General features: G+C 70.6%; 49 protein-coding genes (2 of these 49 only partly in view). 36 read left to right on the forward strand and 13 right to left on the reverse strand.

Features of this window, described 5'->3' with window-relative positions; all coding sequences use genetic code 11:
* Positions 1 to 813: the 5' portion of a hypothetical protein gene (locus tag AC3ANN_RS18305; protein WP_488338802.1), read on the reverse strand. 699 nt of this gene lie to the left of the window's left edge; 813 of the gene's 1,512 nt are visible here — the first part of the coding sequence; the start codon lies at positions 811 to 813; the stop codon falls past the left edge of the window.
* A gap of 112 nt (positions 814 to 925) precedes the next feature.
* Positions 926 to 1,945, reverse strand: a complete 1,020-nt coding sequence (locus AC3ANN_RS18310) for a hypothetical protein (RefSeq protein ID WP_488338803.1) — start codon at positions 1,943 to 1,945, stop codon at positions 926 to 928.
* A 613-nt stretch (positions 1,946 to 2,558) separates the two neighbouring features.
* Here AC3ANN_RS18310 and dnaB point away from each other — a divergent pair.
* The 7 genes from dnaB (at position 2,559) to AC3ANN_RS18345 (ending at position 16,707) form a co-directional block, all read left to right on the forward strand.
* Complete coding sequence (gene dnaB, locus AC3ANN_RS18315; RefSeq protein WP_488338804.1) at positions 2,559 to 3,932, forward strand: replicative DNA helicase; 1,374 nt, start codon at positions 2,559 to 2,561, stop codon at positions 3,930 to 3,932.
* A 219-nt stretch (positions 3,933 to 4,151) separates the two neighbouring features.
* Positions 4,152 to 4,895: an EI24 domain-containing protein gene (locus AC3ANN_RS18320; protein ID WP_488338805.1), complete on the forward strand. Its 744-nt coding sequence runs from the start codon at positions 4,152 to 4,154 to the stop codon at positions 4,893 to 4,895.
* Between the two features lie 45 nt (positions 4,896 to 4,940).
* Positions 4,941 to 5,276 (forward strand): Cd(II)/Pb(II)-sensing metalloregulatory transcriptional regulator CmtR, encoded by a 336-nt coding sequence (cmtR, locus tag AC3ANN_RS18325; RefSeq protein ID WP_488338806.1) that lies wholly within the window; start codon positions 4,941 to 4,943, stop codon positions 5,274 to 5,276.
* 82 nt (positions 5,277 to 5,358) lie between these two features.
* Positions 5,359 to 6,012, forward strand: coding sequence for a cation diffusion facilitator family transporter (locus tag AC3ANN_RS18330; RefSeq protein ID WP_488338807.1), 654 nt, complete (start codon positions 5,359 to 5,361; stop codon positions 6,010 to 6,012).
* Positions 6,013 to 6,264: 252 nt separating this feature from the next.
* On the forward strand, positions 6,265 to 14,073 hold the full coding sequence (locus tag AC3ANN_RS18335) for a DUF7507 domain-containing protein (RefSeq protein WP_488338808.1): 7,809 nt from the start codon (positions 6,265 to 6,267) through the stop codon (positions 14,071 to 14,073).
* 51 nt (positions 14,074 to 14,124) lie between these two features.
* Positions 14,125 to 15,165, forward strand: coding sequence for a Gfo/Idh/MocA family protein (locus AC3ANN_RS18340; protein WP_488338809.1), 1,041 nt, complete (start codon positions 14,125 to 14,127; stop codon positions 15,163 to 15,165).
* A 90-nt stretch (positions 15,166 to 15,255) separates the two neighbouring features.
* On the forward strand, positions 15,256 to 16,707 hold the full coding sequence (locus AC3ANN_RS18345; protein WP_488338810.1) for a glycosyltransferase: 1,452 nt from the start codon (positions 15,256 to 15,258) through the stop codon (positions 16,705 to 16,707).
* Between the two features lie 17 nt (positions 16,708 to 16,724).
* On the opposite strand, the gene AC3ANN_RS18350 is transcribed toward AC3ANN_RS18345, so the two are convergent.
* Entirely contained in the window at positions 16,725 to 17,126 is a 402-nt protein-coding gene (locus AC3ANN_RS18350) for a DUF2255 family protein (RefSeq protein ID WP_488338811.1), read from the reverse strand.
* 154 nt (positions 17,127 to 17,280) lie between these two features.
* Between AC3ANN_RS18350 and AC3ANN_RS18355 the strand changes: the two genes are divergently transcribed.
* From AC3ANN_RS18355 to AC3ANN_RS18365, 3 genes are all read left to right on the forward strand, one after another.
* Positions 17,281 to 17,847 carry a dihydrofolate reductase family protein gene (locus tag AC3ANN_RS18355; RefSeq protein ID WP_488338812.1) on the forward strand — a complete coding sequence of 189 codons (567 nt, stop codon included), beginning with the start codon at positions 17,281 to 17,283 and terminating at the stop codon, positions 17,845 to 17,847.
* 123 nt (positions 17,848 to 17,970) lie between these two features.
* Entirely contained in the window at positions 17,971 to 19,494 is a 1,524-nt protein-coding gene (locus tag AC3ANN_RS18360; RefSeq protein ID WP_488338813.1) for an MATE family efflux transporter, read from the forward strand.
* Between the two features lie 51 nt (positions 19,495 to 19,545).
* Positions 19,546 to 20,796 (forward strand): alpha/beta fold hydrolase, encoded by a 1,251-nt coding sequence (locus tag AC3ANN_RS18365; protein WP_488338814.1) that lies wholly within the window; start codon positions 19,546 to 19,548, stop codon positions 20,794 to 20,796.
* A gap of 65 nt (positions 20,797 to 20,861) precedes the next feature.
* On the opposite strand, the gene AC3ANN_RS18370 is transcribed toward AC3ANN_RS18365, so the two are convergent.
* From AC3ANN_RS18370 to AC3ANN_RS18380, 3 genes are all read right to left on the reverse strand, one after another.
* On the reverse strand, positions 20,862 to 23,144 hold the full coding sequence (locus tag AC3ANN_RS18370; RefSeq protein ID WP_488338815.1) for an esterase-like activity of phytase family protein: 2,283 nt from the start codon (positions 23,142 to 23,144) through the stop codon (positions 20,862 to 20,864).
* A gap of 167 nt (positions 23,145 to 23,311) precedes the next feature.
* Positions 23,312 to 23,488 (reverse strand): CsbD family protein, encoded by a 177-nt coding sequence (locus AC3ANN_RS18375; RefSeq protein ID WP_488338816.1) that lies wholly within the window; start codon positions 23,486 to 23,488, stop codon positions 23,312 to 23,314.
* Positions 23,489 to 23,537: 49 nt separating this feature from the next.
* The gene (locus AC3ANN_RS18380) at positions 23,538 to 24,248 is read right to left on the reverse strand and encodes a hypothetical protein (protein WP_488338817.1); all 711 of its coding nucleotides are present in this window, start codon (positions 24,246 to 24,248) and stop codon (positions 23,538 to 23,540) included.
* A gap of 146 nt (positions 24,249 to 24,394) precedes the next feature.
* Between AC3ANN_RS18380 and AC3ANN_RS18385 the strand changes: the two genes are divergently transcribed.
* Positions 24,395 to 25,210 (forward strand): alpha/beta fold hydrolase, encoded by an 816-nt coding sequence (locus tag AC3ANN_RS18385; protein WP_488338818.1) that lies wholly within the window; start codon positions 24,395 to 24,397, stop codon positions 25,208 to 25,210.
* An 81-nt stretch (positions 25,211 to 25,291) separates the two neighbouring features.
* Here AC3ANN_RS18385 and AC3ANN_RS18390 read toward each other — a convergent pair whose 3' ends face one another.
* Positions 25,292 to 25,732 (reverse strand): hypothetical protein, encoded by a 441-nt coding sequence (locus AC3ANN_RS18390; RefSeq protein WP_488338819.1) that lies wholly within the window; start codon positions 25,730 to 25,732, stop codon positions 25,292 to 25,294.
* A gap of 128 nt (positions 25,733 to 25,860) precedes the next feature.
* Between AC3ANN_RS18390 and AC3ANN_RS18395 the strand changes: the two genes are divergently transcribed.
* The 3 genes from AC3ANN_RS18395 (at position 25,861) to AC3ANN_RS18405 (ending at position 28,499) form a co-directional block, all read left to right on the forward strand.
* Complete coding sequence (locus AC3ANN_RS18395) at positions 25,861 to 27,243, forward strand: pyridoxal phosphate-dependent decarboxylase family protein (RefSeq protein WP_488338820.1); 1,383 nt, start codon at positions 25,861 to 25,863, stop codon at positions 27,241 to 27,243.
* 201 nt (positions 27,244 to 27,444) lie between these two features.
* Positions 27,445 to 28,158: an acyl-CoA synthetase gene (locus tag AC3ANN_RS18400; RefSeq protein ID WP_488338821.1), complete on the forward strand. Its 714-nt coding sequence runs from the start codon at positions 27,445 to 27,447 to the stop codon at positions 28,156 to 28,158.
* Positions 28,155 to 28,499 (forward strand): amino acid transporter, encoded by a 345-nt coding sequence (locus tag AC3ANN_RS18405; protein ID WP_488338822.1) that lies wholly within the window; start codon positions 28,155 to 28,157, stop codon positions 28,497 to 28,499. Before AC3ANN_RS18400 ends, AC3ANN_RS18405 begins: the two co-directional genes overlap by 4 nt.
* Positions 28,500 to 28,597: 98 nt before the next feature.
* Here the strand turns inward: AC3ANN_RS18405 and purB are convergent, their stop codons facing one another.
* The gene (purB, locus tag AC3ANN_RS18410) at positions 28,598 to 30,019 is read right to left on the reverse strand and encodes an adenylosuccinate lyase (RefSeq protein ID WP_488338823.1); all 1,422 of its coding nucleotides are present in this window, start codon (positions 30,017 to 30,019) and stop codon (positions 28,598 to 28,600) included.
* Between the two features lie 42 nt (positions 30,020 to 30,061).
* Positions 30,062 to 30,568, reverse strand: a complete 507-nt coding sequence (locus AC3ANN_RS18415) for a low molecular weight protein-tyrosine-phosphatase (protein WP_488338824.1) — start codon at positions 30,566 to 30,568, stop codon at positions 30,062 to 30,064.
* 191 nt (positions 30,569 to 30,759) lie between these two features.
* On the opposite strand from AC3ANN_RS18415, the gene AC3ANN_RS18420 reads away from it, so the two are divergent.
* From AC3ANN_RS18420 to AC3ANN_RS18430, 3 genes are all read left to right on the forward strand, one after another.
* Positions 30,760 to 33,462: an ExeM/NucH family extracellular endonuclease gene (locus tag AC3ANN_RS18420; RefSeq protein WP_488338825.1), complete on the forward strand. Its 2,703-nt coding sequence runs from the start codon at positions 30,760 to 30,762 to the stop codon at positions 33,460 to 33,462.
* 198 nt (positions 33,463 to 33,660) lie between these two features.
* Positions 33,661 to 33,963 carry a hypothetical protein gene (locus tag AC3ANN_RS18425; RefSeq protein ID WP_488338826.1) on the forward strand — a complete coding sequence of 101 codons (303 nt, stop codon included), beginning with the start codon at positions 33,661 to 33,663 and terminating at the stop codon, positions 33,961 to 33,963.
* Entirely contained in the window at positions 33,960 to 35,405 is a 1,446-nt protein-coding gene (locus AC3ANN_RS18430) for a hypothetical protein (RefSeq protein ID WP_488338827.1), read from the forward strand. Before AC3ANN_RS18425 ends, AC3ANN_RS18430 begins: the two co-directional genes overlap by 4 nt.
* Positions 35,406 to 35,408: 3 nt before the next feature.
* On the opposite strand, the gene AC3ANN_RS18435 is transcribed toward AC3ANN_RS18430, so the two are convergent.
* Positions 35,409 to 35,801 carry a phage holin family protein gene (locus AC3ANN_RS18435; protein ID WP_488338828.1) on the reverse strand — a complete coding sequence of 131 codons (393 nt, stop codon included), beginning with the start codon at positions 35,799 to 35,801 and terminating at the stop codon, positions 35,409 to 35,411.
* Positions 35,802 to 35,893: 92 nt separating this feature from the next.
* Between AC3ANN_RS18435 and AC3ANN_RS18440 the strand changes: the two genes are divergently transcribed.
* Genes AC3ANN_RS18440 through AC3ANN_RS18455 form a run of 4 tightly spaced genes read left to right on the forward strand, consistent with a single transcriptional unit; the run spans position 35,894 to position 40,548 of the window.
* Positions 35,894 to 37,006 (forward strand): histidinol-phosphate transaminase, encoded by a 1,113-nt coding sequence (locus AC3ANN_RS18440; RefSeq protein ID WP_488338829.1) that lies wholly within the window; start codon positions 35,894 to 35,896, stop codon positions 37,004 to 37,006.
* A gap of 4 nt (positions 37,007 to 37,010) precedes the next feature.
* Positions 37,011 to 38,153: a thiamine pyrophosphate-dependent dehydrogenase E1 component subunit alpha gene (locus AC3ANN_RS18445; RefSeq protein ID WP_488338830.1), complete on the forward strand. Its 1,143-nt coding sequence runs from the start codon at positions 37,011 to 37,013 to the stop codon at positions 38,151 to 38,153.
* 47 nt (positions 38,154 to 38,200) lie between these two features.
* Positions 38,201 to 39,166: an alpha-ketoacid dehydrogenase subunit beta gene (locus AC3ANN_RS18450; protein WP_488340873.1), complete on the forward strand. Its 966-nt coding sequence runs from the start codon at positions 38,201 to 38,203 to the stop codon at positions 39,164 to 39,166.
* Between the two features lie 11 nt (positions 39,167 to 39,177).
* Complete coding sequence (locus AC3ANN_RS18455; RefSeq protein WP_488338831.1) at positions 39,178 to 40,548, forward strand: dihydrolipoamide acetyltransferase family protein; 1,371 nt, start codon at positions 39,178 to 39,180, stop codon at positions 40,546 to 40,548.
* A gap of 38 nt (positions 40,549 to 40,586) precedes the next feature.
* Here AC3ANN_RS18455 and AC3ANN_RS18460 read toward each other — a convergent pair whose 3' ends face one another.
* Positions 40,587 to 42,353, reverse strand: coding sequence for a glycosyltransferase (locus tag AC3ANN_RS18460; RefSeq protein ID WP_488338832.1), 1,767 nt, complete (start codon positions 42,351 to 42,353; stop codon positions 40,587 to 40,589).
* A gap of 126 nt (positions 42,354 to 42,479) precedes the next feature.
* Here AC3ANN_RS18460 and AC3ANN_RS18465 point away from each other — a divergent pair, with 126 nt between their 5' ends.
* From AC3ANN_RS18465 to AC3ANN_RS18520, 12 genes are all read left to right on the forward strand, one after another.
* Positions 42,480 to 43,520, forward strand: coding sequence for a metal ABC transporter solute-binding protein, Zn/Mn family (locus AC3ANN_RS18465; protein ID WP_488338833.1), 1,041 nt, complete (start codon positions 42,480 to 42,482; stop codon positions 43,518 to 43,520).
* A complete protein-coding gene (locus tag AC3ANN_RS18470; protein ID WP_488338834.1) occupies positions 43,517 to 44,386 on the forward strand; it encodes a metal ABC transporter ATP-binding protein in 870 nt (289 codons plus the stop codon). Before AC3ANN_RS18465 ends, AC3ANN_RS18470 begins: the two co-directional genes overlap by 4 nt.
* Positions 44,383 to 45,243, forward strand: coding sequence for a metal ABC transporter permease (locus AC3ANN_RS18475; protein ID WP_488338835.1), 861 nt, complete (start codon positions 44,383 to 44,385; stop codon positions 45,241 to 45,243). Before AC3ANN_RS18470 ends, AC3ANN_RS18475 begins: the two co-directional genes overlap by 4 nt.
* 504 nt (positions 45,244 to 45,747) lie before the next feature.
* Positions 45,748 to 46,161 (forward strand): Fur family transcriptional regulator, encoded by a 414-nt coding sequence (locus AC3ANN_RS18480; protein ID WP_488338836.1) that lies wholly within the window; start codon positions 45,748 to 45,750, stop codon positions 46,159 to 46,161.
* On the forward strand, positions 46,148 to 47,218 hold the full coding sequence (locus tag AC3ANN_RS18485) for a permease (RefSeq protein WP_488338837.1): 1,071 nt from the start codon (positions 46,148 to 46,150) through the stop codon (positions 47,216 to 47,218). Before AC3ANN_RS18480 ends, AC3ANN_RS18485 begins: the two co-directional genes overlap by 14 nt.
* A complete protein-coding gene (locus AC3ANN_RS18490; protein WP_488338838.1) occupies positions 47,211 to 48,089 on the forward strand; it encodes a TIGR03943 family putative permease subunit in 879 nt (292 codons plus the stop codon). The genes AC3ANN_RS18485 and AC3ANN_RS18490 overlap by 8 nt, the downstream gene beginning before the upstream one ends.
* Positions 48,079 to 49,491 carry a hypothetical protein gene (locus AC3ANN_RS18495; protein WP_488338839.1) on the forward strand — a complete coding sequence of 471 codons (1,413 nt, stop codon included), beginning with the start codon at positions 48,079 to 48,081 and terminating at the stop codon, positions 49,489 to 49,491. The genes AC3ANN_RS18490 and AC3ANN_RS18495 overlap by 11 nt, the downstream gene beginning before the upstream one ends.
* On the forward strand, positions 49,491 to 50,219 hold the full coding sequence (locus AC3ANN_RS18500; protein WP_488340874.1) for a DNA-3-methyladenine glycosylase: 729 nt from the start codon (positions 49,491 to 49,493) through the stop codon (positions 50,217 to 50,219). The genes AC3ANN_RS18495 and AC3ANN_RS18500 overlap by 1 nt, the downstream gene beginning before the upstream one ends.
* Positions 50,220 to 50,359: 140 nt before the next feature.
* Entirely contained in the window at positions 50,360 to 50,596 is a 237-nt protein-coding gene (gene rpmB / locus AC3ANN_RS18505) for a 50S ribosomal protein L28 (RefSeq protein WP_488338840.1), read from the forward strand.
* Positions 50,596 to 50,766: a 50S ribosomal protein L33 gene (gene rpmG / locus AC3ANN_RS18510; RefSeq protein ID WP_005051772.1), complete on the forward strand. Its 171-nt coding sequence runs from the start codon at positions 50,596 to 50,598 to the stop codon at positions 50,764 to 50,766. The genes rpmB and rpmG overlap by 1 nt, the downstream gene beginning before the upstream one ends.
* 3 nt (positions 50,767 to 50,769) lie before the next feature.
* Positions 50,770 to 51,075 carry a 30S ribosomal protein S14 gene (rpsN, locus tag AC3ANN_RS18515; protein ID WP_163615787.1) on the forward strand — a complete coding sequence of 102 codons (306 nt, stop codon included), beginning with the start codon at positions 50,770 to 50,772 and terminating at the stop codon, positions 51,073 to 51,075.
* A gap of 152 nt (positions 51,076 to 51,227) precedes the next feature.
* Positions 51,228 to 52,358: an alpha/beta hydrolase gene (locus tag AC3ANN_RS18520; protein ID WP_488338841.1), complete on the forward strand. Its 1,131-nt coding sequence runs from the start codon at positions 51,228 to 51,230 to the stop codon at positions 52,356 to 52,358.
* A gap of 150 nt (positions 52,359 to 52,508) precedes the next feature.
* Here AC3ANN_RS18520 and AC3ANN_RS18525 read toward each other — a convergent pair whose 3' ends face one another.
* Positions 52,509 to 53,342, reverse strand: a complete 834-nt coding sequence (locus AC3ANN_RS18525; RefSeq protein ID WP_488338842.1) for an alpha/beta hydrolase — start codon at positions 53,340 to 53,342, stop codon at positions 52,509 to 52,511.
* Positions 53,343 to 53,484: 142 nt separating this feature from the next.
* On the opposite strand from AC3ANN_RS18525, the gene AC3ANN_RS18530 reads away from it, so the two are divergent.
* From AC3ANN_RS18530 to AC3ANN_RS18540, 3 genes are all read left to right on the forward strand, one after another.
* Positions 53,485 to 54,093 carry a TetR/AcrR family transcriptional regulator gene (locus AC3ANN_RS18530; protein ID WP_488338843.1) on the forward strand — a complete coding sequence of 203 codons (609 nt, stop codon included), beginning with the start codon at positions 53,485 to 53,487 and terminating at the stop codon, positions 54,091 to 54,093.
* Positions 54,094 to 54,303: 210 nt separating this feature from the next.
* A complete protein-coding gene (locus AC3ANN_RS18535; protein WP_127819842.1) occupies positions 54,304 to 54,591 on the forward strand; it encodes an HU family DNA-binding protein in 288 nt (95 codons plus the stop codon).
* Between the two features lie 96 nt (positions 54,592 to 54,687).
* Positions 54,688 to 56,673 carry a bifunctional copper resistance protein CopD/cytochrome c oxidase assembly protein gene (locus tag AC3ANN_RS18540; RefSeq protein ID WP_488338844.1) on the forward strand — a complete coding sequence of 662 codons (1,986 nt, stop codon included), beginning with the start codon at positions 54,688 to 54,690 and terminating at the stop codon, positions 56,671 to 56,673.
* Positions 56,674 to 56,679: 6 nt separating this feature from the next.
* Here the strand turns inward: AC3ANN_RS18540 and AC3ANN_RS18545 are convergent, their stop codons facing one another.
* Positions 56,680 to 57,671: the 3' portion of a hypothetical protein gene (locus AC3ANN_RS18545; RefSeq protein WP_488340875.1), read on the reverse strand. The gene runs 67 nt beyond the window's last position; the window shows 992 of its 1,059 coding nt (coding positions 68-1,059); its start codon lies beyond the right edge, outside the window; its stop codon occupies positions 56,680 to 56,682.

Consider the following 57,671-nt stretch of genomic DNA (forward strand, 5'->3'; position numbering starts at 1 on the left):
GGGTGCCGCGATCGGGGCGAGCACCTGCGTGCCGCCGAGGATCGAGTCGGTGCCGTCGGTCGTGCCGCCCGTCGCGGGCGTCGAACCGCCGGTCGTGCCCGTGGGCGCCGCGCCTGCACCCTCGCTCGAGCTGTCGCCGATGACCGAGATCGCGTTGCCGACGGCCGTGATGGGAGCCGTGATCGGCGCGACGACCTGCGTGCCGCCGAGGATCGAGTCCTCGCCGTCGGTCGAAGCGCCAGCGGCCGGCGTCGGGCCCGAGGTCGCGGGCACCGACGTGGCTCCCTCGCTCGAGCTGTCGCCGATGACCGAGATCGCGTTGCCGACGACCGTCACGGGTGCGGTGACCGACACCAGACCCTGGGTGCCCGACAGCAGTCCGTCCTGGCCGGAGGTCTCGGCCGTGGTCGCCGGAGCGCCGGCAGGCGCCGGAGCGGCGGCCGAGGCATCCGTCGACGAGCTGTCGCCGATGACCGAGACGGCGTTGCCGGCCACCGTGATCGGCACGCTCACCGAGACGAGGGCCTGCGTGCCCGACGCGGCGCCGTCCTCTCCGCTGGTCGTGGCGGGGGCCGGAGCCGCGGCCGGAGCGGGAGCGGGCGCGGTGGCCTGCTCGCTGGAGGAGTCGCCGATCAGCGAGAGCGACGTTCCGCTGATGTTGATCGGGAGGTTGACGTCGATGATGGCCTGGGTGCCCGAGAGCAGCCCGTCCTCACCGGTCGTCTCGGCCGCGTTCGCGACCGTCGCGCCGAGCAGCGTGATGCCGCCGGCGATAAGCGTGCCCCAGAGGGCGCGCTTGCAAAAAGTACGCATGATGTTCCCCTTATGTGAGTGATCGGTTCTCGCAGCGCGTGAGGGCGCACTGCTAGCGCGTGACGACGCGCTGCTCGCTTATGCCGCGATTCAGAACGCGGCGGCGAGCCGATCAGTCAGGGGAGACGTCGGTGGATCCGGCGGGCGCCGACGGGACACGGTCATCCTCGGCTCCGGCACGGCGCACCCAGGCACGGTGTGCGACGAGCGGGAGGAGGGCGGCCATCGCCCAGGCGCCGGGACCCGCACCACCGGATCCCGCAGAAGAAGTGGCGAGCGGGCAGAGCCCTCCCGCAGAACCAGGGACTCCGCCGCCCCGCGCAAGCGCGGTGGCGGAAGAGATCGAACCGGTCTCGGCCGGCGAGTCGGCGACGGATGCCGCACCCCACGCGGAGCGCAGTGCCGCGGCGTGCGGGAAGGCGGCGGAGGCATCGGTCGATCCGGTGAAGGCTCCAAGTGTGGGGCCGACGAGAGCCGGAGCGTCAGGGCGGTCGGTGCCACCGGGGCCGTCCACAGTCCCGGGGAGGCCGGGGACCGTCGGAACGGTCGGGAGTCCACCACCGGGGGTGGAGCCGTCGACCGGAGGCTGACCGATGGTCGAGCCGGTCTCGTCGACCGCGCCGACGACGCCGCCGAGCGTGTCGTCGACGGTCTGGCCGAGGTCGGTCACGGCGTCGTCGAGGCCGATGCCCGAGACGATCCCGCCGACGATGGGCACCTCGGTGACGATGTCGACGACTGGCTCGGTGATTCCCGACACGACGCCGCCCGAGACGATGTCGGTCACCGGCTGGGTGACCGCGTCGACCACCGTACCTACCGTCTGAACCACCTGTCTCACCGGCTGCTGAACGGGAGCGGGGGCCACGCCCACGACGGTGTTCACCGTCTGGGTGACCCCGGTCGTGACGGTCGAGACGGAGTCGGTGACCGTGGAGGCCGTGGTGTCGACGAGCGACGTCACGGCGCCGAGCGCACCCCCGAGCAGTCCGTCATTCTCGGAGTCGTCGGCGTTCGCGTGCGAGGCACCGAGGCCCAGCGCCAGCGACAGGACGATCCAGGCGAACGCGGTCGCGGCCCCGATCAGGGCCAGCCGCACGACCCTCGGCAGCTGCGAGGTAGCGATCTCCACGTTCACCTCCCACGACGAACAACGCCACACGCTCCGTAACGGACGTGCGTGAGGGTGCCTGGAGCACAGACGTTACCGCGTTCACGCGGGATGTGTCCAGGGGTGTCGGTTCGCAGGTCTCGAGCGCTGCAGGCCGCGTCGCTGGACTCCGTGCTCATGTGCGCGTCACGCGCCGGTTCTCCCCGGAATTGTGCACAGGCGGCCGCTCGAGGTGAAACCTTCAAGCGCGACTTCAACCACATACTCCTCCACAGGCTGTGGAACGCGAAGGGGCTGGTCAAACCTGAAATTCGTGCGGCCTGGATACGCAAACCGGGAAGTTGTCCACAGTGGTTGTTCACAGGTGCACCGGCGTTTCTCGCAATCTCTCCACATAGTTATCCACAGGCCGTGTTGCGAGTGTCGGAGGCCGTCCTTAGCGTGGGGTTCGGCCCAATCGGGGCGCGCGCTGAACCAGCGCGGCGGTGGCCGGATCACGTGTGAGAGCGTGTCGACGAGCAGGATGCCGAGGCATCCTGCCGATCGGTCGTGCTCGCACGCCGCGGCGCGTCGCCGGGCGCACGCCGCTCCGAGCTCGGACGATGAAACGAACGATCTGGAGGACGCGCAGCCTATGTCGATCGCCGACATCTCCGAGGAGCGCATGGGGGGTCCCCGTGAGTACGAGCGCACTCCCCCGCACGACCTGCTCGCCGAACAGAGCGCCCTCGGCGGGATGCTGCTGTCGAAGGACGCCGTCGCCGACGTCATCGAGACGCTGCGCGGGACCGACTTCTACATCCCCAAGCACGAGCTGATCTTCGAGGCGATCCTCACCCTCTACTCGCACGGCGAGCCCACCGATGTCGTCGCGGTCACCGACGAGCTCATCAAGACGGGCGAGCTGCAGCGCGCCGGCGGCGCGGACTACCTGCACACGCTCACCTCGATCGTGCCGACAGCCGCGAACGCCGGCTACTACGCCTCGATCGTGTCGGAGCGCGCACTGCTGCGACGCCTCGTCGAAGCAGGCACGCGCATCGTGCAGATGGGCTACTCGGGTCAGGGCGAGGCGCTCGACCTCGTCAACAACGCGCAGGCCGAGATCTACTCGGTGACGGGCGCGGAGGCCGCAGAGGACTACGTGCCGCTCACGATCGCGGTGGATGCCGCGGTCGAAGAGATCGAGGCGGCTCGCGGTCGCGACGGCCAGATGACCGGCATCCCCACCGGCTTCTCGGGCCTCGACCAGCTGACCAACGGGCTCCATCCCGGTCAGATGATCATCATCGCCGCACGCCCGGCCATGGGTAAGTCGACGCTCGCTCTCGATTTCGCACGGGCGGCCGCCATCAAGCACGACATGCCGACGATCTTCTTCTCGCTCGAGATGGGGCGCAGCGAGATCGCGATGCGTCTCATGAGCGCCGAGGGCGCGGTGCCGCTGCAGTCGATGCGCAAGGGCACGCTCGACTCGCGCGACTGGACGACGATCGCCGCGACCCGCGGACGCATCAACGACGCTCCTCTCTATATCGACGACAGCCCGAACATGACGCTCGTCGAGATCCGGGCGAAGTGCCGGCGGCTCAAGCAGCGCGCCGGACTCAAGATGGTCGTCATCGACTACCTCCAGCTGATGACCTCGGGCAAGCGCGTCGAGTCGCGCCAGCAGGAGGTCTCGGAGTTCTCGCGTGCGCTGAAGCTCCTCGCCAAGGAGCTGCAGTGCCCGGTGATCGCGCTGTCGCAGCTGAACCGTGGTCCTGAGCAGCGCGCCGACAAGAAGCCCGCCCTCTCCGATCTCCGTGAGTCGGGCTCGATCGAGCAGGACGCCGACATGGTGGTGCTGCTGCACCGCGAGGCCGCCTACGAGAAGGACTCCCCGCGCGCCGGCGAGGCCGACCTCATCGTGGCCAAGCACCGCAACGGCCCCACCGACACCATCACCGTCGCCTTCCAGGGCCACTTCTCGCGCTTCACGGATATGGCGCCCGGCGACTTCGGGTAGTAGTAGGACCGTCGGCGAGCTCGCGTGTGGGAGTTCGTTCAGTTCTTGGCGCCGGCGACTGACGTTCTGGCGCTCCTTTCACACTCGCCCACATCGTGGAATCCACGCCCCGAAACCACCACAACCATTCCAAATTCGTGACAAGCGTGCCGCCTCATGATCCTGTCATCGCCGACGCATCGTCCCGGGTGACCCCGCACCACGATTAGGGTGGCGGTGATGCGCGAGTTCGCCCGGGGAGCCGCCCTACTGGGGCGTGGTTTCGCATATTGGCGCCGTCGCCCCTGGCTGATGGCGTTCGGTCTTCTCCCGGCCGCGATCGTGGGCCTGCTGTTCCTGTCGGGCCTGATCGCCCTCGGCGTCTTTCTGCCCGGGATCACCGAGGCGGCGACACCTTTCGCCGACGGATGGCCGGGCCTATGGGCGACCGTCATCCGCATCGCGGTGGGGACGGCGCTTCTCGGAGGCGCACTCGTGCTGGTCGCGGTCTCGTTCACCGCGCTCACACTCCTCATCGGCGAGCCGTTCTACGACCGCATCTGGAAGGCGGTGGAAGCGGATGCCGGAGACTCCGGCATCGACGCCGACTACGGGTTCTGGCGATCGATCGGCGACACCCTCGCGCTCGTCGCGCGCGGTGTCGGCGTCGCGCTGCTCGCTGCGCTGATCGGACTCGTCCCGGTGGTCGGAGCAGTCGTGAGCGCGGTGACGGCCGTGCTGCTGACGGGACTAGTCCTCGCCGACGAGCTGGCCTCGCGTGCGCTCACCGCTCGCGGGCTGAGTCGGTCAGCACGGCGCACGCTCATGCGGCGGCATCGCGCGCGCATGCTCGGCTTCGGCGTCGCCACGCAATTGTGCTTCGTGGTCCCCCTGGGCGCAGTCGCAACGATGCCGGCCGCCGTCGCAGGCTCGACGCTGCTCGCCCGATCGCTCCTCGACGACGTACACAGCGAGAGCCGATAGCCGCCCGCTCTCGGAATAGGTCAGTCCTCGCTGTATAGTCACGGTGTGCTGACTATTGCTTCGCGTCTCGATGTGATGAACCGGCTGGGCCGCGCGATGGCCGACCCGACGCGATCCCGGATCCTGCTGACCCTGCTCGACGGCCCGGGATATCCCGCCGAGCTCGCTCGAGACCTCGATCTCACCCGCACCAACGTGTCGAACCACTTGACGTGCCTGCGCGGCTGCGGGCTCATCGTCGCGACACCTGAGGGACGGCGCACGCGGTACGAGATCGCCGATCCGCATCTCGCCCTCGGCATGCGTCAGCTGCTCGAAGCGGTCGTCGCGGTCGACGAAGGCGCGCCCTGCATGAACACCGATTGCGAGTGCTGCGCATGAGCGCCGAACGACCACTTCTTCCCATCGCGTGCACGCTCTCGCCCGACACCGGTGTCGATCAGCTGACCTTCCTGGATCCATCATGACCGCGGTCCTCGCCCCCGAGCGCCGGAGCGTCCTGCAGCGGCGCATCCGCTGGATCGTCGGGGCGACGATCGGCTACAACCTCGTCGAAGCGATCGTCGCGATCGCGGCGGGCGCGGCGGCGTCCTCGGTCGCCCTCATCGGGTTCGGACTCGACTCGACCATCGAGGTGCTCTCGGCGGCCGCCGTCGCGTGGCAGTTCACGCGCCGCGAGCCCGAGCGCTGGGAGAAGCCCACGCTCCGCGTCATCGCCGTTGCGTTCTTCGCGCTCGCCGCGTACGTAACGGCGAGCTCGCTGGTGGCGCTGATCGCGCAGGTCGAGGTCGAGCACTCGCCGGTCGGGATCGCGATCACGGCGCTCAGCGTCGTCGTCATGCCCTTCTTGTCGCTCGTCGAGCGGCGCGCGGGGCGCGAGCTGGGTTCGGCGACGGCGGTCGCCGATTCGAAGCAGACGCTCCTGTGCAGCTATCTGTCAGCCGCCGTGCTCATCGGGCTGCTGCTCAACAGCGCGTTCGGGTGGTGGTGGGTCGATGCGATCGCCGGCCTCGTCATCGCCGGCTTCGCCGTGCGGGAGGGACTCGAGGCATGGCGGGGCGACGCGTGCGCCACCTCGGTCGGGATGCTGCTCGACGACGACCACGACGGGCACTGACCGCCGCGGCTCACGGCGAAGCGTCGGCGAACTCCTTCGCGTGCTAGAGGAGGCCCTCGAGCACGGCCTCTCTGCGCATCGGGTGCTGGACCGGGCATTTCATTGCATCTGCATGATGCCCCCTGCCGGGCTGCTTGAGCACGGTGGTCTTTAGCGCCGAAGCGTCGGTCGATCAGGGGACGGCTAGAGGGTTCCCCGAGGGTCCGCGAGCGAACCGCTCCGTGGTTCGGGCGCGAACGGGGGGTGGATGGCGTGAAGATACGTGTCTCTATGGCGGCGGTCGCGGTGCTCGCGCTGCTTCTGGGCGTGCTGGCGCCGGTGGCGGTTCCCGCGGCAGTCGCGGGGCCGGGGAGTGCCATCGGCGGAGCCGTCTGGGCAGACGCCAACCGCGACGGCACCCGTACAGCGGACGAGGCGTTGAAGTCCGGGGTGACCGTCGAGCTGCTGTCGTCGCCGACCGGCCCAGTGGTCGCCACGACCGCGTCCGCCGCGAACGGAAGCTACAGCTTCGCCGACGTCGCAGACGGCAGCTACTACGTGCGGGTGGTCGCACCGGGAGCACACCGGTTCCCCGACACCGCGACAGGGCAGAACGTGTTCGTGCGTGCCGAGGTGCCGACGGCCGGCAACCCCGAGCGTGGAATCGCCGGGCCTGTGACGATCACCGGTGCGACTCAGGCGACGAGCCTGCACGCCGGTCTGCAGCCGCTCGCAACGCTCGACATCGACCGGCTCGAGATCCCGAACTCCTGCGAAGGCTTTGCGACGACGGGCACGCCGCCCTTCGACGCGGCAGCCGGACCGGGAATGGACACCGGGCCCGACAACTGCATCGTGCGCGTCGGCGACACGGTTCTGCAGAACTACTCGGTGTCGCTCACCGGCCTGCCGACAGGCGTGACCGTGCCGAACGTCGTGATCGAGCTGACGATCAACCCCGTCTCGAACCCGAACGACCCGAGCGATGTCGCGGACTCGACCTTCCAGCTCGCCGGGCCTGGCACGAACGGCCTCCCCGCAGGATGTCTAGCAGCGGCGAACGGCGCGAACCCGCCTTCGTCAGCGACCACCAACGCCAACGGATCTATCACCGTGGTGTGCAACCTCGGCCCCATGTCGTCGAACGTCGGCACCGTGCAACTGGCGTATCGGTTCGCCGACAACACGCCGATTCCGGGGTTTGCCGAGGTCACGGCCCACGCGTATACGGGGCAGGATGATGCCGCTCCGTCGGGCAGCGTCGAAGGTCCGGTGATCGAAGTGACGGGCACGGCGGAGTGGGAGGCGAAGAAGTTCCTGCAGGCTGCCCCGGTCGCCGCGACGCGGACCATCAACGGGGTCGTCACTCCCGGATTCCGCGTCCAGTACTGGATCGACATCGACAACCTCGGCGGGACCGGTGGGTCCGACCTCGAGTGGCCGATCACGTTCACGGACCGGATGACGAAGTTCCCCAACGCCGTGCTGTTCCTCTGCGAGGACCGCCGCACCGACAACAACGGTCTGAGGAGTGGCTGGACCATCACGTGCCCGATCGACGAAGCGGCGGGCGCCGACGGCTGGCCGATGACGGTCAGCAAGCCGGCGAACTCGCCGTACGACAGCACGCGCATCCTGGTGTTCGTCTTCGTGCCCACCGAGGATGCATATCGCTCGGTGGACCCGACGTGGCAGCACGGTGACACCCCGCCCACCGGTACGGTGTCGTGGCAGAACAACGTGGAAGACACCGACGGCTGGCACATGATCGGCGGTCAGCCGAACAATCCTCCTGGTGGGGTCGGACCAGGCTTCGAAGCCGGCTGGGACGGCACGACCGCGACCGGCGACAACGTGGTGCCTCGTGAGTTCAACGTCACCGAGCCCCGATGGGACCTCGCGAAGACCAATACCGGGAATGTCGTCTTCCAGGAGCGCGACCTCGACAACAACCCTGCAACCCCTGCGGTGCCCGGCTTCCAAGTCGTGTATCAGTTCAGCGTCAACGAGTCCAACGGCAACATCCTCAGCACCAACCTCGACAACATCGTGTTCAAGGATCTGATGCCGGATTGGCCGGGTGCCGTGCTCACGGGATGCGTCGGTCACTCAGGCAACTTCAACACCGGCACGCCGACGTGTGAGACAGGCGTGCAGCCGGCGGACGGCTGGGACATGAGCTTCGCCCCGAACGCGAACGGCAACAACACCAAGACCAACACGTGGCAGGCGATCTTCTTCGTTCCGACGCCGACTGTGCCCGATCCGTGCCGTGCGAACGTGAACGACACGCTCTCGTTCCGCAACGAAGCCCAGAGCACGGACGGCTGGACGGCGGACGACTGGCCCATGAACAACACCGGGTTCGAGCCCGGCTGGGACGGCACGACCGCGACCGGCAACAACGTCGCGACCCGCACCTTCAACGTGCGCAGCACCGTCAGCGACTGCGGCACCCTCCGAGGCGACAAACAGTACGAGGGCATCACCGGCGGCCTGAACGCGTGGACGCAGTTCTCGCTCGGTGACGTGGTGAACTCGCACGTGTGGACGACGGCGAGCACGAACCGCATCGCGGTCACCGACCCGGTCGTCTGCGACGTGTTCGACGTGTCGGTGTGGCGGATCTCGGGCAACCCGCTGGTCCCCATCACCGGTGCTGACCCGAATCCGCATTTGCAGGCGCGCACGGCGACGATGAATCCGGGGTTCGATCTGAACAACTACGTCATCGAGTACGCGGTCGGCTCGAACGCCGTCGATACGCAGACAGGCACCGGCAACGGACTGGACAACACGGCGAACGTGACCGACGTGCGGGCGTGCCGAAACGACGACGGCCCATGGACCACCGATCCCGCCGCGACGTTCGGTGCCGACTGGCGTGACGAGGTCAACATGGTGCGCGTTCGCCCCGTGAACGCCGGCCACGTCGAGGTCGGCCCGTTCACGCTCGGCCTGTACCTGCCGCTGCAGTCGCGCTGGCAGTACAACGGCGGGCCGAACGCCGGCGAAGACATCCCACAGGGTGTGCTGCTGAACAACTCGGGCAGCTGGCCCGAGACCAACCAGGACGGCGGCATCGTCTACGACGATGTCTCACGCCAGCTCGCAGCGAACCTCCCCATCACGGGATACAAGTACTTCACGAACGAGGCCGGCAACGCGTGGGCCGATAACACGACGGTTGCTTCCGGGCAGCGGGTGCAGTCGTGGGCGGGTCTCGAAGTCGATCAGCCGGGCATCCGCAACACCGGCACCGCGCGCGGCGTGCAAGCACCCGGAGCGCCCGAGGCGATCGGCTTCCCGGTGGACGACCCCATGGTCTGCGACACATTCGACGTGTCGGTGTTCCAGCTCGATGGCCCCGCCTGGTTCACGGCCTCCGGCCGCGCCACTGCGGCCGAGTACGTCATCGAGTACGGCATCGGCACCAACGCCGTCGACACTCAGGCGGGGGCTCCCGTCGGCGGGCTCTATCCTGTGGACCGGACCTCCCTGGTGGGAGACAACAACGGATGCCGCGCGCATGACGGCCCGTGGCACACCGACCCCGCCCAGTTCGGAGTCGACTGGCGCGACCAGGTCAACATGGTGCGGATCCGCGCGGTCGACCCCGACCACGTCGAGCACTCCGCGTTCCGGCTCGATCTGAAGATGTTCCTGCGCGCCCGCGGGTCGTACAACGGCGGCCCGAACGACGGCGAGCCGCTGCTGACCGGGATCCGCCTGTCGAACATCGGCGGCTGGTCCACGGGCCCTCGCGGTGACAACTGGGCCACGATGCAGCAGGAGGTCCGCTTTCAGGGGCTGCGCCTCATCGTCGCGAAATCCGTGGGGCAGGCGACCTACCTCCCCGGCCAGGACGCCATCTGGAACCTCAGCGTCGGGGTCAATGCGGCGCCCATCGGTGCGGTCGTCGAGAACCTCCGCCTGGTGGACACCGTCCCGCTCGGCCTCATCTACAACGAGACCTGCACCCGGAGCAGGCTCCCGGCCGGAGTGACGGTCAGCTACAACGCGGCGACTCGGGAGGTGACGTTCGTCCTCGGAGACATCACCACGACCGCGGCCAACTACTGGATCCGCACCGGCGCCACCGCGCTGCAGCTGTGCGCGACCCTGGAGACGGTCGCACAGCCTGGTGACACCTACGTCAATCAGGTCCAGGCGATGTCGGACAGCGCCGAGAACGCGCCGTCGGCGACCGCGACCACCACCGCGACCGGGTCCGGCCAGCTGGGCCTGGTGAAGAGCGTCGACAAGCCGTTCGTGGCCAGCGGTGAGACGTACACGTGGTCGCTGGACTGGGCCAACACCTCGACAGTCATCTCGTTCCAGCCGACCGACACGATCGATGTGCTGCCGTGGAACGGCGACGGTGATCCGGCGACCGGCTCGGCGCGAGGTCAGTACGCGTCAGACTACGACGGCCTCTCCGAGTTGACCGGGCCTCTCGCGCTCCCGACGTACGTGCGCGGTGGAACGGGGGACGTCGCCGGGACGTGGTACTACTCCATCGCGGCTCCCTCGACGTTGAACCACGACCCGCGCGATGCCTCGAATGCGAATCCGGCGGCCGCCGGCGGCACGTGGCGGACCGCCGCCGAGATCACGGACTTCGCCGACGTGACGGCTGTGCGGTTCGTGGCGACGGAGTGGCTCGGCACGGGGGCGCGTGTTCGCGCTCAGATCCCGATGGTGTCGACGAGCGACGAACTCAACAACCTGTACGTGAATCGAGCGCAGATCTTCTCGGGAACGTTCCCCAACCAGCCGCTGCTGTCGAACGAGCCGTACGTGATCATGCCGGGTTTCACGCTCGGCGATCTCGTGTGGCTCGACCGCAACGGCAATGGCAGGTTCGATGCGGGTGAGCAGGGGATCCCGGGCGTGGCCATCGAGGTGCTCGACTCCGACGGCGACGTCGTCGCGACGAGGACGACCGACGCGCAGGGCCGCTGGTCGGTCACCGAGATCCCGGCCGGCACCTACACCGTGCACATCCCGGCCGAGATGTTCGCCCCGGGCGGGCTACTCGAGACCTACGTGGTCCGCACCGTCGGCTCGGGCAGCTCCGATACCCCCAACGAGACAGCCGACAACAACAACACCGCGACGCCGAACCCCGCCACGACGGGGCTCACGAGCTCGCCGGTCACGCTGTCGTATGTCTACGAGAACGATCAGCTCGTCAGCGCCGACGGCCCGTCGGGCGATGATGTGGCGCAGCTCGCTCCGCCGCTCATCCCTGATGCCTTCAGCACGTTCACGGTGGACTTGGCGCTGCTGCCGGGGCCGTCGATCGACATCGAGAAGGCGACGAACGGGCAGGATGCCGACACCCCGACCGGCCCGAATGTCACGGTGGGAGGCGAAGTGCGGTGGACGTACGTCGTCACCAACACCGGCGACGTCGACCTCACGAACGTGACCGTGACCGACGATCAGGTCCCCGCAGACGACATCGACTGTGCGGGCACGGACAGCAACGTGGTTCCGGGTCCGCTCGCCCCCGAGGCATCCTTCACATGTGTCGCGACGGGCACGGCGACACCGGGGCAGTACGCGAACACGGGCACCGTGACCGGGCTCGATCCGGCTCAGGTCGCAGTGACCGACGAGGATCCGTCGCACTACTTCGGGATCGACCCGTCCGTCGACATCGAGAAGGCGACGAACGGGCAGGATGCCGATAGCCCGACCGGCCCGCTGGTCACGGTCGGCGGTGAGGTGCGGTGGACGTACGTGGTGACGAACACCGGCAACGTGCCGCTGACGAACGTGACGGTGACGGACGACATGGTGGATCCGTCGCAGATCGATTGCGAAGGGACGGGCAGCAATGTCGTTCCCGGCCCTCTCGCGCCGGACGCGACGTTCACGTGCGTGGCGAACGGCACGGCGACACTGGGTCAGTACACGAACCTGGGCACGGTGGTGGGCACGGGGCCGGAGACGGCGGATGTCGACGGGAATCCGGTGGCGGGTGCGCAGGTGACCGACGACGACCCGTCGCATTACCTCGGCGTTGCGCCTGCGGTGGATATCGAGAAGTCCACGAACGGGCAGGATGCCGACACCCCGACGGGCCCGCTGGTCGCGGCTGGCGGGGATGTGCGGTGGACGTATGTGGTGACCAACACCGGCACGGTGCCACTGACGAACGTCACGGTCACCGACGACCTGGTGGCAGCCGCCGAAATCGACTGCGACGGCACGGGGTCGAATGTGATCCCGGGGCCGCTCGCCCCGCAGGCGTCGTTCACGTGCGTCGCCGAGGCCACCGCGATCGCCGGTCAGTACGCGAACCTCGGCACGGTGACCGGCACCGGCCCGGTGACGACGGATGTGAACGGTGACCCGGTGGCGGGGCAGCAGGTGTCCGACACCGACCCGTCGCACTACTTCGGTGTCGCACCGCAGGTCGATATCGAGAAGCACACCAACGGGCAGGACGCCGACACCCCAACGGGCCCGTTCGTGACCGTCGGCGGTGGCGTGCGGTGGACGTACGTGGTCACCAACACCGGGAACGTCCCGCTCACGGACGTGATCGTGACCGACGACCTCGTCGCCGCGGACGACATCGACTGCGCCGGGACGGGCAGCAACGTGATTCCCGGACCGCTCGCGGCCGAGGCATCCGTCACGTGCGTTGCAACCGGCACCGCCACCACAGGCCAGTACGCGAACCTGGGTTCGGTGACCGGCGTCGGACCCTCGACGACCGATGTCGACGGCGATCCGGTCACCGGCGTGACAGTGGACGACGAGGATGCGTCGCACTACTTCGGCGCCGTCCCCGCGGTCGACATCGAGAAGCACACGAACACGCAGGACGCCGACGAGCCCACGGGGCCGCTCGTGAGCGTCGAGGGTGCGGTGCGATGGACGTACGTGGTCACCAACACCGGGAACGTCCCGCTCACGAACGTGATCGTGACCGACGATCAGGTCGCAGCCGGCGGGATCGACTGCGGCGGCACCGGCTCGAACGTGACCCCAGGCCCGCTGGCGCCGCAGGCGTCGGTCACGTGCGTCGCGAACGGCACGGCGATCGCGGGGCAGTACGCGAACCTCGGCACCGTGGTGGGCACGGGTCCCGAGACGACCGATGTCGACGGGAACCCGGTGGTCGGGCAGCAGGTCACCGACGGCGACCCGTCGCACTACCTCGGCATCGCGCCCGCGATCGACATCGAGAAGCTCACCAACGGGCAGGATGCCGACACCCCGACCGGGCCGCTGGTGCCGGTAGGCGATGCCGTCGAGTGGAGGTACGTGGTCACGAACATCGGCGACGTGCCGCTGACGAACGTCACCGTCACCGATGATCGTATTCCGGCATCCGCGATCGACTGCGCCGAGACCGGGACCAACGTGATCCCGGGCACGCTCCTCCCCGGCGATTCGTACACCTGCATCGCCGCGGGCACCGCGACCGCCGGGCAGTACGCGAACCTCGGCACCGTGACCGGTGTCGGGCCGACCACCACGGGCGTGGAGGGGGAGGTCATCGAAGGCGAGCAGGTCGATGACGAAGACTGGTCGCACTACTTCGGCGCCGCCCCCGCGGTCGACATCGAGAAGCACACGAACGGGCAGGATGCCGACACCGCGCCCGGCGTGTCGCTCGCGGTCGGCGCGGTCGTGGAATGGACGTACGTGGTGACCAACACCGGCAACCTTCCGCTGACGAACCTCGTGGTCACGGACGACAAGGTCGCAGCCTCGGAGATCTGGTGCGGCGACACCGAGTCGAACGTGGTGGCAGGGCCGCTGGCGCCCGGTGAGTCCTTCACGTGCAACGCGTTCGGAGTCGCGGTTGCCGGGCCGTATGTGAACGTCGGTGCGGTGACGGCGGACGTCCCGGCGCTGCAGACGTCGGTGACCGACGACGACCCCGCGCACTATGTGGCGTCGCTGCTGCCGGCCCCGCCGGTCGCCCCCACGCCGCCTGCCCCGACCGCGCTGCCGGCGACAGGGGGTGCGGTGCCCGTGATCGGGCTCGTCGGCGGTGGCCTCCTCGCGCTCCTCGGCCTGCTAGTGGTCGTGACCACCCGGCGCCGGAGGACGTGACCCGCGGGCGGCGGTACTCTGGCAGACCTGCCCGGCGGTGAGGAGAGCCCGATGATCAGACTCGCGACGATCGGCACGAGCGCCATCGTGCGCACGTTCCTCGGGGTGGTCCGCGGCATCGACGGCATCGAGGCGACCGTGGCGTACTCGCGCGACCTCGAGCGGGCACGCACGTTCGCAGCCGAGAACGGGGTGGCCTCGGCATCTGCGGATCTTCCCGCCCTGCTCGCGTCGGGAGCCGTCGACGCCGTGTACATCGCGTCGCCGAACGGGCTCCACCACGCGCAGGCGCTGCAGGTGCTGCGGGCCGGTCGCCACGCGTTGATCGAGAAGCCCGCGACACTCGCGGCCGGCGAGTTCGCCGAGCTCGTCGACGAGGCGCGCGCGCGTGACGTCGTGGTGTTCGAGGCGATGCGCAGCGCGTACGACCCCGCGTTCGACGTGGTGCGGGAGCTGCTCCCCGAGCTCGGAGTCGTGCGCGGGGTGTCGTTCTCGTACTGCCAGCGCTCGGCGCGCTACGACCGCGTGCTCGCGGGCGAGCGCGTCAACATCTTCGACCCTGCCCTCGGCGGCGGGGCGCTCAACGACCTCGGCGTCTATCCGATCAGTGCGCTCGTCGACCTGTTCGGCGAGCCGACGGATATCTCGGCGCTGACGATCCCCGTCGCCTCCGGTGCCGACGGTTCCGGCGTCGCGCTGCTGCGGTACGAGGGGTTCGCGGCCGACGTGTCGTACTCGAAGATCACGGCGTCGGCCCGGCCGAGCGAGATCCAGGGTGAGCGCGCCACCCTCGAGATCGACCACATCGCCGCGCCCGCGCGGCTGACGCTCCGGCGGACCGACGGCACGGTCGAAGTCCGCGACCTGCGCGACCCGGCCACGAACACGGGTGGTCCCGAGTTCAACATGGCCTTCGAGGTGCGACGGTTCCTGGACCTAGTGGCGGCGGCCGTCCCCCCGCCTCCCCCACGCAGCGCGGGCGGGCTGCGCGGAGCCTCCGGGCGCGTGGGCCCAGCCGCACCCGACCACGCGCGCACGCTCGCAGTGCTGCGCACCGTGGAGCTGATCCGCGCGAACTCGCGACCCGTGTAGCGCCGCGGGACACGGCATCCGTCGCCTCCTCCCGCTGACGGCACGGCGCAGCCTCAGTGATCTTCCAGCCGCGAGTTCTAGCGTGCCTGCGTGGTGGTGCTTCCCCACGGTCGGTACTACACGCTCGCGTGGACGATCCCCGACGCGATCGGTGGTCTCACGAGCGCCATGCTGCAGCGTTCGCGGGCGTTCGCGCGGCTCGGCGGCGTCACGGTGGACGTGCTGACCTTCGACGACCGCGTCGACTACGCGACGGTCGCGCAGCGTCTCCGTGAACAGGGCGAGCTCGTGGACGGCATGCGGATCGTCAACCTCTGGGACTGGTTCCGCGAACACGAGGTGCGACCTGCAGCCCTGCCCCTCGGTGAGCCCGCACGCGCTTTCACGCCCTTGTCGCACGACCTCGCGGATCAAGAGGCCGCTCACCGCGACAGCGTGGATCTCAACGCCGCACGCCTCGCCGCCGACGGCAAGACCGTTCTCCAGGTCGATCACCGCCGGTGGGACGGGTCGCTCGTGGCGAGCGACCGCCGTGACACCCTCGAGCGAGGTGTGCTCGGCGGCAGGGCGATCGTCGTGTGCGACCGGCAGGGGCGCCCCGTGCGCTCCTGGGCCACCTCGTGGTCGCTGTACCGCTGGTGGCTGGACCGGCTGACCCGGGGTGATCGCCCGTGCTTCCTCATCGCCGACAGCAAGCCCGTCTCCCGGTTCCTGCACACCTACCGGCGTCCCGACCGGACGACGGTGCACGTCGTGCACGGGTCGCACCTGGCCGGCAACATCGGACCCTGGGGGCGCCTGCGACCTTCCCGGGCCGAGGTGTTCCGTCACCTCGACGAGTACGACGCGGTGGTGTTCCTCACCGAGCGGCAGCGCCGCGACACCCGCATCCTGTTCGGTCGCCGCCCCAATCTGTGCGTCATTCCGAACGCTCGCACATTCCCGCCCCCGCCCTCCCTTCAGCGCGTTGCCGGCTCGGGCGTCGTGTTGTGCGCGCTGTCGGGACTCAAACGTCCCGAGCAGGCGGTGCGTGCGGTGCTGCTCGCGCGCCGCTCGGTGCCCGAGCTGACGCTCGACGTCTACGGCGACGGGCCTCGCCGCGGCGCCATCGAGCGGCTCGTCGAGGCGGAGGACGCGCACGACGTCGTGAAACTGCACGGGTTCGTGCCCGACGCGCGGGAACACCTTGCCGAGGCGTCCTTCCTGCTCATGACCTCGCGCTCCGAGGGATTCGGGCTGGTGATCCTCGAGGCCATGGGCGCCGGTTGCATCCCCATCGCCTACGACATCCGATACGGCCCCGCCGATCTGATCGACCACGGGGGAAACGGCTTCCTGGTGACGAGCGGCTACGTCCGGGGCCTCGTGCGCGCGATCCTGCGATTGCAGCGGATGCCGCCGGCCGACGTGGTCCGCATGCGCGAGCGCGCGCGGCAGACCGCCGAGGCCTACCGAGACGAGCGGGTGCTCCCGCTGTGGGCGCGCGAGCTCGCCGCGGCACGGGAGCGCAACCTCGCGAGCCTCGGCAGCCCACGGAACTGAGCCGAGGTGGACGAAGGTCAGCGGGCGTCGAGGCGGAGGGTGGCCTCGTGACTGACCGGCCCCACTACCGTGCCCACGATCGCGGGGCCGTGCCTGTCGTACTTCGCGTGGAAGGCGGCATCCACCGCCTGCTGCACGACGGTCTCGTCGGCGTCGATGCGGGCGAACGACACCTCGCGGTCGACGCCGCCGGCCTGGATGCGCCCGATGCCCGATGCCACCGCACGGCGGAACCACGGGTTGTCGGTGCCGTAGGCCGAGCGGATGTAGATGTGGTCGCCCGCGCGCACGGCCCAGATCGTCACGAACGGGCGTTCCGTCCCGTCGGAGCGGACCGATGAGACGCGAAGCTCCTCCGCTCCTGCGATGCGCTCGAGTTCGTCGGACGTGAACGGGTTCGCGGGCATGGACTCTGACATGGTGGCTCCCCTCCGAGGCGTGACCCCAGTCAACACTGCTCTGCGCGCCGACCGCGCGGGGGGTTCCGTCGCGCCGCCGCCCGGCCTACGCTCGGGGCTCGGAGGGCCGGACCGGACGTCGCATCACGCAGCAGGCGAGACGAAGGAGACTTCGATGCAGACCTTGACCGTGGACTTCATCATGTCGCTCGACGGCTACGGTGCCGCCGAGGGCTGGCCCGGCTGGTGGGGCCTCGAGAGCCCCGAGTATCTCGGGTGGCTCGACGAGCTTCCCGACAAGGATCATCCGATCCTCATGGGCGCGACGACCTATCGCCTGATGTCGCAGTTCGCGGCCTCCGGCGAGGAGGGCGTCGACGTGCTCAACGGGGTGCAGAAGTTCGTGTTCTCGTCGACGCTGGACGAGCCGCTCGCGTGGGAGAACTCGACGCTCGTACGCGACGACGCCATCGAGTACGTGCAGCGACTGAAAGAGGAGTCGGCGGTCCCGCTGCGCACGCTCGGCAGCGTCGCGCTGTGCCGCTCGCTGCTCGTCGCCGGGCTGGTCGACCGGTACCGGGTCGTCGTGTTCCCGGTGATCACGGGAGCCACCGGCCAGGATCGCATCTTCGACGGGTACCCCGACGTGCTGCTCGAACTCGTCGAATCGCGGACGTTCGATCAGCGCACTCAGCTGCTCGAGTACATCCCGACCGTGCTCGAAGGTCCTCCGCAGGCCTGAGCGCCCGGCGCGGCGGGCCGCGCGCGCAGGCGCAAGTCGTCGGCAGCCGAATCGATTCGATAGACTGTCGGGTCGTCGCCCCGACATCCTTCTGCCCGCCCTTCTCGCTCGAGAGCCGCCTCCATGACCACCGCCCTCACCACGGGCCGCCCGTGGCGTGTCATCGCGCTGTTCGCCGTCCCCCTGCTGATCGGCAACGTCGTCCAGCAGCTCTACCAGTTCGCCGACGCCGTCGTGGTCGGCCGGCACCTCGGCGTCGACGCGCTCGCCGCGGTGGGCGCGACGGGCAGCATGCTGTTCCTGCTGCTGGGGTTCGCGTGGGGACTCACGTCGGGCTTCGCGATCCCGACGGCGCAGGCGTTCGGCGCCGGAGATGTCGCGGCGGTGCGGCGCTCGGTCGCGGCGGGCACGCTGCTCACCGGGGCGTGCACGGTGCTGCTCACCATCGGCGCGCCGCTCCTCGCGGGTCCGCTGTTGGACCTGCTGCGCACGCCGGCCGAGCTCATGGACGACGCCGTCGTCTTCGCGCAGGTCAGCTTCGTCGGCGCCGGCGCCCTGATGTTCTTCAACTACCTGTCGGCAATCATCCGTGCCATCGGCGACTCGCGGACGCCGCTGGTGTTCCTGACGCTCGCGTGCGTCCTCAACGTCGGGCTCGTGATCGTCATGGTCGGGCCGCTGGATTGGGGCGTGGGCGGTGCTGCTCTCGCGACCGTGGTCTCGCAGGCCGTCTCGGTGCTCCTGTGCCTCGAGTTCGTACGGCGACGGATGCCGGTGCTTCACGTGCGCCGGGAGGATTGGCGCGTGACGCGTGCCGAGCTGGGCGAGCACTTGCGCCTCGGCCTGCCGATGGGCTTCCAGGCGTCGATCATCGCGATCGGGACGCTCACGGTGCAGGTCGCGCTCAACGACCTCGGCGCCGAGGCGGTCGCCGCGTACACCGCGGCGTCGCGCGTCGACGGCCTCGCCGTCGCGCTGCTGCAGTCGCTCGGGCTCGCGGTGTCGATGTTCGTGGCGCAGAACCACGGCGGCGGGCGGCCGGACCGCATCCGGCGCGGGGTGACGCAGGCGACCTGGATGTCGGTCGCCGTGTCGATCGTGCTCGGCGCGCTGCTGATCGCCTTCGGTGCGTTCCTCGTTCGGCTGTTCGTCGGCGATGAGTCGGCGCACGTGGTCGACCTCGCCGCACAGATGCTCGCGATCAACGGCGCGACCTACTGGCTGCTCGGCATCCTGTTCGTCCTGCGCGGGGCGCTGCAGGGACTCGGGCACACCCTCATCCCGACCATCACCGGGGTGATCGAGCTCGTCATGCGCGTCGCCGCCGCCGTCGTGCTCGGCGGCGCGATCGGGTTCGCCGGCGTCGCCGCGAGCAACCCGCTCGCGTGGCTGGGGGCGGTCGTCGTGCTCGTGCCGGCGTACCTGCACGCGCACCGCCAGCTCGCCGCGACGCCGATCGCGCCCACGGTGGTGACGCCGACGACGCCGATCCCGGTGATCGGACCGACCGACGGCTCGATGGTCGTCGACGCCGTCGTCACACAGCCCATCGTGCTGCCGACGGGCACCCAGACCCCGGGGGGGCTGCGCCGCGTGCGCCGTCCGTTCGCGGCGGCGACGCGCGTGGCCCGGCGCACCCGGAAGTAGCGGAGACCGCGGGCCTCGGCATCCGTCGCCGGCACGGCCTAGGCTCGCTGCATGTCTGTGACGACGCGCCGCATGCAGGATCTCACCGTTCACGACCACACCCTCACCGTCCCGCTGGTGTGGGCCGACCCGGCCGACTCGCGCACGATCGACGTGCATGCGGCCGAGGTCGTGCGCGAGGGTGGTGAGCGCCTGCCGTACCTGGTGTTCCTGCAGGGCGGACCGGGGCACGAGGCACCGCGTCCGTTCCATTCACCCGGGGCGCCGTCGTGGCTCGACGCCGCGCTCGAGCACTACCGCGTCGTGCTGCTCGACCAGCGCGGCACCGGGCGCTCCACCCCCGTCGGCGACGCCGACCTCGACCGCGGCGACGACGAGCTCGCCGAGTACATCACGCACCTGCGCGCCGACGCGATCGTGCGTGATGCCGAGGCGGTGCGCGAGCACCTGGGCGCGACGACGTGGAGCGTGCTCGGACAGTCGTTCGGCGGGTTCACGACGCTGGCGTATCTGTCGACGGATGCCTCGTCCCTCGAGCACGTGTACATCACGGGCGGGCTGAGCGCCGTGGGCCGGCATCCCGACGACGTCTACTCGCTCACGTACGACAAGATGCGCACCGAGTCGGAGCGGTACTACCGGCGCTTCCCCACGCATCGCGACAAGGTCCGGCGCGTGGTCGACCTCGCGGCGGCCGGCCGGCTCGTGCTGCCCGACGGCGAGGTCGCGTCGGTGTCGCGCGTGCGCTCGCTCGGCTCGCTCCTCGGGAGCAACGACGGCTGGCAGACCCTCTGGACGCTGCTCGAGCACGAGCCTCACACCAACGCGTTCCGTCACGACCTCGCGGCGGCGATGCCGTTCGGCGCGCGCAATCCGCTGTACTACGTGTTCCACGAGTCGAGCTACGCCGACGGGTTCGCCACGCGGTGGTCGGCAGACCGCGTCGAGCCCGACGACTTCCGCGCGGACCCGACCCTGCTCACGGGCGAGCACGCGCGCCGCGAGTGGCTCGACACCGTGCCGGGCCTGCTGCCGTGGCGCGAGGTGACGCTGGCGCTCGCCGAGTTCGAGTGGCCGCGGCTGTACGATGCGGCCGCGATCGCGGCATCCGGTGTCCGCGGCGCAGCGGCCGTGTACGTCAACGACGTCTACGTGCCGTTCGAGTTCTCGATGGACACCGCGCGGCTCCTGCCCGGCGTCACGCCGTGGATCACGAGCGAGCACGAGCACAACGGCCTGCGCTCGAGCGGCGGCGTGCTCGAGCGGCTCATCGACCTCGCGCACGGGCGTCGTGTGCGCTGACCGAGACGATGGAGGAGGGGGATGCCGCGGCATCCCCCTCCTCGCGTGTCCGTGGTGCGAACGGCTCAGCCAGCGAGCGTCACCGTGTCGATCGTGACCGCGGCGATGCCGGGGTGGTCACTGAAGACGCCGTCCATGCCGGCGGCGATGAACACCTCGAGCTCGCCCGCCAGGTCGCCGTAGGCGGCCGGGTCTGCGCTCGAGCGGAACTCCACCGGGAGAAACTGGTTCTCGGCGCGGAAGGTCCAGCCGTGCACCGACAGGCCCGCGGCGTGGGCGTCGGCGATCACCGGCGTCGGGGTGCCGAGCGTGCCGGCTGCCGTGCGCGGGATCATGACCGACTTCTCGAGGCCGACGCCGTCGGCGTACGTCGCGATCTCGGCGAGGCCGGCCGGCGTCACGAGGTCGCGATAGGTGCGCGGGTCGCCGGCGAGCGTGAAGTCGTAGGGGCGGCCCGACGAGTTCACGAGCTGGGCGAGCGTCACGTCGGTCAGCTCGTCGAGGTCGCGGAGGTTCGCGGTCTCGAAGCTCTGCAGGATCACCGGCGCCTCCGCGCGGTCGAGGCCGTTCGCCCGCAGCGCCGCCACGAGCGGCTCCTCGAGCGACAGACCGATCGCGTCGAAGTACGACGGGTGCTTGGTCTCGGGGTAGACACCGACGGGGCGGCCGTCGCAGCTCACCGAGTGCCGCGCGAGGTCCATGACCTCGTCGAGCGTCGGGATGAGGTAGAGGCCGTCGAACGCGGTGTTGCCGGGACGCACCTGCGGCAGGCGCTCCTTCGCGCGGAGCGTCCGCAGCTCGGCGAACGTGAAGTCCTCGGTGAACCACCCGGTGATGCTCGTGCCGTCGATGACCTTGGTGGTCCTGCGGTCGGCGAACTCGGGCCGGGCCGCGACATCCGTCGTTCCCGAGATCTCGTTCTCGTGCCGGGCGACGAGCACGCCGTCCTTGGTCGAGACGACATCGGGCTCGATGTAGTCGGCGCACTGCACGATCGCCGCCTCGTAGGCCGCGAGGGTGTGCTCGGGGCGCGAGCCGCTGGCACCGCGGTGCCCTATGAGGCTCACCGTCGACGGCTCCAGCTTCGTCTTGTCGAGGTCGATCACCGCGAACTCGGTGTCGTCGGGCGTGCCGGGGATGCGGGCGTCGTTGCCCGGGTAGTTGTTGTCGTTGCCGATGAGGAGGCTGCCGTCCTTCAACTGGAGTACGGTCTCGAACGACTGCACGGGCAGCGAGAAGATCTCGCCGGTGCCGTAGCCGTCGCCGTCGCCGATGCCATCGGGGTTGGCGATGCGCAGCGCGTCGAGCACGAGCGACTTCTCGACGTAGCCCTCGGCGTCGGTGCGACGCAGGTCGACCTCGTACACGCGCTTGGTGACGGCCTGCTCGCCCTCGAAGTCGTCGCGCTCGATGAGCAGCAGCACGTCGTTGCGCACGGTGAACGCGTCGCCGATGACGTTGGCCTCCTGGTCGGTCTGGTAGCTCCACGTGCGGCCGGTGTACGCGCCTGCACGCGTGTCGAACTCGAGGATCTCGCGACGGCGCAGGTCGGGGTCGTCGGCATAGGAGCCCTCGACCACCGGGTACAGGTAGCGGCCGCTCGTCGAGGCCGCCATCGCCTCGAACCCGCGGCTCGAGCGCACGCGCGGCGTCTCGCCCGCGGCGAGGTAGGGGTTCTGCGGGGACTTCGCACCGTCGAGCGCGTACGGCTTCTCGAGCAGCGAGCCCTCGGCGTCGAAGTGGAGGAGGAACGGGCCGAACTCCTCGCCGACCCAGAACGTGCCGTCCTTGGCGCGGACGACCGACTCGATGTCGAAGTCGGCGCCGGTGAGGAGGCGCTCCTCGGTGCCGTCGTTCACGATCGGGAAGTCGAGCACGCCGTTGCGGTCGTTGTACGAGATGAAGCGCTCTATCTGGATCGAGCCTTCACCGCCCTTGGCCGTCTGCCAGGCGGGGCGCACGAGGTAGTTGCGCAGGAGGAAGTCGGCGGAGTTGCCCTTCGAGCCGAAGCCGTTGTCGGGCTGCGCCCAGAACGTGCCGTCGCCGTTGTCGATCATGGCCGAGAAGCCGGGGATCACCTGCCCCTGCCACGGTCCGGTGCGGCCGTTCGCGGGGCTCGCGAGTGCGCCCGACGCCGGCCCCGGCTCGAGGTGGTCGGCCGACAGCGTGGCCCGCGCCACGAGCGTCGGCACGTGGGTCTGGACGTAGGGCGACTGCGAGCGCCCGTCGGCGGGGTTCGCCGACGGCGCGGCGCTCGCCGCGGTGGGGACGAGGGCGACCGCGGCAGCGGCGGCGGTCGTGACGGTGAGCAGGCGCAGCAGCGCGCGCGACGTGCGAGTTCGACTCATGCCCCGACGCAATCGGGGCGGATCTGCCGCACGATGACGATGCGCCGACCAACGCAGGGCCGTTCGGTGAACGTGCGGCGAGCAGCTGGTGAGAATGCCTTAACACGACGCGTGCCGACACAGCGATGCCCCGGGGTGAGAACATCCCGGGGCATCGCGGCGGAAGATCAGCGGTCGTCGGTGAACGCGTCCTTGACCTCTTCGCCGGCCTTCTTCATCTTGGCGCTGGCCTGATCGGCCACGCCCTCGGCCTGAAGGCTCTCGTTGTCGGTCGCGTCGCCGATCTTCTCCTTGGCCTTGCCCTTCATGTCTTCCATGTCGTGCTTCATGTCGTCCATGCCCATCGGGGTATCTCCTTTTCTCGAGTGGTTCTCGGGTGTGCGGTCGCCGGCGTCACTCGCCGAGACCGACGCGGTCGACGCGGCGGTGGTAGCGCATGCCCGCCATGCCGCCGAGCACTGCCGCGGCGAGCGTGATGACGGCGGCGCCGAGGGCGGTCAGGATGCCGGTGGTCGTGGCCGTCTCGGGTGTCACCGGGATCCGCGGGAAGCCGTCGAGGTCGCCGAGGATGTCCCATTGGCTGCCGGCGACCGCGGTGAGGATCGCGACGACCACGGCGAAGACGACGGCCCACAGCCAGACGGCGAGGCCCTGCTTCGCACCGCTGAACCGCGCCATCCGCCCGGCCACGTAACCGCCGGCGAAGTAGGCGAGGAACAGCACGACGGCGATGGCGATCGCGCCGATGATCGTCGCGGCGCCCATGTTCTCGTTCGCCGCCTCCGCGGCGTCCTCCATGGATTCCGGTGCGGCGAGCCCGAGTGCCGCTCCGACAGCGGCGACGACGGCGGTCAGCATGAGGAGCGCCCCCATCGCCGTCAGCCAGCCCAGGAACGCCGAGCCGAACTTGATTCCGCCGAACCGCTCGCGCTCGCGATGCACGACGTCCTCGCGCAGCGTCGGCCCGTCGTCCGCCACCGTGCGCCGGTCGTCCGCGACGGTGCGACGATCGTCGGCGATCCCGTCTCCGTCGGCGTCGTACCGCGCCGTCGGCGGGTCGGCGCGTCGGCCGGCCGATTCGTCGTAGGGGTGATCGGTGCTCATGCCCAGAAGCTATGCCGCGCAGCGGATTCGGCCAGCCCTCTTGCCAACGGGCATCGAGCGGCGTAACCTCTGCCGCCCGGAGGCCTGAGGCGCGCGGGCGGGTCATGCGTGCCTGGGACGACCTCGACCGGAGCAGAATGGGCGGCATGGACGCCGCTCCGCTGGTTCGCACCGAGATGCCCGCCCCGAGCTTCGTGATGTCGGAGGAGGGGTATCAGCTCGCGACGTACTCGTGGGGGGATCCGGATGCCCAGCCCGTGCTGTGCGTGCACGGCTTCGCGTCGAGCTGCCGCGACAATTGGGTCGAGACCGGCTGGGTGCGCGACCTCACGCGCGCCGGATACCGCGTGATCGGGATCGATCAGCGCGGGCACGGCTCGAGCGACAAGCCGCACGATCCGCACGCGTACTCGATGGCCTCGTTCGTGTCGGATCTCGTCGTGGTGCTCGACACATACCTCGTCGGCGAGGCGCGCTACGTCGGCTACTCGCTCGGCGCACGCGTGGGCTGGCAGCTCGCGGTCGACCATCCCGAGCATGTCGGGCGTGCCGTGCTCGGCGGGATCCCCGACGGGCGACCGCTCGCACGACTGCAGATCGACCAGGCGCGGGCGTATGCCGAGGAAGGCATACCCGTCGAGGATCCGGTGACGCAGAACTACGTGAAACTCGCCGAGCGCGTGCAGACGAACGACCTCCGGGCACTCGTCGCTCTCGCGGAGGGCATGCGCCTCGGAGACGCGGACCCCGATCCTGCCCGGCCGCCCGTGCAGCCGGTGCTCTTCGCGACCGGATCGGAGGACGCCATCCTGCCGCGGTCCCGCGCGCTCGCCGCGAAGGCGCCGAACGGCACGTTCGAGGAGATCCCGGGACGACACCACTTCAACACGCCCGGGTCACGTGTCTTCCGGCAGACCGCCCTCCCATTCCTCGCTGGGTCGGCGCCGAGCGCGGACGCCTGACGTGCGCCCGGATGCCGCGAGCCGCGGCATCCGCCCCCATGGGTGAGGGGATGCCGCGGCACGTCAGCGGGGAGATCGGGCTCAGTCGACGGCGGCCTTCACCAGTGCGGTGACGCGCTTCTCGACGTCCGCGTTCCACGCGGTCACCGCGAAGCCGATGGGCCACATGTCGCCGTCGTCGAGCGTCGAGGGATCGTCGAAGTTGATCGTGGCGTAGCGCGTCTTGAACTTCGACGCGGGCTGGATGAACACGACCACCTTGCCCGCCTCGTTCGCGTACGCCGGGAAGCCGTAGAAGGTCTTGGGCACGAGATCGGGCGCCGTCTCGCTCACGACCTTGTGCAGGCCCTCGGCCAGCACCTTGTCGGTGCCCTCGAGCTTCGCGATCGCCTCGAGCACCTGCTTGGTGCCCGCCTCGCGGCTCTTGCCGGCCTTCGCCTGAGCGCGCAGCTCCTTCGCGCGCTGCTTGACGGCATCGCGCTCCTCCTGCGACAGCCCGTCCGACGTCGTCTTCCCTGCCATGATCTGCTCCTTCACACTCGTGGGCCTCTCGGCCGATGCCCACAACGCTACGGACGCCGCCTCCGGCGCGCTTCTCCAAATCTGCGCGATCCCGTTACCGTGATGTGCACCCGAGAGCAGGAGCAGACATGTCCGAGCCATCCCCCGCCCAGATGCACGCGATCTCGGACGAGACGCGCGCCACGGTCGACGACGTGCTCGATTACGCACGACGTCGTGCGCTGTACCAGGACGTGCCGCTCGACAAGCCGATGACGCCACGCGACCTCGCACGTCTCGCGTCGGGCTCGATCACGGCGGACGGCATCGGCGCCCGCCGCGCGATCTCGCTGTTCGAGAACGTGCTCGCGCCCGCGTGCCTGTCGACCGACCACCCGGGGTACCTGTCGTTCATCCCCTCGGCTCCGAGCAAGGCCGCGCTCGCGTTCGACGTCGTGGTCTCGGCGTCCGCCGTCTACGGGGGCTCCTGGATGGAGGGAGCCGGTGCCGTCTTCGCCGAGAACGAGGTGCTGCACTGGCTGGCGGCGGAGTTCGGGATGCCGGAGGGCTCGGGCGGTGTGTTCGTCCAGGGCGGCACGATCGGCAACCTCTCGGCCCTCGTCACCGCGCGCGACGCCGCGCGTCGCCGCAACCGCGAGGCCGGACGCCCCGACCCGGCGCGGTGGGTCGTCGTCTGCAGCGCCGAAGCGCACTCGTCCATCGCGTCTGCCGCGGCCGTCATGGACGTCGACGTCGCGACCGCCGCGGTCGACGCCGGCGGGCGGCTGCGCGGCGACGCCGTGGCGCGCGTGCTCGACGAGCTCGGCGAAGCGGTGTTCGCGGTGGTGGCGACCGCAGGCACGACCAACTTCGGCATCGTCGACGACATCGAGGGCGTCGGGGCCGAGGCGAACGCCCGCGGCGTGTGGTTCCACGTCGACGGCGCGTACGGCCTCGCGGCGATGCTCGTCGAGAGCGCGCGCCCGGCGTTCGCGGGCGTCGGGCTCGCCGACTCGGTGATCGTCGACCCGCACAAGTGGCTCTTCGCGCCGTTCGACGCGTGCGCGCTCATCTACCGCGAACCCTCGCTCGCGCTGTCGGCGCACACGCAGAAGGCCGAGTACCTCGACACCCTCACCGACAAGCCGGACTGGAACCCGTCCGACCTCGCCGTACAGCTCACCCGCCGTGCGCGCGGGCTGCCGCTGTGGTTCTCGCTGGCGACCCACGGCACCGAGCAGTACCGCGCGACGATCGCGTACGGCATCGGCCTCGCCCGTCGCATCGCCGACGAGATCGAGTCGCGCGAGGGCCTCTCGCTCGTGCGCGATCCGCAGCTGTCGGTGGTGGTGTTCCGGCGAGAGGGCTGGTCGGCTGGCGACTATGCGGCGTGGTCCGATCGGCTCCTCGAAGAGCAGCACGCGTTCGTCGTTCCGAGCTCGCACGCCGGTGAGCCGGTGCTGCGCTTCGCGATCGTCTCGCCGCTGACCACGTTCGAGCTGCTCACCGGGATCCTCGACACGCTGGCCTGAGGCATCCGTCGTCCCATCTCCTCTCGTCACCAGGTCAGCGGATGTCGCCGAGGTAGGCGGAATACGTGCGAAGAGTCCTACGCCGGTGAGATCACCTGATCTGGCGACGGGACGCTCGACGGATGCCGCGACCGGCCGCGCACGTAGGATGGAGGCATCCGTTCCCCATCCTGGGAACGCCTCCGCTCCGCAGGAAATGCCGTGACCTCAGCCGAATCCCGCACGTTCGACGTGCGCCACGTGCAGCTCGCACGTGCCGCTTTCGCGGCGCTCGGGGCGGTCATGATCACGTTCTCGCCCGACCACTCGGCCGCGGTCGGCATGGCGGTCTTCAGCGGTTTCGCGATCGCATCCGGACTCGTGCTGCTGCTGTCGGTGTGGCTCGTGTACCCGGCGGGCAGGCGCTGGCAGGCGGGCGTGCTCGGCGGGGTGACGCTCGTCGCGGGCATGGTCGGCGGGCTCGGGCCCATGCGCACCGTCGCGGGCTTCTTCGCCATCGTCATCACGTGGGCACTCGTGAGCGGGGGCCTCGAGCTCATCGGAGGCTCGCTCGGCCTGCGCGCCCGCACCGAGCGCCGTGAGATCGCGCCGGGCGTCGCCGATGCCCGGCCGCCGGCTCCGGTCGGTCCCCGCTCCGAGAGCCGCGACGCCGTCGTCGTCGGCGCGATCACTCTCCTCCTCGGCGTCGCGCTGCTGTTCGTGCAGCCCGCGTACGCGCTCGACTACACCATCGAAGAGGCGCGCCAGACGTTCACCCTCACCGGGGTCACGATCGGCGTGGGCGTCTTCGGCGGCTACGCCGCCATCATCGCCGTGTACCTCGGCATCGCAGGGTTCTCGCCCCGCCCCGCCGCGCCCGAGGCGGCGGAAGCACCCGCGTCCACCGATGCGGCCGATCAGAAGGACTCCGCGTGAGCGACGACCGTCCCACCCGCCGCGACCTCATGAAGCCCGTGCAGCTGCTCGGGCTCGCGTTCGGCGCCGCCGCGTTCGCCGGCATCGTGACGCTCGTGTCGATGGGGTTCTTCCAGCAGCGCACCGCCGAAGAGGCCCAGTCGGCCGTCGTCCTGGCGCTCATCATCGCCGGCGTGAGCTTCATCGCGGTGTTGCTGATCGTGTCGCTGCTGCTGCTGGCCGTCGACCCGGCGCAGGTCGCGAAGCAGGTCGATCGTCCGGTGCTGCTTCCCGACGAGGCCGACGACAAGGGCGATGACGAGAATCCGGATGCCGCGGCATCCGTCGACCCGAAGGCGTGATGCTCAGGCGCGAGACTTCACGAATGTCACCCCAGAACGCGAGAACGGTGACACAAGTGAAGTCTCGGCGCAGGACGAACGCGCTCGGGCGCTGACGCTCAGCGCGCGACGTCGTCAGGGACCGAGAGGTACTCGCCGACGAGCGCGGACGCCAGACCGTCGTAGGTCGCAGGGGTGAGTGCCAGCAGGCGCTGCTTGGCCTCGTCGCCGATGTCGAGGCCCCTCACGAACTCGGCGAGCTCGACCGCGCCGACGCGGCGCCCGCGCGTGAGGTCCTTCAGGAGCGCGTACGGGTCGCTGATCTGCGAGCGGCCTGCGGCGATCTCGGCGCGCACGACGGTCTGGATGGCCTCCGCGAGCACCTCCCAGTTCGCATCGAGGTCGGCCCGCAGCACGTCCTCCGCGAGTGAGATCTCGCCGAGGCCTCGCTCGAGGTTGTCGAGTGCGAGCAGCGAATGCCCGAAGGCGACGCCGATGTTGCGCTGCGTCGTCGAGTCGGTGAGGTCGCGCTGCAGACGGCTCGTCACGAGCGTCATGGCGAGGGTCGAGAACAGCCCGCCGGCGATCTCGAGGTTCGCCTCGGCGTTCTCGAACCGGATGGGGTTGATCTTGTGCGGCATCGTCGACGATCCCGTCGCACCGGCCACGGGGATCTGCGTGAAGTAGCCGATCGAGATGTACGTCCAGATGTCGGTCGCGAGATTGTGCAGGATGCCGCCCGCGTGGCGCGCGCGGTCGTACAGCTCGACCTGCCAGTCGTGCGACTCGATCTGCGTCGTGACCGGGTTGAAGTCCAGCCCGAGAGACTCGACGAACTCGAGCGAGATGTTCGGCCAGTCCGCGCTCGGGTCGGCCGCGAGGTGCGCCGACCAGGTGCCCGTCGCCCCGGAGAACTTCGCGAAGAACTCCCCTCCCGCGATCTGCGCCGCGACCCGCTCCAGGCGCCACACGAAGACGCCGAGCTCCTTGCCCATCGTCGACGGCGTCGCGGGCTGACCGTGGGTACGCGACAGCATCGCCGCGTCGCGGTGCGCCAGCGCGAGCCTGCGCAGCGCGGTGATGACCCGCTCGAGCTTGGGCAGCCACACGCCCTTCACGGCACGCTTCACGGTGAGCGCGTACGCGGTCGAGTTGATGTCCTCGCTCGTGCAGGCGAAGTGCGTCAGCTCGGCGATGGCGTCGAGTCCGAGCGTCGACAGGCGGTCGCGCACAAGATACTCGACGGCCTTGACGTCGTGCCGCGTGACCGACTCCTTCTCGGCGAGCCAGTCGATCTCGGCCTGGCCGAACTCGAGGTACAGGGCGCGCAGTCGTGCCTTGTCGGCGTCCGCGAGCGGCGACGTGCCGAAGAGCGAGCGGTCCGTGAGCGCGATCAGCCACTCCACCTCGACCTCGACGCGAGCGCGGTTCAGGCCCGCCTCCGAGAGGTACTCGCCGAGCTCGCCCACCGCCGGGCGGTACCGGCCGTCGAGCGGGCTCAGTGGCTGCCACGGTAGAGCGGAAGAGGGCAGAGAGGTCACGGTGGCTCCCGTCGGGCTTCGAAAACGGCCGGCGGACCGGCGCTACGGCACCGGTCGGATCGCGGGTTCGAGTTGCCGGAAGAGCGCCCGGCTCGCGCTCTCGATCATACCGAGCACCTCGTCGAACATCCGGGGCCCGGCGTAGTAGGGGTCGGGCACGTCGAGCGTGCGCGCGGCCGGATCGAACGACAGCAGCAGGGCGATCTTGTCGGCGTCGGCCTCGCTGCGGGCCCAGCCCCGCAGGATCCGCTCGTGGCTGCGGTCGAGCGCCACGATCAGATCGCCGTGGGCGAAGTCCGCATGCGTGAACTGCCGCGCGCGGTGGTGGGAGCCGTCGTACCCGGCGCGCGCGAGCGCCTCGATGGTGCGCTCGTCGGCGCGCTCGCCCACGTGCCAGTCGCCCGTGCCTGCGCTCGTCGAGGCGACGCGCGCGCCCAGTCCCGAGGCATCCGCCAGTCCCCGGAACACGACATCCGCCATCGGCGACCGGCAGATGTTGCCGGTGCAGACGAAGACGACGCGGAAGGGCTCCACGGCGCTCGCGGTCATGCGCTCCATTCTGGCGCGACGCACGCGCGCGCCCAAGTACGCCGGCGACCGCATCCCGACACCGGACGTTAAGGTTCTCTCCTCCACGAGGTCTTCCGCGACGGATGCCGCTCGCCTACGTTGTGAGGATCGAGGAGGGTCACGCACGCCCTCCTCCACTCGTGTGTCCGCTCCACCCACCAGGAGGATCCGTGCCCCGTCCCACCCGCCGCCTCACCGCGGCCCTGACCGCAGCGGGCGTCGCAGCAGCGTCCGTCGCGGGCTTCGCGGCACCAGCCGCAGCCTCCCCGACCGGCGTCGTGATCAACGAGTTCTCGTCGAGCACGACCGGCACCGACGTCGAGTACATCGAGCTGCTCGCACCGGTCGGCACCGACGTCTCGGGCTACCGGGTCCTCGAGATCGAGGGCGACTCCCCCACGTTCGGCATCGTCGACGGGATCTTCGCGCCCGGCACCCCGGACGCCTCCGGCCGCGTCCTGATGTCGCTCGCCGCGAACGAGCTCGAGAACGGCACGATCAGTCTCCTGCTGGTCACCGGCACCGCCCCTGCGCTCGGCACCGACCTCGACACGAACGACGACGGAGTCTTCGACGTCGACGGGTTCACGGTGGTCGACGCCGTCGCGATCAACGACGGCGGTGCCGGCGACCGCGCGTACGGCGGGGTCTCGCTCGGCGTCGCCTACGACGGTGCGGCGTTCGCACCCGGCGGCGCATCGCGCATGCCCGACGGCACCGACACCGACACCGCCGCGGACTGGGTGCGCAACGACTTCGACCTGGCCGGGATCGACGGCTTCACCGGCACTCTCGTCGCGGGCGAGGCGGTCAACACCCCGGGCACGGCCAACCGCACGACCCTCGACCCGGGCGGCCCGGCTGACGGCGCGGACTGCACAGCGGACCCCGTCACGATCGGCTCGGTGCAGGGCGCCGGCGCGGCGACCGGGGTGGCGGGCCAGTCGGTGCTCATCGAGGGCTTCGTCGTCGGTGATTTCCAGACCGGCGGCTTCGACGGTTACTACGTGCAGGATGCCGGTGACGGCGACTCCGCGACCTCGGACGGCATCTTCGTCTACGCGCCGGGCGGCGCAGCCGTCTCGGCGGGCGACGTCGTGTCGGTCTTCGGCACGGCGGGCGAGAACTTCGGCATGACCCAGGTCTCGGCCACCGATGTCGAGATCTGCGCGACCGGACAGGGCCTGCCCGCCGCGACCCCGCTCACGCTCCCGGCGAGCCCCGAGCAGCGCGAGGCGCTCGAGGGCATGTACGTGACCCTGCCGCAGCAGCTCGCGATCGGCGAGACGTTCGAGTTCGGCCGCTTCGGCACCATCACGCTGACCGTCGGCCGCCAGTACCAGCCGACGGGCCTGTACGACGCGGGGTCGCCCGAGGCCGTGGCGCTGGCCGCGGAGAACGTCGCCGAGAGCATCACGGTCGACGACGGGCGCGGCAACCAGAACCCCGACCCGGCGATCCACCCGAACGGCGAGGTCTTCACGCTCGCGAACACCTTCCGCAGCGGCGACCTGGTGACCGGCACCACCGGCATCCTCGACTACCGCTTCGACACGTGGGCCGTGCAGCCGACCGAGGGCGCCGAGTTCGCCACGGGCAACCCGCGCACCGCGGCGCCGGAGGTGGGCGGCGACCTGAGGGTCGCGAGCTTCAACGTGCTCAACTACTTCACGACGCTCACGGGTCCCGACGCGCGCGGCGCGAACGATCCCGTCGAGTTCGAGCGCCAGGAGACCAAGATCGTCACGGCGCTCGCCGAGATCGACGCCGACGTGTTCGGACTCATCGAGATCGAGAACAACGGCACGGCCGTCGCCGCGCTCACCGCGGCGCTGAACGAGCGCCTCGGTGCCGACGTGTACGACTACATCGACACCGGCGTGATCGGCACAGACGTCATCACGACGGCGCTCATCTACAAGCCCGCCTCGGTGACTCCGGCCGGCGACTTCCAGCTGATGGACCAGTCCGAGGACGCGCGCTGGCTCGACGACTTCAACCGCCCGGGCCTCACGCAGAGCTTCGCCGACGCGAACGGCACCACCTTCACGGTGGTCGTCAACCACCTGAAGTCGAAGGGCTCCGACTGCAACGCCGTCGGCGACCCGACGGACCCCAACGGTCAGGGCAACTGCAACGGCGTGCGCACGCAGGCAGCCGCAGCGCTCGCCGACTGGCTGGCGACCGACCCGACCGGTCAGGGCGCGGGGCGCGAGCTCATCATGGGCGACCTGAACTCGTACGCCCAGGAGGACCCCATCCAGGTGCTCGCGGCCGCCGGCTACACCGACCTGCTCGCGCAGTTCCAGGGGACGGATGCCTACTCGTACGTGTTCGACGGGCAGCTCGGCTACCTCGACTACGCACTCGCCGGTGGCGACGTGCTGGACGAGGTCGCGGGCGCTGCGACCTGGAACGTGAACGCCGACGAGCCGAGCCTCATCGACTACGACATGACGTTCAAGCAGCCCGCACAGGACGCGCTCTACGCACCCGACGCCTACCGCTCGAGCGACCACGACCCGGTGATCGTGGGGCTCTCGCTCACCCCGCCCGACACCACGGCGCCGACGATCGAGGCCACCGCCCACCCGTCGTTCGTGTTCCCGCCCAACAACAAGATGCGCACGATCGAGATGGACGTGGTCGCCGAAGACGACCGCGGCGACGTCACCGTCGAGCTCACCGACGTCTCCGTCAAGGGCACGTCGAAGGGCGCCTGGGAGCAGACCGGCGACCGCACGTTCGAGGTCAAGGCGGTGAACGGCGCGGTCTACAGGTTCACCTGGACGGCGACGGATGCCGCGGGCAACACCTCGACCGACACCGCGATCGTGAGGGTCGGCGTGAAGAGCCTGCTCGACCTCTCCTGATCCGCGCGAACCGACGCGAGGCGCCGTCCCTCCCGGGGGCGGCGCCTCGCGGTGCCCTCGGGGTCGTCGCGGCCGGGCCGGCGAGCGTACAGGGCAGGGCGACCGTCGGTTCCTCCCCAAGCGACGCGCGCAGCGCTGCCATGCACAGATCGCCCGCGGCGAGCTCGCGCCGATCTCGGCGGGCCGCAGCATGGACGCGTGATCGACCGCGCCGCTCCCGCCTCGCACCAGCTGTCCGTCGTCGAGCGCGACCTGGCCGCGATCATCGAACGGCTGACGGATGCCGCCGCCACCGCGCGGGGCCTCTCCGCCGCGACCGACTGGCAGTCCGCTGCCGCGACCGCCTTCCACGTGAAGGCCGAGGCGTGGGCCGGTGCCGTCTTGGGACTCGTGTGCCTCGCCGAGACCGCGCGGATCGATGCGTCGCACGCCCGTGACCGCGCCGCGTTCCGCGAAGCCGACGTCTACGCGGCCGCCTTCGCCCCGGCAGGCGCGCGATGACCGGCGACGAGCACGACCCGCTCAGCGGCGGCGATCTCACGCCCGACGTCGACCGTCGGCGTGACATCGACCTCGCGGATCCCGTGAGCACGCTGCTCGAGGCCTGGCCGCGCGCCGGGACCGGGCTCGAGTTCCGGGGCGGCGGTGCCGTCGCCGTCGACACGAGCACCCTGCGCCATACGGCCGCGCTGTTCGTCGCGGCGGAGGCAGAGCTCGGGGGGATCTGCCGGCAGCTCGGCGATCCGCAGGCGGTGCTGCTGTGGCTGCGCGGGCACGCGTCGGACGCCGCGTCGTCGGTGGCCATGCTCTTCCAGCGCCTGATCGAGGTCAGGGCCGAAGCGCACCGCATCGCCGCGGCGCTGCGCGAAGCGGCCATCGCCTACGAGCTGGTCGAGCTGAACGCCGAGCATCGCACGGCGGTGGCGGAGGGCGATGACGCGAGGGCGGCGGCCGTCGACGCGCGCATGACGCTCCTGATCGAGGAGCACCCCGAGGCGTGGAGGACAGCGCTCGCCGCCGAGACCGACCGCGCGATCAACTGGCCCGGCGAGCTCGCGCGGCAGGCCGCAGAGAGCGGGCTCGTCGTCGGCGCCGAGTTCGGCGGTCCCGCCGGCATCGGCACCGGCGCCGCGCTGGGTCTCGGCACGATCGCCGGAGCCGCGGTGCTCGGCATCGGCGGTCAGGGCCGGCTTCACCGCGATGCGCGGCTCGCCGGCCAGGCAGGACCCGTGACCCTGACGACCGTGCCTCCGGTGGCGACCGCCGGCGCGCCGCGGAGCCTGACGGCGGTGACCCAGCGGATGCCGGGGGCCGGGAATTCGCGTGTGCGCGTCGAGAAGTACACGATGCCCGACGGATCGAAGCAGTTCGCGGTCTACATCGCCGGGATGCAGTCGTTCGCGTACGGGGGCGACGACCCGTGGGACAACCTTTCGAACCACGAGCTGTACACCGGCCGGCAGTCGGAGTCGTTCGCCGCGACGAAGCAGGCGCTGGCCGAGGCCGGCGCGGAGCCCGGTGACGTCGTGCATGCGTTCGGGCACTCGCAGGGCGCCATGATCGGGTCGCACCTGGCGCTCGATGGCGAATACGACACGCGCACGCTCGTCACGTTCGGCAGCCCCGTCGCGGCCGACGTCGGCACGGGCACGCTCAGCGTGACGCTGCGCCACACCGACGACCCAGTGGCCGCGCTCGCCGGCGGAGGACACAACGCTGCCGTCGGCGCCCCCGGCAGCTTCGTGGTCGAGCGCGTGGCCGACACCGGGGTCGGCCTCGCCGACGTCGCCGTGCCGGGCCACCGCATGACCGCCTACGCCGAGACGGCGGCGCTCGTCGACGCCTCGACCGATCCGCGGGTCGGTGAGCTGCGGGCCGTCTTCGATCAGCTCGCGAACGCCGAGTCGGTCGAGATCAGCGAATACGCCGTGACGCGGGGGTGAGCGTCAGCTCTTCGAGCGCGGGCGCAGGATGATGCCGAAGACCCAGTTGATGAGCGAGATGATGATCGCCGCGACGACGCCCCACCAGAAGTCCTCGACGCGCAGGCCCCAGTTCCAGAAGCCCGTGATCCACGCGGTCAGCCACAGCAGGAACGCGTTGATGATGAGGCCGATGAGGCCGAGCGTCAGGATGTACAGCGGGAACGCCAGCACCTTGATGACGGTGCCGATGATCGTGTTGACCAGAGCGAAGATCGCGGCGACGAGCAGCAGCGTGAGCACCAGCTGCAGGGTCTCGCCGGGCGGGAACGGGATCACGAAGACCTGCAGCGCGGGGATCAGGGTGACGACCCAGATCGCGAAGGCGTTGATCACGACGCGGATGAGGAAGCCCATAGTGCGTCAGTCTGGCATGCGGCCTGACGGTCGCCAATGCTTTCCCGCCCGCCCCGGGTGGCGGCATCCGTCCTCGCTCGTAGACTCGGGACGTGACCGACGCGCCCGAGATCCCCGTCCGCGTGCGCCCCGAAGTCGCCGCGCTGCCGCCCTACAAGCAGGGCAGGCAGGCGGGCGCCGAGGCGTTCAAGCTGTCGAGCAACGAGAACCCGTTCGATCCGCTCCCGGGGGTGCTCGAGCGCGTGCGGGCCGCGTCGGCGCTCAACCGGTATCCGGATGCCTCGGCCGCGCGCCTGCGGGAGCGCCTCGCCGAGCGGTACGGCGTCGGCACCGACGCCGTGCACATCGGCGCCGGGAGCGTCTCGATCCTCGCGCAGCTCGTTCAGGCGACCTGCGGCCCGGGCGACGAGCTCGTGTACGCGTGGCGGTCGTTCGAGGCGTACCCGTGGCTCGCGGTGGTCGCCGGCGCGACCGCGGTGCACGTGCCGCTCCGCGAGGGCGCCCGTCACGACTTCGACGCCATGGCCGCGGCGATCACCGACCGCACCCGCGCGATCATCGTGTGCAGCCCGAACAACCCGACGGGTCCGATCGTCACCCAGGCCGAGTTCGACGCGTTCGTGCAGCGTGTCCCGGCCGACGTGCTGCTGATCCTCGACGAGGCGTACGCCGAGTTCGTCACAGATCCCGACGCGGTGAACGGCCTGCGCGAACCGGGTGGTCCGCGGAATCCGAACGTCGTCGTCCTCCGTACGTTCTCGAAGGCGTACGGACTCGCGGGCCTCCGGGTCGGCTACGCCGTCGGCCATCCCCGCGTGCTCGACGCGGCGCGCAGCACGGCGATCCCGCTGTCGGTCACCGCCCACGCCGAGGAGGCGGCGCTGGCGAGCCTCGAAGCCGAGGCCGAGCTGCTCGAGCGGGTGCACGAGATCGCGGAGCGTCGCGATCGCCTGGTTGCCGCCCTGCGCGATGCCGGGTGGAACATCCCCGACGCGCAGGGCAATTTCGTGTGGCTGCCCAGCGGGGACGAGACGCTGACGTTCGCGGCGGCCTTCGAGGAGGCGGGTCTCATCGTCCGCCCGTTCGCCGGCGACGGCATCCGGATCTCGGTCGGCGAAGAAGAATCTGTCGACAAGGTCCTACGGATCGCGGCATCCGTTGTTAAGGACCTCCCAGAGGGCCATCCGGGGCGCGGGCTAGCGTAGAACGGTGACTTCGCCCGAAGATTCGGTGACGACCGACGCCCTCGTCCGCTTCCTCCAGGCGGACGGCACGTTCGCGCCGAGCCCGGCCGCGGAACCCTACCTCGCACTCGTCGAAGGCCTCGCCGACGCCGACCTGGAGCGGTTCTACCGCGACATGGCCGTCATCCGCGCGTTCGACGTCCAGGCGACGAACCTGCAGCGGCAGGGACAGCTCGCGCTGTGGCCGCCGAGCTACGGCCAGGAGGCCGCGCAGGTCGGCTCGGCGCACGCCGCGCGGCCGCAGGACCATATCTTCCCGTCGTACCGCGAGCACGTCGTGACCAAGATCCGCGGTGTCGACCCGATCGACATCATCCGGCTCATGCGGGGTCTCACGCACGGCGGCTGGAACCCGTTCGACCCGAAGAACGGCAACACGCACATCTACACGCTCGTGCTGGGCGCCCAGACGCTCCACGCGACCGGCTTCGGCATGGCCCTCACGCTCGACGGGCGCTGCGGCACCGGCGACCCGGAGCGCGACGAGGCCGTCATCGTCTACTACGGCGACGGCGCCTCCAGCCAGGGCGACGTGCACGAGGCCATGGTCTTCGCGAACAGCTACCGCACCCCCGAGGTGTTCTTCCTGCAGAACAACCAGTGGGCGATCTCGGTGCCGGTCGCGACGCAGTCGCGCTCGCCGCTGTACAAGCGCGGCGCGGGCTACGGCATGCCGAGCATCCCCATCGACGGCAACGACGTGCTCGCGAGCTGGGCCGTCACGCGCACCGCGCTCGACGAGGCGCGCGCCGGTCACGGACCGCGGGCGATCGAGGCGATGACCTACCGCCTGGGTGCGCACACCACGAGCGACGACCCGACCAAGTACCGCACGGCCGACGAGGAGGAGTCGTGGCGCCGCCGCGACCCGATCGCCCGCATGAAGGCGTACCTCCTGTCGCGCGGCGCATCCGAGGGATTCTTCGCCGACGTGGACGCCGAGTCCCAGGCTCTCGCCGACGACACCCGCACGCGCACCAACGCTCTCGGCGGCCTCGAGGCCGACGGCATGTTCGCACACGTGTACTCGGAGCCGCACGCGCTGATCGACGAGCAGCGGCGATGGCTCGCCGACTATGAGGCATCCTTCGAGGGAGGCGCATCGTGACCTCGACCGCACAGGCGACGCCGGTGACGGCATCCGCCATCCAGACGATGCCGTTCAGCCGGGCGATCAACGCGGGCCTACGTGCGGCGATGACGGCGAGTGATCGCGTCCTGCTCATGGGCGAGGACATCGGCAAGCTCGGCGGCGTCTTCCGCGTGACCGAGGGCCTCGTCGCCGAGTTCGGCGACCGCCGCGTGCTCGACACGCCGCTCGCCGAGTCGGGCATCGTGGGAACCGCGATCGGCCTCGCGATGGCGGGCTTCCGACCCGTCATCGAGATCCAGTTCGACGGCTTCGTCTTCCCCGCGTTCGACCAGATCACGACGCAGCTCGCGAAGATCACCAACCGTCACGAGGGCGCGGTGCAGATGCCCGTCGTCATCCGCATCCCCTACGGCGGCCACATCGGCGCCGTCGAGCACCACCAGGAGAGCCCCGAGGCGTACTTCACGCACACCGCCGGGCTCCGGGTCGTGAGCCCCTCGACGCCGAACGACGGCTACTGGATGATCCAGGACGCCATCGCGTCGGCGGACCCGGTGATCTTCCTCGAGCCCAAGAGCAAGTACTGGCAGAAGGGCGAGGTCGACACCTCGGCGCGCGCGCTGCCGCTGCACGCCTCGCGCGTGGTTCGTCGCGGCACCGACGTCACGCTCGTCGGCCACGGCGCCATGGTGACGACGCTGCTGCAGGCCGCGTCGATCGCCGAGTCCGAGGGCACGTCGTGCGAGGTCGTCGACCTGAGGTCGCTGTCGCCTGTCGACTACGGCCCGATCCTCGACTCGGTGCGCCGCACCGGCCGCATGGTCTACGCGCAGGAGGCGCCGGGCTTCACGAGCCTGGGCTCGGAGGTCGCCGCGACCGTCATGGAGAAGGCGTTCTACGCCCTCGAGGCGCCGGTGCTGCGCGTGTCGGGCTTCGACACGCCCTTCCCCGCCGCGAAGCTCGAGGGGGCTTACCTCCCCGACGCGGACCGCGTCCTCGAAGCCGTCGACCGCGCGCTCGCCTACTGAGAGGAGCTCGCATGAGCACCCAGACCTTCCTTCTCCCCGATGTCGGCGAAGGCCTCACCGAGGCCGAGATCGTGCAATGGCGCGTGCAGCCCGGAGACACGGTCGCCGTCAACGACGTGCTCGTCGAGATCGAGACCGCCAAGTCGCTGGTCGAGCTGCCGTCGCCGTTCGCGGGAACGGTCGGCGAGGTGCTTGCCACGGAGGGCCAGACCGTGAACGTCGGGGCGCCCATCATCACGATCGCCTCGGCGACGGATGCCGCGGGCCCGGCGACGGTCGGACAGTCCGAGCACGGCGGGCCGAGCGACCCATCGACCGACGGCGGCGAAGGCGCGGTGCTCGTGGGCTACGGCACCGGAGGTCACGTGCAGTCGCGGCGCCGGAAGCCGGCGGCGACCCCCGAGCAGCGGGTCGCGGCATCCGTCGGCGTCGTGGCGAAGCCGCCGATCCGCAAGCTGGCGCGCGACCTCGGCGTCGATCTGGGGGCGGTCCAGCCGAGCGGGCCTGCCGGTGAGGTGACGCGCGACGACGTCATGCGGCACGCGTCGCAGGCGAGCGTGTTCCGCAACATCGAGACCCCCGCGTGGGGCGACGTGCGCGAGGAGACGATCCCCGTGCCCGCCGCGGCAGCGGCGAGGCCCGCGACGGTCGCGCCCGCGAACCCTGTGCCCGACGCGGCGGGCCGCGAGGAGACCATCGCCGTCAAGGGCGTGCGCAAGGCCACGTCGTCCGCGATGGTTCAGTCGGCCTACTCGGCCCCGCACGTGTCGGTGTGGACCGACGTCGACGCGACGCGCACGATGGAGCTCGTCAAGCGACTCAAGGCCTCCCCCGACTTCGCCGACATCAAGGTCTCGCCGCTGCTGATCATGGCGCGGGCGGTCATCTGGGCCGTGCGCCGCACGCCGATGGTCAACGCCGCGTGGGTGGACGCCGAGGGGGGCGCCGAGATCCGCGTGCGCCGCTACGTCAACCTGGGCATCGCCGCGGCGACGCCGCGGGGCCTGCTCGTCCCGAACATCAAGGACGCGCAGGACCTGTCGATGCGCGATCTCGCCCGTGCGCTCGAGAAGCTGACGCTCACGGCGCGCGAAGGACGCACGACGCCTGCCGACCAGCAGGGCGGCACGATCACGATCACGAACATCGGCGTCTTCGGCATGGACGCCGGCACGCCCATCATCAACCCCGGCGAGTCGGGCATCGTCGCGATGGGCACGATCCGCCAGAAGCCGTGGGTCGTCGACGGCGAGGTACGCCCGCGCTTCGTCACGACGGTGTCTGGGTCGTTCGACCACCGCGTGATCGACGGCGACGGGATGTCGCGCTTCATCGCCGACGTCGCCTCCATCCTCGAGGAGCCCGCGCTGCTGCTGGACTGAGGCGGCACGCCGGCGCGAGCCCGACCTGTGGTGCGATCTCAGGAAACCGGGGCCGTGGTCAGGAGGCGGCGCAGCCGGTCGGTGATGCGGCGGGCCACCGAGCGGTGGTCGGGATGCCGCAGGCCCACGTCGACCTCGACGACGTCGCCGTCGCGGTGCACCAGGAACAGCGTCCGGAGGTCGCCGTCACCGAGCGCCGCCGAGCCGGTTCGGCTGAGCCGCGCCGTGCGCCATCTGCCCACACGGTGCATCGGGACGACCGCGGCGGCCACCCGGCCGCGGGCCGAGATGCGGACGTCGACGCGGTCGGCGGCGCGGCGCCGCGGCATCCGCGCGGTCACGAGGATGCGGCCGCGCAGGTGCCGCACGCGCACGCGGGCGAGCTCTCCCTCGTCGACGGCGGGGACCCGTTCGTGGCGCGCGACGGCCCGCTGCTGCACCTCCGCCCACCGTGCGACCGTGGCGGCGTCGTCGTGCCGCCGCGCCGCCGCGCGGGCCGCCAGGCGCATGGCCGCGAGCTCGTCGTCGTCCTGCAGGCACACGTGGACCAGCGCGCGGGCGGCGGCGTCGACGTCGCCGTCGGGCACCAGCCGGCCGTTGCGCCCGTCGGCGATGACCTCGGCGGGCCCGTAGCGGATGTCGTACGCGATCGGCACGCATCCCGCCGCCATCGCCTCGAGGAGGCTCAGCGACTCGCCCTCCGACCTGCTCGTGAGCAGCGTCCACGATCCGCGGAGGTACAGATCGGCCGCGTGCGGCACGTATCCGGTGAATGTCACCGCGTGCGACAGGCCGAGCCGCGCGGCCTCGGCCTCGAGCTTCGCGTGGCGATCGCCCTCGCCGACGATCTCGACTGTGACGGGGATGTCGAGGGCACGCGCCTCGGCCAGGACGCGCAGCGCGTGGTCGAGGCGCTTGATCCCACTGAGCCGCGACACGATCACGCCGTGGAGCCGATCCGGCGGCAGTCGGGGCACGTGGTCCGGAATCGTGACGGCATTGGGGACCACCTCGAGGTTGCCCGGATCGCCGAGCTGTTCGATCACCGTCGCGCGCTGGCGCTCGGTGAGGAACACCACGGCGTCCCAGCGGTGCAGGTTCTCGAAGATACTGCGCCGCGAGGCGGTGAGCCGTCCCTGGGCGTCGTGGTGCGCACCGTGCACGACGTGGATCTTCGTGATCTCGGGATGCCGGTACTTCTGCAGCGAGCGGGCCGCCGTCTTGCTGTCGACGATCATGACCGCACGCTCGTGCGCCACCACGTCGTCGAGCCACGCGAAGCGGAACGCGGTGGCCGAGGTCCACTGACCGGTGGTGCGACCGACGCGGTCGAACGCGGTGATGAGGCGCTGATCCCTGGGGCCGCGCTCCTCGAGCACCGCGAGGGTGCCGTCCGCGCGGCGATGCTCGATGCGCACGTCGCGCTCGCCGTCGCGCCAGCGCAGCACCGAGCCCTCCGGAGTCGCCTCCTCTTCGTCGGGAGCGCCCGGGGCTCTGCTGGGTCGCCTCGGCACGGGCGCCGGCGGGCGCTCGCTGCGGCGGAAGTCCTCGTAGATGTTGCGGAGCCGCATGCCGTCGACGAGCTCGCCCCTTTCCCGAAGCAGTCGCCGGACCTCGTCGTAGTCGGGGCGCGATTCGAACGTGAGGATCCCGACATCGGCGGCGGCCCCGTGCTGCACGAACGCCCTCGACCGCTGCAGCAGCGCGGCTGTCATCCCCCCGTGCTCCGGCGGGATCCCCCACGTGACCGCGAGCTGCCGCCGGTGCGGCAGAGACCCGCGCACGGCGGAGGGGTCGAGCGTCATGCCATGAACCGTACGGCCCGCGTCGCCACGGGACTCAGGGCTTGACATCGTGGTCGAGCGTGCGCTTCACGTGCGGGGCCTCTCCTGGATTTGAGAACGATTATCAATAGACGTAAGGTCGATGGCATGACTCCGAAGCGACGCTCCCTCACCCTGCTCGGCCTGGCCGCGGCATCCGTCGTCACCCTCGCCGGCTGCGCGAGCACGGCGGCACCGGCCGGCGACGGCGAAGACGAGTCGCTCACCGTCGTGGCCTCGACGAACGTCTACGGGCAGATCGCCGAGCAGGTCGGCGGCGACCTCGTCGAGGTCACCTCGATCGTCACGAGCGACACGCAGGACCCGCACTCGTTCGAGCCCAGCGCCCGCGACCAGCTCGCCGTGTCGGAGGCCGACCTCATCATCGAGAACGGCGGCGGCTACGACGCGTACATCGACGGGCTCATCGAGTCCAGCGGCACCGAGGCCCACGTCATCACCGCCGCCGAGTTCTCGCACGACTGGCCCGAGAACGAGGGCCACGACGACGAGGCGACGGATGCCGAGCCGGAGGCGACCGCGAGCGAGCAGCCCGACGAGCACGCCGACGAAGACGCCCACGCCGACGAGGAGGGTCACGAGCACGAGCACGAGCACATCGAAGGCTTCAATGAGCACGTCTGGTACGACCCGCACACGGTCGCGCACGTCGCCGAGGCGATCGCCGAGGAGCTCGGCGAGCTGAACCCGGCGGAGGCCGAGACCTTCGAGGCGAACGCTGCGGCGTTCGTCGCCGAGGTCGAGGGCCTCGAGGCCTCTCTCGCCGAGGTCGCGGCGGCGCACGAGGGTGAGAGCGTCTTCGTGACCGAGCCGGTGCCGGTGTACCTCGTCGCGGCGGCGGGGCTCGAGAACGTCACGCCGGAGGCGTTCAGCGAGGCGGTGGAGGAGGGGCAGGATGTCGCTCCCGCGACCCTCCTCGAATCGCTGGGCCTGCTCGAATCGGGCGACGTGCGCGTCGTCATCACCAACTCGCAGACCGGCGGAGCCGAGACCGAACAGATCGTCGACGCCGCCGAGGCCGCCGGCATCCCCGTGATCGCATTTTCGGAAACGCTCCCCGAGGGCCAGACTTACATCTCGTGGATGCAGGCGAACGTCGAGGCGCTGAGCACGGCGCTGGACGGGTGAGCGCCGGGGCATCCGCCCGCCAGACCGGACGGCCCCCGATCCTCAGCATTCGGGATGCCGCGCTGCGCCGCGGCGACCGCGAGCTGTGGTCGGGCCTCGACCTCGACGTCCACGCCGGCGAGCTGATCGCCGTGCTCGGCCCGAGCGGCTCGGGCAAGACGACGCTGCTGCGGGCGATCCTCGGGCTCGAAGACCTGTCGGCCGGCACGATCGAGGTCCGCGACGAGCGCGCGGGCGCCGCACCGGCCCGCGCCGGCGGCCGACGGCACCGCGGCAGTCGCCGCATCGGCTACATCCCCCAAGCCCGGCCGCTCGCCCGTGACACCGCGCTGCGCGGGCGTGACCTCGTCACCCTCGGAGTCGACGGCCACCGCTTCGGGCTTCCGATCCCGCGTCGGGGCGACCGCGCTCGCGTGGACGCGCTCATCGACGCGGTGGGCGCGCGCGAGTTCGCCGACCGGCCCGTCGGACTGCTCTCGGGCGGCGAGCAGCAGCGACTGCGCGCGGGGCAGGCGCTCGCCGACGAACCGGTGCTGCTGCTGTGCGACGAACCGCTCACCAGCCTCGATCTCGCCAACCAGCAGGCCGTCATCGGGCTCATCGATCGGCATCGGCGTGAGAAGGACGCCGCGGTGCTGCTCGTCACCCACGACATCAACCCGGTCCTGGGCAAGGTCGACCGGATCCTGTACATCGCCAACGGGCGGTTCACCCTGGGAACGCCGCAGGAGGTGCTGCGCTCCGACGTGCTCACGGCGCTCTACGGCGCGCACGTGTTCGTGCTGCGCGCGGGCGACCGGCTGGTGGTCGTCGGCGCGCCCGACGCCGAGGCATCCCATCACCATCACGACGAGGTTGACGCGTGAACTGGGACGACATCGTCGACGCGATGTTCGGCGGCCTGCCGTACTACGGCGAGATCCTCGCGCTGGTCTCGAACTCGGTGTGGGCGGGCGCGGTGCTCGGCCTCGTCGGCGGCCTGATCGGCGTGTTCGTGATGCAGCGCGACATGGCGTTCGCGGTGCACGGCATCAGCGAGCTGTCGTTCGCGGGGGCCGCCGCGGCGCTCCTCATCGGATGGGACGTCGTGACCGGCTCGATCGTCGGCTCGCTCATCGCGGCCGCGCTCATCGGCGTGCTCGGGGCGAAGGCGCGCGACCGAAATTCGATCATCGGCGTGCTCATGCCGTTCGGCCTCGGCCTCGGCATCCTGTTCCTCTCGCTCTACGACGGCCGCAGCGCCAACCGGTTCAGCCTGCTCACGGGGCAGATCGTGTCGGTGCAGACCGGTCAGCTCGGCTGGCTCGTGGCGATCGGCGCCGTGGTGCTGCTGGGGCTGCTGCTCATCTGGCGTCCACTGCGGTTCGACTCGCTCGACCCGCAGTCCGCCGCCGCGCGGGGGGTTCCGACGACGGCGGTGTCGCTCGCGTTCATGCTGCTGCTGGGGCTCATCGTCGCGGTCGCGGTGCACATCATCGGCGCGCTGCTCGTGATGGCGCTCCTCGTGACGCCGGCCGCGGCGGCGATGCGCGTCGCCTCCGGGCCGCTGTCGGTGCCGCTGCTGTCGGCGCTGTTCGGGTTCGTGTCGGCGGTGGGCGGCATCCTGCTCGCGATCATGGGCACCCTCCCCGTGAGCCCCTACATCACCACGATCTCGTTCGTCATCTACGTCGTGTGCCGCGTCATCGGCGCCCGCCGAGGCCGCGTGACGCGAGTCGCTTGACCCGCGCTCCGTCCCCGAGTTGGCGTTCGGGTGTCACGACACGCGGGGTCGGTGTGGTGATTCCGCGTGTTGCGCCACTTGAGGGTGGGCGGCGGGGCTTGGGCTTGTTGGCGTTCGGGTGTCACGACACGCGGGGTCAGGGTTGTCATTCCGCGTGTTGCGCCACTTGAGGGTGGGCGGCGGGGCTTGGGCTTGTTGGCGTTCGGGTGTCACGACACGCGGGGTCGGTGTGGTGATTCCGCGTGTTGCGCCACTTGAGCGGGGGCAGCGGGGCCCTGGGTTGGCGTTCGGGTGTCACGACACGCGGGGTCAGGGTTGTCATTCCGCGTGTTGCGCCACTTGAGCGTGGGCAGCGGGGCCTGGGGTCGTCGTTCGGGTGTCACGACACGCGGGGTCGGTGTGGTGATTCCGCGTGTTGCGCCACGTGAAGGTCGGGGACGAGAACCGTGGAGGCGTCCAGCGGCGCCCGGCTCTTGCTCAGGACCCGCCGGTAGACTCCCCGGCATGGCCCAGCGCAATACGTGGCAGCGCGAACGCGTGCGCGAAGCGCTCACCGACGCCCGTGGCTTCGTGAGCGCCCAGTCGCTTCACGCGACCCTGCGCGACGAGAACACCGGCATCGGACTCGCCACCGTGTACCGTGCGCTCGCCGGGCTCGCGGCGCAGGGCGAGGCCGACTCGCTGCAGAGCCCCGAGGGCGAAGCGCTCTACCGTGCGTGCATCAGCAGCGGCCACCACCACCACCTCATCTGCCGTTCGTGCGGCCTGACCGTCGAGATCGAGGCGAGCGACGTCGAGCAGTGGGCCAAGAGCACGGCCGAGCGCCACGGCTTCCGCGACGCCGAGCACATCGTCGACATCTTCGGGCTGTGCGCCTCGTGCGCGAAGGCTCGGGACGAGAAGCGTGACGCGGACTGATTCCGCTGCCCCGCGGGCCGGCTCCACGAGCCATCGCCACGGATCGACGACGGATGCCGCGCCGCGGCCATCCGCGCAGGCCCGCACCCTCCTGTGGCTCGGTGTCGGGGCCGCCGTCGTCGCCGGGCTGTTCCTCATCGACTGGCTCGCGCCGACCCTGTTCCCGGCCTCCCTCTCCACCCGGGCCCAGGACGGGCTGACGCTAGCGGTCAGCGTGCTCATCGAGTCGCTGCCGTTCGTCGCGCTCGGCGTCGTGCTGTCGATCGTCGTGCAGGTGTGGGTGCCGCCGGGTGTCATCGAACGATGGATGCCGCGCCGCGCGTGGGCGCGCCGCGCGGTGCTGTCGCTGCTCGGCATGATCGTGCCGGTCTGCGAGTGCGGCAACGTGCCCTTCGCGCGCGGACTCCTGATGCGGGGCTTCTCGGTGCCCGAGACGCTCACGTTCCTCATCGCCGCGCCGATCGTGAACCCGATCGTGATCATCACGACGCATCAGGCGTTCGGGTTCAGCGACGGCATCCTCGTCGCGCGCCTGCTCGGCGGGTACGCGATCGCGAACCTCATCGGATGGCTGTACTCGCGGCATCCGTCGCCCGATGCCCTGCTCACGGACCGTTTCCGCGACACCTGCGAACTCGTGACCCACGAGGCCGGCGGCCGGGGGCGCCGCACGCTCGCGCAGTTCGTGGTCGAGCTGCGCGCAGTCATGCCGGCGCTCGTGATCGGCTCGGCGCTCGCCGGCGCCGTGCAGGTGCTCGTGCCCCGGGAGGCACTCGTGGCGATCGGGTCGAATCCGGCTCTGTCGATCGTGGCGATGATGGCGCTCGCGATGGTGGTGTCGATCTGCTCGAACGTCGACTCGTTCTTCGCGCTGTCGTTCGCCTCGACCTTCACGCCGGGATCGATCGTCGCGTTCCTGCTCGTGGGGCCCATCGTCGACGTCAAGATGCTCGCGCTCATGCGCACGACGTTCACGTGGCGCACGCTCGGCGGGATCGTCGTGGTGGTGGTGCTCGCGGCTTTCGCCATCGGGACGGCGGTGAATCTCCTTGCGTAGCGCGCAGTTCATCGGCACGCGCTGGCTCGGAGTCGGGCTCGCCGCGGTCCTCTCCGTGGTCACGATCTCGCTCGCGGTGACCGGGCAGCTCGGCCTCTACATCAACCCCGACTCGACGTGGTTCGCGGTGTCGATGGCGGTCGTGGTGCTCGTCGGCACGGTGGCGTCGTTCGCCCTGCCGCTCGGCGCCGAGTCCGACCACGGCCACGACCACGGCGACGCCGTCCCCGCGCGGCCCCACGCCCACGGCCACGACCACGGCGACGCCGTCCCCGCGCGGCCCCACGCCGACGGCGGCGACCACGCCCACGCCGAAGGCGACGACCACGCGCACGGCGACGGCCGGCGCGGCGACGACCACCACACCTCGCACCCGGCGGCCGTCGCGGCCACGATCGTGGGCGGGGTCGCGGCATCCGGGGTCGTCATGCTCACGCTGGTGCTGCCGCCCGCCTCGCTGAGTGCAGAGCTCGCGATGTCGCGCGACGTCGGCGCGACGCCGCTGTTCGGGGGCGCCGACACGATCCAGCTCGCGTCGACCGGCGACACCGCGTCGTTCGGCGTCGGGGAGTGGTCGACGGCGTTCGCCACGGCGACCAACCCCGACGCGTTCGACGGCGACCCCGTCGAGCTGACCGGCTTCGTCACCCCGGGCGAGAACGGCGACTTCGACCTCACCCGCCTCGTCATCACGCACTGCGTCATCGACGCGCAGCCGGCGAGCGTGCCCGTGGTCGCCGGCGACCTGCCGACCACAGGGCAGTGGGTGACGGTCAGCGGCACCGTGCGCTCGTCCTCCGACGGACGTCTCGTGCTCGAGGCGGCGTCGGTCGAGGAGATCCCCCAGCCCGAGGACCCGTATGAGTACTGACGCCGGCACGCGACGGGCGCAGACCCGCCGCCGTCGGGGGCGGGCGTTCGCGGGCGCCTTCGCGATCGTCCTCGGCGTGCTCGCGGTGCTCGGACTTGCGGGCGCCGCCGCGAGCGTCGCGCAGGGACCCCGGATCACCGACGTCTACGTGGATCCCGCCGCGGCGGCCGAGGCATCCGGTTCCCGTCTCATCCTCACCACTTCGCAGACGCTCGTCGACGTCGACCCGTCGCAGGTGACGGTGACGCCCGAGACGCCGTTCGAGGTCGACACGTCGGGTCGCAGTGTGGGCGTGCGCTTCACCCTGCCGCTGTGGGATGACACCGAGTACACCGTCGAGATCGACGACGTCTCGTCGCTCGGCGGCGGCCCCACGTCGACGCTCACCGAGACGTTCCGCACGCCCGAGGCCAAGGCGTTCCTGCTGCAGCGGGGCACCGACGACGGCGACATGATCTACCGCACCGACCTCACCGGCCAGGCCGCGGTGCCGGTGTTCACGCATCCGCACATCGAGGACTTCCGCGCCACCGCGACGCACCTCGTGGTGTCGGTCCGCACTGAGAACGACCGGGCGGGGCTCATCGTGACCGACCTCGACGGCGAGAATCCGCGGGAGCTGCCGCTCCCGGGCAACGGGTACGTCTCGAACCTGCAGAGCGCCGACCGCGGCGAGCTCATCGGATACACGTTCTCCGACGCGACGCTCACCGCCGACTCCGGCCGCGAGAGCCGCCTCTTCACGGCGTCGCTCAAGGACGTCGACGCCGAGCCGGTCGAGGTCGCCGTCGAGGGCGCCGACCCCCGCATCGCCGAGTGGCGGTTCGTGCCCGACACCGACAGCATCCTGCTGCTCTCGTTCGACGGCTCGCTGCTGCTGACCGGCTCGGGCGGCGAGGGTGCGACGGCGCTCGGCGCCGCCATCGGCATCGACGGCATCGCGCGCGGCTCGAGCGAGGCCGTGGTCGACCGCGTCGAGCAGACCGCGACGATCGATCTCACCGACGCGAGCGAACAGCCGCTGGTCGCCCCCGAGGTCGACCTCGGCGGCACCACCTCGGTCACCCCGCTCCCGGACGGGTCGACGATCCGCACCGCGGCGGTGCTCGAGGACGGCGCGCCGACGGGTCGCACGTCGGTCTCGCTCGTCGCCGCGGACGGCCAGACCCGCATGCTGACCGAGATCGCGCAGACGGATGCCGTGCTGCAGGTCTGCGTGTCGCCCAGTGCCCGCTACGCGGCGGTGCTGGTGGCCCCGGATGCCGTCGGCAATCCGTACGACACGTATCAGCTGCCGCTCCCGGAGCGGCCCGAGACCCGCATCCTCGAGATCGCCGACGGTGACCCGGTGGTCGCCCTCAACGGCACGGCGATCTCGTGGTGCCAGGTGCCGTCGCTGTGATGCGCCACGCGCGTGCCGGTGTGCGACCGGCGACTCGTGACGACCTCGTAGGCCTTCCGTCGGAGGTCGCGCCACGCCTGCTCGGCGGCCGGCTCACGACGGTGGTCGAGGGAGAGACCGTCGTCGTACGCCTCACCGAGGTCGAGGCCTACCACGGCCTCGGCACCGGGCCCGTCGCCGACCCCGGATCGCACGCGCGCATGGGACCGACCGCGCGCAATGCCACCATGTGGGGTGAGCCCGGCCATCTCTACGTCTACCTCAGCCACGGCATCCATTCGTGCGTGAACGTGGTGTGCGGCCCCGAAGGCGTCGCCGGCGGTGTGCTGCTGCGCGCGGGGGAGGTGATCGAGGGGACGGATGCCGCCGCCCGGCGCCGGCCCGCTGCCCGGTCGTCACGCGACCTCGCGCGCGGACCGGGGCGCTTCGGCGACGCGGTGGGGCTGCGGCATCCGGTGCACGACGGCATCGACGCGATCACCGGAGCGCCTCGTCACGGCGCGGTCGCGCGACTGGAACTGCCCGACGGGCCGCTCGCCGACATCGCCTCCGGCCCGCGGGTGGGCGTCGCGGGCGTCGCCGGCACCGCGGTGTTCCCGTGGCGGTTCTGGATCCCCGACGACCCGACGGTCTCGCCCTTCCGCTGGGGCAGGGGTGCCCAGGAGGCGCACGCCAAGCGCGACCCTTCGACAGGCTCAGGACGGCGCACGCCGCGCGTGCTAGACTGACTGTTTGTCTGCGCGCACTCCAGCACGCAGTTCGTATCCCACTCTTCGTCAGGGCCTCTCCGGGCCGGGTCGAGTGCGGGGTGCAGACAAGGGATCTTGGGTGCGGCCGTCCGGTCGCACGGTACTAAGGAGACATCACCATGGCAGCAGTGTGCCAGGTGACTGGAGCAGTTCCCGGCTTCGGTCACAACATCTCGCACTCGCACCGCCGGACGAAGCGTCGCTTCGACCCGAACGTGCAGAAGAAGACCTACTTCGTTCCGTCGCTGGGTCGCAGCATCAAGCTCAACGTCTCGGCGAAGGGCATGAAGGTCATCGATGCCCGTGGCATCGAGGCCGTCGTCCGTGACCTCAAGGCGAAGGGTGTGAAGCTCTGATGGCCAAGAAGGCACAGGACGTCCGTCCGATCATCAAGCTGCGGTCGACCGCGGGCACGGGTTACACCTACGTCACGCGCAAGAACCGCCGCAACAACCCCGACCGCATCGTTCTGAAGAAGTACGACCCGGTCATCCGCAAGCACGTCGAATTCCGAGAGGAGCGCTGATCCATGGCTAAGAAGAGCAAGATCGCGCGCAACGAGCAGCGCAAGGCGGTCGTCGACCGTTACGCCGCCAAGCGCGCCGAGCTGAAGAAGGCGCTCGTCTCGCCGACCTCGACCGACGAGGAGCGCGAGGCCGCTCGCGTGGGCCTGCAGAAGCTGCCCCGCAACGCCTCGCCGGTGCGCGTGCGTTCGCGCGACGTCATCGACGGCCGCCCGCGCGGTGTCCTCACCAAGTTCGGCATCTCGCGTGTCCGCTTCCGCGACATGGCGCACCGTGGCGAGCTGCCCGGTGTGACCAAGTCGTCGTGGTGACACTCGCACGCTGAAGCGTCAGGAAGGCCCGGAGTTCCTCGGAACTCCGGGCCTTCCGCCTTGGTGGGGCAGGGCGGCGGCCGGCGTCGGGTCCGGTGCCGGGCTCGGGCCGCCCGCCCTAAGCTCGGACTCATCCGACACGGGAGGGGCCGGTGGATCTCGATCCGTTCTTCGAAGAGCGGCTGCGCGTGCACCGCAAGTACCTGTTCGACCAGGCACTGGGCTCGGTGCGCTCTCGCCTGAGCGCGCTGTGGCCGTTCGCCAAGGGGCCGGCGCCTGCCACGGGCATGGGTGGCGGGGGCGGCCCGGCGACCGACCACAAGCCGAGGGGCAACGGCTCCGAGGGGTCCGGCCCCGCGACGTCTCCGCTCGGCCCCCACGCCCGTGCGCGGGCTCGGCACCGCAAGGCGGCGCTCGCGTGGGATCGCCGAGAGCTGCAGAAGGTCGGCGTGCCGGGACCGCGTGTCCGCACGACCGAGCACGTCGTCGAGGTGCCCGGGCATCCCGCCGTGCGGGTGCGCGTGTACCACCCCGACCCCGACCCGGTGCCGACGCACGGCGTGCCGGGCGTCGTGTCGCTCTTCGGCGGCGCCTTCCGCATCGGGGGCATCGGGTATCCGACGACGGATGCCGCGAACCGCCGTCGCGCGGTCGACGCCGGGGTGGCCATCGCCGCCGTCGACTACGCTCTGTCCCCGGAATACCCGTACCCCGTCGCGATCGAGCAGGCCTACGCCGCGCTGGAGTGGCTGTTCGCCTCGACCGATGAGCTGGGCATCGACCGCCGTCGGATCGGCGTCGCAGGCACGTCCGCCGGAGCGAACCTCGCCGCCGCGCTCACGCTGGTCAATCGCGACCGCGGTGCGCATCCGCTGCGGCTTCAAGTGCTCGAGGTCCCCGTCGTGGACCTCACCGGCCGGCACCTCGACCTGCGGGCGACGCGGGCGCTCGGCATCCCGCGTTTCATCGCCTTGCGCGAGCTGCGATCGGTCGCTCGCACGTACCTCTCGGATCCGCGGCAAGCGCGCGACGCCTACGCCTCGCCGCTGCTCGCCGCGTCGCACGAGGGGCTGCCGCCTGCGGTGATCCTCACGGCGGAGTACGACCCGCTGCGCGGCGACGGCGACGCGTACGGCGCGGCGCTGCGCCGCTCGGGCGTCGACGCGAGCGTGGTGCGCTACCAGGGTGTCACCCACGACACCCCGATCTTCGGGGGAGCGCTGCCGGCCGCCCGGCGCTGGCACGACGACGTCGTCAGCGCCCTGCGCCGCCTCCACGTCTGAGCGGCCGAACCTCGGGTCCGGGACTCGGGCATCCGAGCCATCTCCGGACGCCTCACCGCACAGCGCCCCGGCAACCCGCGCGTGCCGAGGCCCGGCGCTCTGTCGAGCCCGGGCCTGGGATGCCCGCCGGTGGGCGGGCGCGGCATCCGTCTACCTCGTCGCCGTCACGCGCGCCGCGTGGGTCGTGGCCCACTCGAGGGTGAAGTCGGCGATCTCCTCCCAGCCGTCCTGGCTGACGAGGCGGTGGGTGCGGCCGGCGTACTCCTTGTACTCGACGATCGCGGGGCTTCCAGACGCGCGGTACTTCTTCACGATGGCCTTGCCGATCGCCGGGGGCACGACGTGGTCGATCTCTCCGGTGATGACGAGGAAGGGGGCGCGGTCGGCGCGGCCGTAGTCGACGTGCGTGACGCCGCCCTTCTCGTTGAGCACCGAGGTGACGCCCTCGAAGAAGACGCGGTTGTACGAGTTGACGGCGTACTCCTCCCACAGCTCGTCGGACTCGGCGCGGGTGAGGTCGTTCCCGAAGGTGAAGTGGAAGTGGCGCTTGGAGAGGGGCTTGGCGCCGTTGATGCCGAAGGGGTTCGACAGGATCGGCGTGCCGGTCCACAGTGTCGAGGGCGGAAGCGTCGTGACGCCTGCGGTCTGTCCGGGCGCGACGCCCACGTAGGCCACGCCGAGCCCGCGGTCGGCGAGCATCTGGGTCAGGACTCCCCCGAACGAGTGGCCGATGATGATGGGCTTCTCGGGCAGCGAGCGGATGATGCGCTCGTAATGGTCTGCGATCTGCTTCAGGCCGATGCCCTTGAGCGCGGCCGGGTTGCGGCGGATGTCGTCGACCGAGCGGTCGTCGATGCCGGGCCACCCGGGGACGACGACCTGGTGGCCGGCTGCGCGGAAGCGCTCGGCCCACGTGTTCCAGCTCTTGGGGGTCATCCAGAGTCCGTGGATGAGGACGATCGGGGTCTTGGCGGTGGTGTTCATTTCCTGCTCCTCGTGTGCGGTGTTGCGGTGGTGGTCGGTCTCAGTCCGGGGTGTTCCGGTTCGATGTATCCTGATAGTAGACCGAACGTTCTATCTACGCAAGAGTATTCCGAGAACTTCGGAATCTCGTCGAGGTGGCACGATGGACCCGGAAGGACACACCCTCATGACCACGACGGATGCCGCGACCCCCCGCCACTCCCCCGCCCGGCAGCGCCTGCTCGCGGCGGCGACCGACCTCTTCTACAACGAGGGCATCCACTCGGTGGGCGTGGACCGGATCATCGAGTCCGCGGGTGTCACGCGCGCGACGATGTACAAGCAGTTCGACGGCAAGGAGGGCCTGGTGCTCGCCTACCTTCAGGGCGAAGATCAGGGCCTGAGGTCGCTGTTCGCACGGGCCGCGCAGGTCTCGGACGATCCTGACGAGCTGCTGGACCTCGTGGTGCAGGGCATCGAGGAGGACATCCGGGACCGCCACACACGCGGCTGCCCGTTCATCAACGCCGCGGCAGAGTACCCCGCCGAGGGCCCGGTGCGGGACCTCATCGCGGATCACCGCGAATGGTTCCGCGACACCCTCGAGCAGCTCGCCACCGGCGCGGGCCTCGCCGACCCGGCCGAGGTCGCGGCATCTCTTGTGCTGCTGCGGGACGCCGCGCTCGTCGGCGGCTATCTGGACGGGCAGGACCGCGTGGCACCGGCGTTCGCGCGCACGGCGCGGGGAGTCATCGAGGCGCATCGGCCGTGAGCGCCTGATCACCGCGAGTCACATCCGTCACTTCTGTCACACTTGTCACGCGACACGCCGTCCGCGAGTAGCGAAATCCGCGGAAATCCGCGGATTCACCGGCCATGTCGGGTACATTCGGTCCCGGTCGATCCGACCAGCCGGGGGGCGAAGCCGTCCGGTCCGAGCAATGACAAGACGGCGTCCGCCGTCTTTGGAGGACATACCAAAATGGCCGACAAGTCCATCACCAAGACCGAGCTCGTCGCGAGCATCGCCAGCGCGACCGGCCAGAGCCAGGCCGCCGTGTCGGGCGTGCTCGACTCCCTCTTCTCCACCGTCTCGGAGGCGGTCGCCAAGGGCAGCAAGGTTTCGATCCCCGGCTGGATCTCGTTCGAGCAGGTCGCCACCTCGGCGCGCACCGGCCGCAACCCGCAGACCGGCGAGGAGATCAAGATCCCCGCGGGCAAGCGCGTCAAGGTCACCGCGGGCTCGAAGCTCAAGGCCGCCGTCAAGTAATCGACGCAGACCTCTCAGAAGGGGGATGCCGCGGTCGCGGCATCCCCCTTCAGCGTGCGGCCGGCGTTCAGGGCGCCGCCACGTAGGCTGGAAACCGTGAACTCCCGCGCCCTGCGGGCCGCCGGGCCTGCGATCCTCGTCGCGGCCGCGCTGGCCGCCCTGATCTGGGCGCTTGCCTTCGGCGGCGGCGCTGCGCCGCTCGCGATCGCGGATCCAGGACCCTTCGCGCGCTGGGGCCTTCCGGTCGTCAAGCTGTTCGTGAACCTCGCCGCGGCGGGCATGGTCGGCGCGCTCGTCACTGCCCTCTTCGCGCTGCGCGCCGGCACGCGGGAGTTCGACGTCGCACTCGACACCGCCTCGATCTCGGCTGCGGTCTTCACGCTGGCCGCGGCGGCCACCGGATTCCTGACGTTCATCGTCTCGTTCAACCCGACGATCGACGCCGGACCCGAGTTCGGCGGACAGCTCGGGCGCTTCCTGGTCGAGTGGGAGCTCGGTCGCACCTGGCTCATCACCACCATCGCCGGCGCCGCCCTCACCGTGCTGACCTTCGCGGTGCGCTCGTGGACCGTGACGATGTTCGTCGCGCTGCTGGCCACGGCATCCCTCGTCCCGATGGGAACGCAGGGTCACTCGGGCGAGGAGGCGTTCCACCACGAGGCGATGACGGCGCTGATCCTGCACATGATCGCCGCGGCGGTGTGGCTCGGCGGACTCCTCCTCATCGTGATCGTGCGGCCGCTGCAGTCGCGCGAGCAGCAGGTCGCCACCGTGTCGCGCTACTCGAGCATCGCGATCGCGGCGTTCGCGGTGGTCGCCGTGTCGGGCACGGTGCGGGCCGCGATCGGACTGCAGGACTGGGCCGCGCTGCTCTCCCCGTATGGGGCGATCCTCGGAGTCAAGATCGTCGCCCTCGTCGCGCTCGGCCTCTTCGGCGCCTGGTACCGCACACGCCTCATCGGACGCATGGGGGACGACCAGGGTGCATCCCGCGCCTTCTGGACGTTGATCGCGTTCGAGCTGGTGCTGATGGGGCTCGCCAGCGGCGCTGCGGCCGCGCTTGCCCGGACGCCCCCGCCGAACGCCGGGACGCTCCCCACCCTGCAGACGCCGGCCGAGCGTCTCTCGGGCGCCCCGCTGCCGCCCGAGCTCACCCTCGAGCGCTGGGTGACCGCGTGGAACGTCGACCTGCTGTGGGCGGTCGTCGCCGGGTTCGCGGTGTTCTTCTATCTCGCCGGCGTCCGGCGGCTGCACCGTCGCGGCGACACGTGGCCGCTGTACCGGACGATCATGTGGATCGCCGGCATCGCGCTGCTGGTGTGGGTGACCGGAGGCGTGGTCAACGTCTACCAGGACTACCTGTTCAGCATGCACATGATCGGCCACATGCTCCTGACGATGGCGATCCCGCTGCTGCTGGTCGCCGGCGCCCCGGTGACCCTGGCGGCGCGGGCGATCCTCAAGCGCGACGACGGCACGCGCGGCGGGCGCGAGTGGATCCTGTGGGCGGTGCATTCGCCCGTGGCGCGCGTGCTCACCAACCCGTTCGTCGCAGCAGGGCTCTTCATCGGCTCGCTGTGGGTCTTCTACTACACCGACCTGTTCCGATGGTCGCTGTACGACCACCTCGGGCACGAGTGGATGGTCGCGCACTTCCTCATCACCGGCTACCTGTTCGTGCTGACGCTCATCGGCATCGACCCGGTGCCCTATCGCCTGCCGTACCCGGGCCGGCTGGTGCTGCTCATCGGCATCATGGCCATGCACGCGTTCTTCGGCATCGCGATCATGATGCAGGAGGGCCTCATGGTCGCGGAATGGTTCGGCTCGATGGGCCGCACGTGGGGCGCGACGCCGCTCGAGGACCAGTACACGGGGGGCGGCGTCGCCTGGTCGATCGGCGAGATCCCCACCCTCATCCTCGCGATCACCGTCGCCATCCAGTGGAGCCGCAGCGACGCCCGCGAGACGAAGCGGCGCGACCGGCACGCGGATCGGACGGGGGATGCCGAGCTCGAGGCCTACAACGCCCATCTCGCCGCCCTGGCCGAGCGCGACGCGCGCGCAGGCACCGGCCGCTGACCCGGCTCAGGTGGTGTCGGGGCCGGTGACGACGATCGACACGCTGCCGTCGGGCATCACCGAGATCGTGCCCGTCACGATGAACGGCACGTCCTCGCTGACCTCGCGCACCTTGCCATCGAAGATCGACCTGATCTCGACCTCGATGTGCGCGACCGCCTCGGCGGGCAGAATCGTCCAGCCCGCTCCGTCGGGCGCCACGTCGACCGTGGGCTGGCGTGCGATCGACCACTTCGGCAGCGAGTCGATGCGGTCCTGCACGAAGTAGCCGAACGGGCAGGCCGTCGGCTGCAGCACCTCCTGCGTCGCGCACGCGGTCAGGAACTCCTCGACCTTCTGCTGCACCACGCCGACGAACTCGTCGGTCGGCTGCGCCTGCACCGTGATGGGGATCGCGTGGAAGGGGCTGTCGGAGAGCACCGCGACACCGGGCGTGTGGGCGATGCGGTTGTCGACCGACACCGAGTACAGGCCGGGCGAGAAGACCAGGAGCGGCACAGGGGCGAGAGGATCGGCATCCGCTCCGTCGGGCGAGGCCTGCCGCTTGTCGAGCGTGAATCCGTTCACGTCGAAGCTCATCGAGCCGGCGACCGTGAGGTTCATCACCGCGAGTGGACTCGTGGCGAACCGCCACGTCGGGGCGAGGCCGATCGAGCCGTCGCGCTCGACCTCGAAGGTCGTCACGCCGGGGTAGCCGCGCGCGTCGTACTCCACCGTGACCAGGGTCACGTCGCCCTGCTGCTCCTCCGACACCACACGGACGTCCGAGAGCGGCGCAAGCGCGGCTCCGCGCAGGAGCGCCTCGGATGCCGTCGCCGGGAGCCCGGCCGCCTCGAGCTCGGCGGTGCTCACCGTGACGCCAGGCACCGCCAGCGCGTCCGTGGCTCGCTGATCGGCGAGGAGGTCGACGTAGCGCTCGACGAACGCGGACGGGCTGTAGAACTCGCGTTCGATCGCCGACCACGCCGCGGGGACCGCGGCGACCAGGGCCACGCCCA

The organism is Microbacterium sp. STRO-2N (genome assembly GCF_057747775.1).

Bases quoted from the DNA above. Each gene is read 5' to 3' on its own strand.
- AC3ANN_RS18530 (WP_488338843.1), top strand. From the start codon at position 53,485: ATGGACCCGGAAGGACACACCCTCATGACCACGACGGATGCCGCGACC.
- AC3ANN_RS18460 (WP_488338832.1), bottom strand. From the start codon at position 42,353: ATGACGCTCGACCCCTCCGCCGTGCGCGGGTCTCTGCCGCACCGGCGG.
- AC3ANN_RS18365 (WP_488338814.1), top strand. From the start codon at position 19,546: ATGTCTGTGACGACGCGCCGCATGCAGGATCTCACCGTTCACGACCAC.
- AC3ANN_RS18435 (WP_488338828.1), bottom strand. From the start codon at position 35,801: ATGGGCTTCCTCATCCGCGTCGTGATCAACGCCTTCGCGATCTGGGTC.
- AC3ANN_RS18330 (WP_488338807.1), top strand. From the start codon at position 5,359: ATGACCGCGGTCCTCGCCCCCGAGCGCCGGAGCGTCCTGCAGCGGCGC.
- AC3ANN_RS18535 (WP_127819842.1), top strand. From the start codon at position 54,304: ATGGCCGACAAGTCCATCACCAAGACCGAGCTCGTCGCGAGCATCGCC.
- AC3ANN_RS18390 (WP_488338819.1), bottom strand. From the start codon at position 25,732: ATGGCAGGGAAGACGACGTCGGACGGGCTGTCGCAGGAGGAGCGCGAT.
- AC3ANN_RS18360 (WP_488338813.1), top strand. From the start codon at position 17,971: ATGACCACCGCCCTCACCACGGGCCGCCCGTGGCGTGTCATCGCGCTG.
- AC3ANN_RS18495 (WP_488338839.1), top strand. From the start codon at position 48,079: ATGAGTACTGACGCCGGCACGCGACGGGCGCAGACCCGCCGCCGTCGG.
- AC3ANN_RS18450 (WP_488340873.1), top strand. From the start codon at position 38,201: ATGCCGTTCAGCCGGGCGATCAACGCGGGCCTACGTGCGGCGATGACG.
- AC3ANN_RS18340 (WP_488338809.1), top strand. From the start codon at position 14,125: ATGATCAGACTCGCGACGATCGGCACGAGCGCCATCGTGCGCACGTTC.
- AC3ANN_RS18415 (WP_488338824.1), bottom strand. From the start codon at position 30,568: ATGACCGCGAGCGCCGTGGAGCCCTTCCGCGTCGTCTTCGTCTGCACC.
- AC3ANN_RS18370 (WP_488338815.1), bottom strand. From the start codon at position 23,144: ATGAGTCGAACTCGCACGTCGCGCGCGCTGCTGCGCCTGCTCACCGTC.
- AC3ANN_RS18395 (WP_488338820.1), top strand. From the start codon at position 25,861: ATGTCCGAGCCATCCCCCGCCCAGATGCACGCGATCTCGGACGAGACG.
- rpsN (WP_163615787.1), top strand. From the start codon at position 50,770: ATGGCTAAGAAGAGCAAGATCGCGCGCAACGAGCAGCGCAAGGCGGTC.
- AC3ANN_RS18380 (WP_488338817.1), bottom strand. From the start codon at position 24,248: ATGAGCACCGATCACCCCTACGACGAATCGGCCGGCCGACGCGCCGAC.
- AC3ANN_RS18500 (WP_488340874.1), top strand. From the start codon at position 49,491: ATGCGCCACGCGCGTGCCGGTGTGCGACCGGCGACTCGTGACGACCTC.
- dnaB (WP_488338804.1), top strand. From the start codon at position 2,559: ATGTCGATCGCCGACATCTCCGAGGAGCGCATGGGGGGTCCCCGTGAG.
- AC3ANN_RS18350 (WP_488338811.1), bottom strand. From the start codon at position 17,126: ATGTCAGAGTCCATGCCCGCGAACCCGTTCACGTCCGACGAACTCGAG.
- AC3ANN_RS18465 (WP_488338833.1), top strand. From the start codon at position 42,480: ATGACTCCGAAGCGACGCTCCCTCACCCTGCTCGGCCTGGCCGCGGCA.
- rpmB (WP_488338840.1), top strand. From the start codon at position 50,360: ATGGCAGCAGTGTGCCAGGTGACTGGAGCAGTTCCCGGCTTCGGTCAC.
- rpmG (WP_005051772.1), top strand. From the start codon at position 50,596: ATGGCCAAGAAGGCACAGGACGTCCGTCCGATCATCAAGCTGCGGTCG.
- AC3ANN_RS18375 (WP_488338816.1), bottom strand. From the start codon at position 23,488: ATGGGCATGGACGACATGAAGCACGACATGGAAGACATGAAGGGCAAG.
- AC3ANN_RS18480 (WP_488338836.1), top strand. From the start codon at position 45,748: ATGGCCCAGCGCAATACGTGGCAGCGCGAACGCGTGCGCGAAGCGCTC.
- AC3ANN_RS18320 (WP_488338805.1), top strand. From the start codon at position 4,152: ATGCGCGAGTTCGCCCGGGGAGCCGCCCTACTGGGGCGTGGTTTCGCA.
- AC3ANN_RS18355 (WP_488338812.1), top strand. From the start codon at position 17,281: ATGCAGACCTTGACCGTGGACTTCATCATGTCGCTCGACGGCTACGGT.
- AC3ANN_RS18455 (WP_488338831.1), top strand. From the start codon at position 39,178: ATGAGCACCCAGACCTTCCTTCTCCCCGATGTCGGCGAAGGCCTCACC.
- AC3ANN_RS18385 (WP_488338818.1), top strand. From the start codon at position 24,395: ATGGACGCCGCTCCGCTGGTTCGCACCGAGATGCCCGCCCCGAGCTTC.
- AC3ANN_RS18525 (WP_488338842.1), bottom strand. From the start codon at position 53,342: ATGAACACCACCGCCAAGACCCCGATCGTCCTCATCCACGGACTCTGG.
- AC3ANN_RS18430 (WP_488338827.1), top strand. From the start codon at position 33,960: ATGACCGGCGACGAGCACGACCCGCTCAGCGGCGGCGATCTCACGCCC.